Here is a 57671-nt window from a genome sequence, read left to right on the forward strand (position 1 = left end):
GACCACACTTGATCGCTTATGTCGTGTCTGTGATAGGAAGCATCCATCTTTTCCTCTCCTGTCTTTTTTGATGCTTCCATTCTATCACAATTCCTCTACCTTGTGTAGACACTATCTAGGACGCTCTGGATTGAATCAATTTCTTCAAGACCTGAACCGCTTCTACATCCAGTCCCGTCATCGGCTCATCTAACACCCAAAGAAGGGGATCGTTCACCAGTGAAGCTATAATAGCAATTTTCTGCTTTGTCCCATGAGATAATTTTTTGATAGGTCTGTTCAGATATTTTTCAACCTGAAACGCCTCTATCAGCGGAGTATAAATTGTGCCTCTTGTTTTAGAAGGTACTTCGTACATATCCGCTATAAAATTCAAATACTCCTTTCCCGTAAGATTGTTGTATATATCGTGGCTGTCAGAAACATAGCTGATTTGTTTCTTGTATTGCATGGGGTTCAGCTCCAGAGAGTAATTACCAAGGCAGATAGAGCCTTTTTCAATCGGTAGTAATCCCAAAATCAGCTTTAAGGTTGTGGTTTTTCCAACTCCGTTTTTCCCCAACAGGCCAACGATTTCTCCATCCAGCACAGAAAAAGTGAGATCGGTCAGCACAGGGACTTGTGGTTGGTAATGAAAAGACAAGCTGGACACATTCAACAAGGAGAACACCTCCTTCATAGCTTTTAACCTTTTGGTTAATTGGTTGTTTTCAGTATAGCATCATATTTGAAAAATGTCAATACACGAAGTAGCCTCTGGCTATGAATTTATTTTGCAATTCTTTTTTCATATATAACAAGAGGCTATTTATGCAGTAAAACAAATACGAAAATTTAAGGGTGCGGCAGAGAATACCGCACCCTTCCTATACTTCAAATTTATAGCCCACGCCATAGACGCTTTTCACATAATCCTGCAGATCCGGGGCAATCTTGAGTATGTTGTTTGTTGGTACTTCAATGATACATCATTCAGCAGCGGGTGTCTTTATTTTGTGCAATATTTGGTATTTACTCATTTATAGTTATGAAGATTTCTCGCTTTGCTCTATCTGTAATTCACCCTTTTTCAGCCGGAACACCACATCCGCCTGTTTTGCCAGCTCACCTGAGTGGGTAACAACTATCACGCATTTCTTCATCTGATGGGCGCTTTCTTTCAAGATTTCCGTAATATCCCCAGCCGTATCCTCGTCCAGATTGCCGGTAGGCTCGTCCGCCAGAATCACCGGAGCTTCGCTTGCGAGCGCCCTTGCAATGGCTACCCGCTGCTGCTGGCCGCCGGAGAGTTTCAGCACGTTCCGTTTGGATTCCTCCCTCGTCAGCCCCAGCCGTTCCAGAAACGGGAGTGCCGGTTTCTTTGAAGTCAGCCGGACATTCTCCTGCGGGGTCATATAGTCAATCAGGTTGTAGCTCTGAAAGATAAAAGAAACATTCTTTTTCCGATGGCCTGCCAATCCGGCCTGTGCAATGTCTTTCCCTTCAAACAGGATATTCCCGCTTGTGGGGCTGTCCAGACCGCCCAGCAGGGATAGAAGGGTTGTCTTGCCGCACCCGGACGGGCCGAGAATGGCATACATTTTTCCCGCCTCCATCTGCGCATTGATCCCTCTCAGCACCTTCCTCTTTTTGTCATAAGAGTATGTTAGATTTTGCAGTTCCAAAATTCCCATAGAGGCACCTCCTATTCACCTTCGGGCACAAATTCATAGTCAAAATCATAGTCCTTTACTTTATCCGGCACCTCGTAATCTATGATGGGCGAGCCGGATTGCTCCTGCGTTTCGTCTGATTTATTCTCCTTGGGGGTACACCCTGTGAACAGCAATCCCACAAAAAGGAGGACAGAAAACATTTTCCATACTTTTTTCATATCGTTACCGCCTTTCTCAGCTCATTTTCGATAGAATTTCCCGCGGTTTCAGCCGCATGACGGAAATTGAGGATATTCCAGCGGATACCGTTACAATCCCGATCCCCAGCAGGAATAGGAGGCCCATTTCCTCAAGCTGTACACGAACCTGTAATTCCGGGGTTTCGATTTCCGGCTCACCGGTATCTGTTCCGGCCTCCCCACGGGTTCCGGCAGATAAGCCGTCTTCCTGCTGCGCCTCCGTTACCGCCTGCCCGGATTGCAATACGTTTCCCATCTGGCCCGCAATGGCGCTGGCGGAGAAATAAGAGAGGGAAAATGCTAATATCGCAATCAGCAAAACCTCGGCAATATACTGCCCTAAGATGGACAGCTTGCTGATCCCAACCGAGAGCAGGACGCCGGTTTCATGGATGCGGGTTCTGGCCCACATGGTTAGAATGAGCGAGAGGATGGCGATGCTTACAATCAGCGCGATCGTCAAAATGGTGGATACCAGCTCCGATAACTGTTCCAAAGAGGACGCGGCGTTTTCATAGTCCTCGTTGTCAACCAGAAAAGAAAAGCCTTTCCAGTCCACGCCGCTGATTTCCTTTACTTTAGAAATGATTTCCTCCATGTTCTGCGGGTCGTTCACCGATACCGTCAGCTCGTTAAAGCCCTGTATTGCGGGGCCGTTTTCGTAAGCCACCAAAGTGGCAAGGTCGGTGATGATAAGGTTTTGTATTTTATCGTAGGTTGTCACCTGATCGTTGATGCCTTCGATTTCTTTTGGAGAGAACAGGCCCACAATCTCAATCTCCACGCCTTTGTCCGTCTGGATTTTGTCACCAATTTTCAGGCCGTTTTTCTCAGCCAAATCCTTGCTGATCAGCCCCTTGTTTTTGTCGTCCGGCAGGATATGCCGCCCCTGCGTCAGCGTAAGCTGCCCGGAAGTAAACCGGGTAAGCTCCTCGCTTTTCCATGTGCTTAAAATCTTTGAGGATGCGCGAAATTCTTCCTCAATGGGGATATTGCCGGTAAATAGTTCCAGAGAGGGGAACGCCGCCAGCCCCTCCACGGTGGCGCTGCACTCCTTGATCCCCTCAATTTCCCGGATTTGCTCTACCAGCTCCGGGCTGATCTGCTGGGTGGAATACATCAGGGTTCCGCCCTCCACGCTTTCCACCTTCAAATAGGGGTTGTTTTCCGTGTAGTCAAAGCCAATGAGAAAACTCCCGCCAAGGCTTTGCCGCAGCTCCTGCTGGGCGGCTTTCGAAGCGTTCCCCAGTGCCAGAGCGGTCAATACAAAGGTTGCCATCACCAGCAAGATGACAAAAAGAAGGATACTCTTGCCCCTCTTGCGGACGATATACAGCCACGCTCGATTCATAAAGTTCATAGAATGACCTCCATTTCATATAGGATAAGTGTTGCAACGCTGACAGCATAGCACCCCAATATGGAACCAGTATGAAACGGATAAAAAAAGCCATCGCTTTATGGGAGATAAAGGGTAAAGCACATTCCCGGCGGGTTTTTGGTCGCCTCAAATTGATAGGGCATCCCAAGGGCCTTTGAAAGCGTATCTACAATATATAATCCCAGCCCATTCCCTCCATCTTTGCGATCTCTGGCAAAGTCTGGGCGGTAGAACGGCTCAAATACATGGGCCAGCTTATCCGGCGGGATGGGCGTACACTCATTTTCTATTTTTATCTGTCGGGCGTTCAATATAACGGTGATCTTGCATCCCGGCTTTGTGTAAGCGACCGCATTGGAGAGCAGGTTAGACAGGATCTTTTCAAGGCTTTTCTTTGACGTGTGGACAGGGCACTTTCCCTGTATGCTGAAAGAAAAGTCGAGTCCCTTTGCCTTCGCAATCAACTGATAGGGCTCGCAGATTGCCGGAAGACGCTCAGACAGGTCAAAGGTTTCCGCGTCCTGTTTCTCCTGTGTAAAATCCAGCCGGGAGGTATCCAAAATTTCTTTAATCATAAAGGATAGCTGCCCGGTAATCTCCTTACATTCCAACAGACAGCGATCCCGGTCTTTGTATTTTCCAATGCCTAAGATCATGTTTTCCAAAATCGCGTTCAGGGCAGTCACCGGCGTTTTCAGCTCATGGGAGGCGGCCCGCAGGAAATCAATTTTCAACCGTTCCGCCTCACGGACGTTTTGCTTTTCTTCCTCCAGATTTTCAATGGTGGAAAGCAGGCTGGCATACAGCTTATTGACGCGGGCGGCCAGCTCGCCAATCTCGTCCTTCGTATGCACCACGCAGGCTGCAGCCTTATCCAGCTTTTCCATCTTTTCCGTTGTAACCGCAATCTGCTTGATCGGCCTCGTCATGGCTCTGGAAAACAACAGGGAACACCCAGCGGAAATGATGGCGCAGCAAAGCAGGGATACCGGCAGTGCTTTTCCGATAGCGGATTTTATCAAAATACCAGTATTCACATCACTCTCAATAATGGCTCCTTCCACAAAACGGTTGGTGCTTACGGTCATTTGCGGCGCAAGCACATAGAGAAAAACATGAGCCATCACGGTGACAAACAGCATTACCAGAAAGGTGTATAAGAAGATTTTAGTAAAGAGCTTTAAATTTCTCATGGGTGTTCCTCATACTTGTAGCCAACGCCTTTTACCGTTACAATCCGGTTAAGACTCAGCTTTTTCCGTAAATTTTTAATGTAGGTATCAATCGTGCGGTCAATGATGGGGTAATCATATCCCCACAACTCGTCCAAGATCTGCGACCGTGTAAGCACCAGACCTTTATGCTCTATCAGCAATTTCAGCAGGTCGATCTCCTTTGGTGTCAGGTCAATAGGGCCGCCCGGCCCGGAAGCAGTATAGCCGCCAAAATCCACCGTAATATCGCCCATCTGAATTTGTTTCAGTTCCGGACTTTTCCCACACCGCCGCAGCAGGGCCGTCACCCGTTTTCCCAGCAAAAGCATGGAAAAGGGCTTTGTGATATAGTCGTCCGCCTGTTCATCAAAGCTGGCCGCCTGAGTAGGCTCATCGTCAAGGGCGGTAAGCATTAAGATAGGAATGTTGCTTGTTTGGCGCAATTCTTTTAATACCTCCAAACCGGTTCGCTTCGGCAGCATAATATCCAGAACCACTAAATCAACCGATTTCTCCCTTGCAATCTGCAAACCCTGTTCACCATCAAGGGCCGACAAGGTAATATGCCCTGCGGATCTCATATATTCACAGATTGCCTCGTTGGTGGCAGTATCATCTTCCACAATCAATAAAACAGCCATTTTTACACCTCCTCACATTATTATACCAAAGCAATATGGAAACAGTATGAAATGCTTTGTGTCAGATTGACAGTGTACTGAACTTAATGGGAAAAAGCAAGCCTTTCATAACGGATCAATCCACACAAGGCAGACTGGCTCATGTTGACAGGAAACTGGCCCGCCTTGCTGTAAGTGAAATACTTTCCCTATTTACTATTTCTATTAGATTCAGAACTATAAATGAGTAAATACCAAATATTGCACAAAATAAAGACACCCGCTGCTGAATGATGTATCATTGAAGTACCAACAAACAACATACTCAAACAACAAGGGGGTGTCCGTTGCAAACAGTATACATCATTCTAACAGTATTTACAATTACTTTAAAACCTTAAAACTCGGATTATTTTTATCCGATGTGTACCTAAACCATCTGATGACTATCATTGTTTCCGTTTTCCTCCGTGGTTACAGGGGGAAAACTGTAGATTTCGCCGAAGTAAGTAACCAGCACAGAACCACAACCGCCTATTTCCTGAACCACGGCAAGTGGAATGATTCCGCTCTCCAGGATACTTTGAAAAATGCCGTCATACAGGTTATTTATCAGGAAGCGCAACGCTCAGGACAGCCTGTTTTCTGTATTGTAGATGATACGATTGCTTCGCATACCAGGCCTTCGTCACAGGCCGGGCATCCAATTGAAGCAGCGTACTTCCATCAATCCCATTTAAAGGGCTGTCAGGATTATGGGCATCAGATTGTTTCCGTCATGCTTTCCTGTAATGGACTCATACTGAATTATGCCAATATCCTGTATGACAAATCAAGATCAAAGATACAGAGTGTCCAGGAGATTGCAGATGAGCTTCCCGTGGCACCGGTGATTTCCTATTTCCTTTGCGACAGCTGGTATACCTCCGTAAAGGTAATGGACAGTTTTATCCGGAAAGGGTTTTATACGATCGGAGCGCTGAAGACCAACCGGGTCATCTATCCATGCGGGATCCGTCAGAAAGTCAGTGAGTTTGCCCTTCATTTGAGAAAAACAGACCGTGCTGTCAGCCTTGTGACCGTTGGCGGCCGTGAATTCTATGTGTACCGCTACGAAGGAGAACTCAATGATATTCCAAACGCGGTGGTTATTATCAGCTATCCCCGGGAATCTTTTGGAGATCCGAAAGCGCTGAGGGTATTTATATCCACAAATGCCGGAATATCCACACAGGAAATCCTTGACACATATACAGAACGGTGGGCAATCGAATTATTTTTCCGTCAGAGCAAAAACAGACTCGCGCTGGACAAATATCAGATCCGCTCACGGCAGGGAATCGAGCGGAACTGGCTGATTATGTCATTGGTTCATTACATGTGCTGTATGTATTCCGGGAAATACAATACCTTCGAGGAAGGATACTGGTATTTTCAAGATCAAGTCAAAACAGAGCGAATCGGTAATCTGCACCAGTTCATAAAAAATGGTGCGTCACTTGAAGCTGTTTTGAAATTGGTAGGGTAGTTTTGTGCAAATTTCTATATTTGCTCATTTATAGTTAATAGGAAGGATCTCAAGAACAATGCCTTTTGTTTCATTTACCGGCTGCAATGTAACAAGAATAAGCAACGTACAATCTTCGTTATCTGCATTTTGAAACGAAAATTCCCGCTTTACAAATTGTGCTGTTAAGTAGGGAGCCAGGCCATCAATCCCTTGTTCAGCGCCCGTAACATTAGACTGAGCATCATTCGCTTGATCTCCGGGAGAGGCTTGAAAAGAATAATCTTTCCCGTTTCCATTCAGGGCATCTTCAATATAAAAAGAACCATAGACATACTGTTTATCTCCGCAGGTCAAGTTCACAAATGCCTTATTCTTAGCATACCGCTCCAAAACCTTATCTTCCGATAATTCTGAGGATTGTTGAAGCTGCTGTATTATTTCCTCCCCTATGCTTTCCGCAAGACTTTCTTTTTGGTTTGTATAAAAAGCAGGTATAGATGTAAAAACCGTCTCCTCTATGCTCGGCCACTATGACGCAGGCTTTACGCTGAGAACCTACACCCACGCCACCCGACAAAAGCAGGAACAGGCTGCTGAGAAGATTGGGAATTTTATGAACCAGGTCAGATAAAAGTGGGTCAAGAACCGCAAAACGGCTGGGACTTCCTCTCCGGAAGTTTCCAGCCGTTTTCGCTCATTTCCGTATGTGGGTCAGGGTGTGGGTCAAGCCCAATTTTGAAAGCCCATTGGACAAAACAAAAACCCCGCAGACCGCAGTCTTACGGGGGTTTTGTGGAGCTGCTATCCAGATTCGAACTGGAGACCTCATCCTTACCAAGGATGTGCTCTACCACCTGAGCCATAGCAGCATATGAGTTCGCTGTACAAACTTTGTTTGCCGGCGATCTCACTCGCTTATCATAAAGATAAACACTTGGCGACCCGGAACGGGCTCGAACCGTCGACCTCTAGCGTGACAGGCTAGCGTTCTAACCAACTGAACTACCGGGCCAACTCAACCGACCTTGTATATTATAGTCCGTCCCGCTCCATTTGTCAAGTGTTTTTTGAGATTTTTCGAAGAAATTTGATTTTTCTAAAAAACACCTAAATAATGGCGTTTTCCCCTTCTTTTTTCAAATACTTGCCAATGGAAATCACGCCACCCATAATGCCAAATACCGCACCAACCAGCAGGTAGCCACCATACAGCCACCAAATATACGGTTCAATATCAATAACCGTTAAGATAGTTGTAATACTATATACTACCTCTACAGCTTTATCATATCCCAGGTACAGCGCTGTGGCGGAAATTGCCCCAGAAAGGACCCCGATGAGGATGCCCTCAACAATGAATGGTACCCGTACAAACCCATTGGTTGCCCCCACTGACTTCATAATGATGATCTCCATACGGCGGGAGAAAATGGTTACCTTTAACGTGTTGGAAATAATGAACAGTGCCACCAGGCCCAGCACAATCAAAATACCCAAACTGACATACCGCACCAATCTGTCTAGATTGCTGAGCATATTGGCCACTGCCCGGAAGTTTGCAACCTGGTCGACCCCCTCCAAGGCCAAAAGTGCCTCTTCGGTCTGGTCATAAAGGCTCAGGTCTGCCATTGAGATGGTGTAAGCATCCGGCAGGGGATTGTCCTTGCCTTGGAACACATTGAATAACTCGCCTTCCCCACCCAAATCCTGAATGATCCCCTTCAAGCCATCCTCTTTGGGCACAAAGGTACACTCGCTGATGTTGGGAATGGCCCGGATCTCTTCGCCCACCTTAACGGCTGTCAAAGGTGGTAAATCTTCACTAAGGAACACTGTGATCGTATTGTTGGCCTCAATAGACCGCATGGTAGCACTGAGGTTAATGGAGATCAGCCCTGCCAAGCCTGTCATCAACAGGCACGAGATCAGTACGCACACAGAGGCAATACTCATGGTGCGGTTCTTCCACAACCCTTTCACACCTTCCCTAAACAAATATCCAATGCTGTGTATACCCATTTCCTACTTTCCTTTCTCAAAAAAGACATCACGCTCCGCCAAGGCTTTTACACTTCGATGCCCCATAATAGTTATGGCCGTTTTTTACGTCCCTTCACAATATCCGGCGGTACATCATCAGCCTGGCCTATATCCACTATTTTCCCCTCCTCGTCATAACTAGCAGAGGTAGAGAGAGCCTCTAACAAAGTGGGCTCGTCCCGGTCAAAGGCCGGCCGGGGTGGGTAATCCTCCTCATCGTCCTCCAGCTTGGGAGGCGGCATCGGAACCGGCCCAGGTGCGGGCACCGGTTTCTCTGTGGGTGTTTCCCCGCTTGTTTCCTGTTGCCGGGCAGCAAACTCTTCCGGCGGGGCATAGCTGTCCGCCATCTCATTGGTATCTGCTACAATCTGCCCGCCATGGATCTGGATAATTCGCTTATGGAAATGTTTTACCAGGGAATGCTCATGGGTAACCATCAGAATGGTCGTCCCCCGCCGGTTGATCTCGTTAAGCAAATCCACAATCTCAAAGGACAGTGCCGGGTCGATATTACCGGTGGGTTCGTCCGCTATGATCAGTTCCGGGTTGTTCACCAGCGCCCGGGCCAACCCCACCCGCTGCCGCTCGCCACCGGAAAGCTCGGTCGGGTAGTGCTTGGCCTTATGCTGTAGGCCTACCAGGCTTAGGATATAAGGCACCCGCTTGCGGATAGACCGCCCCGATGAGCCTACCACCCGCATAGCAAAGGCCACATTGTCATACACTGTCATATGGTCGATTAGGCGGAAATCTTGGAACACCATGCCCATCTTACGGCGAACATAAGGGATCTTCCCCTTACGCAGACGGGAGATGTCAGCACCGTCCAGAAATATCTGGCCAGAGGAGGGCCTCTCTTCACAAGTGATGAGCTTAAGGAAGGTGCTCTTCCCGGCGCCGGAGGAGCCCACAATAAACACAAACTCACCCTTTGGCACCTTCAGGTCCACATTGTGCAGGGCCTCTGTACCATTGTTGTAGACTTTCGATACATTCACAAACTCTATCAAAAAACAGTTCACCTCTTTGTACAGGTTGGCAGCGGAAAGCCAAGTGCAGCATCCGCCAGCCTTTAGAATTTACTATTATTCGTCAAATAACGCTTGACCATCAACGCCACCTTAAACACAATGGCATCCTCAAACTCCCGCAAATCCAGCCCCGTCAACTTCTTGATTTTCTCCAGCCGGTAAACCAGGGTATTACGATGCACAAACAGCTTGCGGGATGTTTCGGAAACATTCAAGCTATTTTCAAAAAAACGCTGGATAGTAAACAGGGTTTCATGATCCAAACTCTCAATGGAACCGCGCTTGAAAACCTCTTTTAGGAACATCTCACACAAAGTGGTAGGCAACTGGTAGATCAGCCGGGCAATACCCAGGTTATTGTAGCTGACGATATCCCTGGCCGTATCGAAAACCTTGCCCACTTCCAAAGCAGTCTGGGCCTCTTTAAACGAACGGGCCAGTTCCTTGATGTTATATACAATGGTGCCAATGCCTACACAGCAATGGGCATAAAACTCCCCCGTCAGTGTATCAACAATAGAGCGGGCCAGTTTATCAATATCCCGCTCGGTAATGTCCGGGCGGATTTCTTTTACCAAAGCAATATCCGTTTCATTGATGTTGATAACAAAGTCTTTATTCTTGTCCGGGAACAGGTTTTGTAGCACTTCAAAGGCAGACACCTCGTTTTTATCGCTGACCTTGATCAGCAGGCAAACCCGTGCCACATCAGAATCAAAGTGCAATTCATGGCTTTTTAGATAGATATCGCCTGGCAAAATGTTATCCAGGATAACGTTTTTAATAAAATTACCCCGGTCATATTTTTCATCATAGTATTGCTTAATATTATCCATTGCCACGGCCAAAATGCGCACATAACGCCGGGCATCCGGGTCTGCACCAGAAACAAAGGCTGCATAGCTAGGCCGCTGGCGGCTGCCAAAAGCCTTAAAAGTATGATCCTCCGCAACAAAAACCTCATCGCTACCAATGCTCTCTAACGCGCCTTCACCAAAAACATCGCCAACCCTGCTCAGGTCGCTGCACGCAATAACAACGGAGGACTCGTCCATCACCCCTATTGTGCGGTCGATGGCGTCGCTCATTTGGTGGATAATCCCTTGAAACAATCTGTTGGACATAAATTTCTCCCCTTACCAGTCATTTTTTGGTTACAAAAGCGAACCGAAAGCCTATCTCACGCCCGCATAATACCTGCTGTTTATTATACACTATTTACAAAAAAAATTCAACCCCTTTACAGGCACAGCCATCCACCTGTGTGCATTGAGGAAAGGCTCCTTTATCCATAAAAACAAACAAAAGGGCCGGTGAAAACCACCGGCCCAAATATGGCAAATTTTAGTTGATAACCGTAACCTCGGTCTCTTTGTCGAACACGTGCATCTTGTTCAGGTCGAAAGCGATCTTGCACTTATCGCCAGGCTTGGCTGTGGAGGTGGGCTCCACGCGGGCAGTAACAGGGTTGCCTTCGCAATCCAGATACAGATATGTTTCTGCGCCCATCAACTCGGTAACTTCTACCTCGCAGGAAACATGGGCGCCGCCTACCTTCTCGATGAAGTCGGGCTCGTCATGTACATCCTCGGGACGAATACCAAACACCACATCTTTACCTACATAGTTGGCAATAGTAGTGCCCTCGGCCTTCTTGGCAGGAATGGTGATGGTGCAGGCACCAAAGGTCAGGGTGAAGTCGTTGCCGGACTTCTGGCACTTGGCATCGATGAAGTTCATCTGGGGAGAGCCCATGAACCCGGCCACGAACTCATTGACAGGGAACTCATACAGGTTCTGGGGCGTGTCCACCTGCTGGATGAACCCATCCTTCATAACCACAATACGGTCGCCCATGGTCATAGCCTCAGTCTGGTCGTGGGTAACGTAGATGAAGGTGGTACCCAGCTTGATGTGCAGCTTGCTGATTTCGGTGCGCATCTGGGCACGAAGCTTAGCGTCCAAGTTGGACAGCGGCTCGTCAAGCAGGAACACCTTGGGATCACGGACGATGGCACGGCCCAGGGCCACGCGCTGCCGCTGGCCACCGGACAGAGCCTTGGGCTTGCGGTCCAGCAGGTGGGCGATGTCCAGGATACGGGCAGCCTCTTCCACGCGGCGCTTGATTTCATCCTTGGGGGTCTTGCGCAGTTTCAAACCAAAAGCCATGTTATCAAACACGGTCATATGGGGATACAGGGCGTAGTTCTGGAACACCATGGCGATGTCGCGATCCTTGGGGGCGATATCGTTGCTGAGGGTATCGCCGATGTACAACTCGCCCTTGCTGATCTCTTCCAAGCCAGCGATCATACGCAGGGTGGTGGACTTACCGCAACCGGAAGGGCCAACCAGGATGATAAACTCCTTATCAGCAATCTCCAGGTTAAAGTCCGTAACGGCCGTAACACCGCCGGCGTAGATCTTATAGATATTTCGCAAACTCAAACTTGCCATATGTTTTCCTCCTGTCAGGCAACGGGTAGGAGGGTCAGCGGCCTTCCCCAAGATATTGTATGAAGAAGAACATTGCCCTGGCGCAGGTGGTGTGCGTCCTACGCTCTCCGCACCGCAGTGCCTAATTGATTTACCTGTATTATATCAGAAATTTCAAGCGTTGAAAAGTCTTATTATACCCAAAGATTCTTCACACCATTTGTATGTCTTTACCAAAACCCAAAGCAGGTTACAGAAAAATGTATAATATGCCAATTTCGGCTAAAATTATCATAAATGCTAACCGCTTACCGGTATTTTCCACACCCGCCAAACGCCCCGTAAACTATTGTAAACCAACGCGGTTTGGGTGATACCCCGCCAACCGCGCTGGTTTACATATTGCGGTTTTCCACCTTTCTCCCCAAGTTCTCAACATCGGCAGATGCTGCCTCAAACGGTCAATCCGTCGGCCAATCGGCCTCCCCTGCCGTACTTTCCACCTGATCCTCCACAGGTTCCGTGCCGGTCTGTTCGGGCTGGCTATCCACAGGTTCCGGGCTAGCCTCTGTTCCACCCACGGTGCTTTCCACCTGACTCTCCGGCATGGAAGAGGAAACCTCGCCACCCTGTGAGGCACTCTCTGCCTGGCTTTCCGGGGCAGGGGCTGTTTCCCCATAGTGGGCACTGTCCTTCGCAAAGCCATGCATAAAACCGTCCACCTCTGCACAGGCCAGGTCGCCGCCTACAATCAGCCGCCCATAGACCAGGAGCGTCGCGAAAACCTCTGTTTCCCCAGGGTAGTTGGTAATGTGGTACTTATACTGGGTGACAATCTCTCCGGCGTAAGGGGCCAAGTCAAATCCTTGCGCCTGCTGCATGGCATTATACGTCTGGTATACATCGTCGAACTCGGCGGGGATCATCACCTCGCGCTGCTCACTGGCCTGGGCCTCTGTCTGCCACCCAAAGGACTGAAGGAAAGCCAGCCGCTCTTCGTTGGTTTCGCCGAAAAACTGTTGAGGCTCCGGCTGTTCCCCCTTTTGCCAGCGCAGGAAGAACACCGCCCCCACCACCGCTACTGCCAGCACTGCAAAGGCCATGATCCGCTTTTTGTTGGGTTTCATTGACACAAACATACAACATCTATCCTCTCTTGTAGGTTCATGCTCAATGAATATGCATTCTATCCGCCAGGTATGCCTACCCCGTCCCCAATAACTGCCTGGGGATGAACTCCAGTACTATCGAACCTGGTAAACTCTGGCAAAGGGTCAGCCAAAACCGCTGCCCACCTCTCCATAGGGGTATACTATTTAAATGTAGGCCCGGTTGCCCTTCCAGCCTGGGTTGCGGCCCCAAGGCTGCTACAGGGATCGCCTGCAGGCCCTGGGCCATCCCCAGTCCGGTATACTTCATGTAACTTTCTTTACAGGTCCATAGCTGGGTCATACCGCTGTCAAAATCTCCTGCCAGCGCCGCCTGGCAGCGCTCTTCCTTCCTGGCAACCCTGGCTGCCAGCCGTGGGGAAAATATCCGCAGCCGCTCCACATCCAAGCCCAGTTCTCCCTTTCCCAAGGCACAGGCCACCAGGCCGTGGCTATGGCTAATACTGAACTGCACCGGTAACTCCTGAAAGGCCGGTTTCCCCCGTGGCCCGTACACCAGTAGAGGGTTTATATCCACCTGCCCTGGCGCACCCTCTGCCAGAAAACCGGCACGCATTAGCCCCAGTGCCAGCAGAGCACGCCCTGCGCCGGTTTCCTCCTGCCGTGCCTTTCCGGCAGGCAGGGAAGTTATGTAGACTGCTGTCCCTGTCATCCGGCCTGCCCCGCGCCCGGCTCCTCAAAGAGGTTGTCCCGGGTGATGTCCTTCAACCATTTGCCAGAGCGGTAGCGCCTGAACACTGCCGGCCACTTGACAAACTCGTCCAAGCAAAGGATAAAATATACCCACAGCACCGGCAGTTTCAATACAAATGCTGCCAGGAACCCTACCGGCACAGCATACACCCACATGGTAATGGCATCACAGATAAGCCCAAACCGGCTGTCGCCCCCAGCCCGGAACACGCCGGCGATGAGGGTCGTATTGACCGCGCAACCCATAACATAGTAGCTGTTAATCAGCAGCATAACACTCAGATAGTCCAAAGCAGTCTGGGTAAAGTTGCCGCCCCCAGCATATATCAGCACAAAAGGCCGGGCAATCAGCACAATAGCCCCACCCACGGCCCCTGCCGCCACAGTAAGCCAAAGCACCCGCCGGCCATCACCCCGGGCCTCTTCCAGCTTGCCCTCGCCGATCTTCTGGCCCAGCAAAATGCCCCCGGCGCTGGCCAGGCCAAAGCAGAGGATGGTCCCGAAGTTTCGCACCACCGAGGCCAGGGAATTGGCCGCTACGGCATCACTGCCCAAATGGCCGATGATAACCGAGTACATGGAGAAGGCCAGGCCCCACACTACGTCGTTGCCTACCGCAGGCAAAGAAAGCTTGACAAAGTCTGTAAACAGCGCCTTGTTGCGCACAAACATCATGCGGAACTTTAACTTGACCTCTTTGGATCGGGCCGACACCACAAAGCACAAACCCAGCTCTACCAACCGGGAAAGGGAGGTTGCCAGTGCCACACCCATGACCCCCAGCTTGGGGGCCCCCAGCCAGCCAAAGATAAAGATGGCGTTGAGCACTACATTCAACAACACGGCGATGGTGTTCAACACCGTACCGATGGCTACCCGGCCCACACTGCGCAAAATGGAGATATATACCTCTGTAACCCCCCAGCACAGGTAGCACACACTGAGGATGCGGATGTAACCGGCCCCCAGTTCGATAAGCTCAGGGTCGTTGGTAAAAAGCAACATCATATACTGGGGCACAGTGAGGGCCAGCACCGCCACGACCAGGGAAACACTAAGGGAAATACGCAGCGCAATGCCTTGCACCACCTCAATGGCCCGGAAGTCCTTTTTGCCATAGTACTGTGCACACAGCATAGTGGCCCCAGTGCCGATACCGTAGAACAGCATAAACAGCACATGGGCATACTGCCCAGCCAAGCTGACCGCCGATATAGCCGACTGGCCCACAAAATTCAGCATGACCACGTCTGCTGAGTTCACCGCCGAACTCAGCAGGTTTTGCAGCACTATGGGCGTTACCAGCTTGAGTATCTGCCCATAAAAAGGGTTTTTAAATCGGTTCATCTTTACTCATTTCCTCCATATCACTCAAATTGCATATTGTCCAATAGTATAGCATCTTCGCCCCGCTAATGCAATACTACGGCATTAGTTTTTTCTTAGCTTATAAAGGAGGCTGTGGCCGTACCAGTCTATTTCCGCCTACAGGTTATTTCTTTGCCGCCCCCCTTTCCTTTTTTATTTGGTTCTGCTATAATAGTCCTAATGTTACATCAACCTCAGCCCACAGTATCATTATATATGGAAGGAATGTGAATCTGCTATGCCAGACATCCTTACTACCGGCGAACTCCTCATCGATTTCACCCCTGTCAATGCACCGGGGTATGCGGGGGCAGTCTACCCTAACCCCGGCGGCGCGCCCGGCAATGTGGCCGTGCAACTGGCCCGGCTGGGAGTTTCCGCCGGGTTTGCCGGCAAGGTAGGTGGCGACCACTTCGGCCGCCTTTTACGCCAGGCCCTTGATGAAAACGGCGTCGACACCCGCGCGTTGGTGGACGACCCGGACTTTTTCACCACACTGGCTTTTGTCCATCTGACGGAAGAGGGCGACCGCAGCTTTTCTTTTTGCCGCAAGCCAGGGGCCGATACCCAACTGCGTTGGGAGGAAATTGGCCCGTCCCCATTAGAAGGGTATCGAATGCTGCATTTTGGCTCCCTCTCCCTTACCACCGAACCGGGTAAGAGTACCACTCTCAGGCTGGTGGAGGAGGCCAGGAAAATGGGCCTTCTGGTTTCTTATGACCCCAACTGGCGGCCACCCCTGTGGCCCTCCCAGGAGGCTGGGGTCGCAGGTATGTCACAAGGCCTGGAACTTTGCCATCTGCTGAAAGTTTCTGAGGAAGAGTTAACCTTGCTCACTGGTTGCAGCAGCATGACCCAGGGCACGGAAAAGCTCCACTCCCTTGGCGTCCAACTGATCCTCGTTACGCTGGGCCCCCACGGCTGTGTGTCCTCCCACATGGGGCAACTATGCCATCACCCCACTTTTAACACCAAAGTCATCGATACCACCGGCTCCGGGGACAGCTTTTGGGGGGCATTCCTCTTCCAACTGATGCAAAACGGTTTCGATACCCCGGAGAAACTGCATACCCTGGACCAGGCACAACTGGCCGGGTTCTGCCGGTTTGCCAATGCGGCTGGCTCGGTATGCGCCACAAAGCCCGGTGGTATTCCCGCCCTTCCAACCCTTCCCGCTATCCTTGCGTGCCTCTCCGACTGCCCATTGCTGGAAACCGGGTTTCGCATTAGCTAGGGTTGCCCTCAAAGGCAAAGCTGTTTTATCACCTGCTCCGTCACACCATACCAAACTATTTCCGGGGATACCCCGCCAGAAAGGATACTTACCATGCTATTTTCTTCTCCTACGGAGGGCCTTGCCCACCTGTATGACCAAACCACCGCTGTCCGGATGCTGGCCCAAGCCGGTTTTGAGGCTTTTGACCTGAGCCTGTTCACCATGACCGACCCCAAGGATCCCTTCAATCAACCGGATTACCGGGAGCAGGCCCTTGCCCTACGGGCTGTGGCCGATGCAGCCGGGATCATTTGCAACCAATCCCATGCCCCGTTTCCTTCCAGCGTAGGCGACCCGACCCAAGATGAGGAGCGTTTCCAGACTATTGTCCGGGCTATGGAAATTGCCGCCATACTGGGGGCAAAAATCATTGTAGTACACCCCATGCACCACCTGGACTACCGCACCCATGCCCAGGAAACCACAGAAATGAACCTGGCTTTCTACCGCCGCCTACTGCCCTATTGCCAGCAGTTCGGCATTAAGATAGCCTGCGAAAATATGTGGCAGTATAACCAGCCCGCCCACCGCATCCGGGACAGTGCCTGCTCCCGGCCCCAGGAGTTCTGCGATTACATCGACCAGGTAGGCAGCCCCTGGCTGGTAGGCTGCCTGGACGTAGGCCATGCCGCCCTTACCGACGAGGACTTGCCCGCCTATGTGCGCGCCCTGGGCCCCCAGCGCCTGCAAGCGCTACACGTACACGACAATGACCTGTGGGCCGATAGCCACACGCTCCCCTTTGTCACCGGTAAGGTGGACTTTGCCGGCCTCACTGCGGCCTTGAAGGAGATCGGCTACCAGGGTGACCTGACTTTGGAGGCGGATGCCTTCCTGCTAAAATTCCCCCTGCCCCTGGTGCCTGAGGCTGTCCGGCTGATGGCGTGCACAGCACGTTATCTGGCCCAAGAGGCCGGCAAGCAGGATGCATAGCCCCCATCCGTTCAGCAACAAGGGAGAGCCTACATGACAAGGATATTATTCGTCTGCCTGGGCAATATCTGCCGCAGCCCTATGGCAGAGTTCGTGATGAAAAATCTGGCGGAGCAAGCAGGATTACGGGATGCATTTGTTATCGAATCTGCTGCTATCAGCAGTGAAGAACTGGGCAACCCGGTCTATCCCCCTGCCCGGCAAAAGCTACGGGAACATGGCATCGACTGTACCGGCAAGGTTGCCCGGCAGATGACCCGGGAGGACTACCAGCGGTTTGACCTGTTGATTGGCATGGACAGCAGCAATCTACGGGATATGCGGCGCATCTGCGGCGGCGACCCAGAAGGGAAAATCCACCTGCTGCTGGAATATACCGGCCGGCCTGACAGCGTGGCTGACCCCTGGTACACCCGGGACTTTGATGCCACCTGGCAAGACGTACTAACAGGCTGCCAGCATCTACTGGCCCGGTTGAGGGCCCAACCATGACCCCCCTGGCATATCTGCCCGCCCCACTGTTGGACTGGTACGCCCAAAATGCCCGCACCCTGCCCTGGCGCAGCGACCCCACGCCCTACCATGTGCTGGTATCGGAACTGATGTTGCAGCAGACCCGGGTAGCGGCAGTGCTGGGTTACTACGCCCGGTTCATGGATGCCCTACCCACGGTAGAGGATCTGGCCGCCTGCCCGGAGGACCGGTTGATGAAACTCTGGCAGGGGCTTGGCTACTATAACCGCGCCCGGAATCTGCGGAAGGCTGCTGGGCAGATCGTGGAGGAGTTTGGGGGGCGGTTTCCGGCTGATATTAAAGCCTTGCAAAACCTTGCCGGGGTAGGCGCATACACAGCGGGGGCGATTGGCTCTATTGCCCTTGGCATGGCCGTGCCTGCTGTAGACGGCAACGTGCTGCGGGTAGTCAGCCGCCTTACCAATGACCATCGCCCGGTAACAAAACCCGCCGTCAAGCGGGAAATCACCCAGGCTGTAGCTGCGGTGATCCCGCCAAACGCGCCAGGGGCCTTTAACCAGGCGATAATGGATCTGGGCGCTATGGTCTGCCTGCCGGGAAGTACGCCCCTGTGCGACTGTTGCCCGGCGGAAAGTTTCTGCGCTGCCCGGCAAGCAGGGACTGCCCATCAGCTACCTGTGCTGCCGGAGAAAAAGCCCCGGCCTGTAGAAATGCGGACTGTCTACCTGATTTTCCACCAAGGACAGGTTGCCTTACGCCAGCGGCCTGCAAAGGGCCTACTGGCTGGCCTTTGGGAGTTCCCCAATGAGCTAGCCCCCTGGCCCTGCCCCGTAAAGGGCCCCAAAAGGGACGCGGGCCATGCGAAACATATATTTACCCACGTCGAGTGGCGTATGTCAGCCTATGTGGTGGATGCCGAAAGCGCCATCCTTCCCACAGGGTGGCGCTGGGCCCAAGATCTTGATGACTATCCTATCCCCAGTGCCTTTGCCGGATTTACGGGCCTGGTTAAGGTGGGCCTTGCCTCCATCAGCCCAGAGCATACTACCCGCTAATCCCTTGCACCCGATCCCTGTTCTGCGCATAGGATGTAATAACGGCAGCAAACCGGGAGGGACAAGATTATGCGAGAAACAGGCGCACTCTGGGGCGCATCCCCTGGCACAACGGGCAAACAGGTAGAGGAAGGGCTTAGACTGCTGGAAAACTCCCAGGGGCTGCTACAAACCATCATGCTGGGTTTGGCCCTGCAATACCGCTCGCTGGAACTGGAAAAGTGCCGGTTACTGGGGCATGAGGGTGGTATAGAGCCCCAAAATATGCAGATAGCCGCCTCCCTGATAACGTTGAGAGCACTGTATGGGTTCCAATGCCAGGCAGAGGGCCTGGCCACCCAAGGTGGCGATACTATGGATGTCAAGTTGGGCGCTGTAAGTATCCTGGTGGGATTAATACGGCTATTCCTACTATTAAAAGAGCAAGGAAGAAAGGCGGTTTTGGAAGAATCCGCCACCGACCCGGTCATATAGCAAGAAAGCGGAAAGGAACCCCTATGGCTCCCTTCCGCTTTCTGTTTTTAGGCAAACCAGCTTGCACCTCACCTATGCCGTAGCCTACGGTAGGCATTCCCGGCTACAGCCAGCAAAGCGATCAACAGGCAGGCCGTTAACAGTGCCGAAAGCACCCACCCAAACACGCCCCACAGCCCCTGGCCACCCTGCACACCTACATCCCACAGCCGGTCAATACCCCAGCTAAAGGGCTGTAATAGCAGGTCAGCCACACCTGTTACCAGCTTAAAACCCATATGCAAACTCCCCGTGACCAGTTTCCACAGTATTTCAAGTACCCAACCTATGAAACGCCAAGCGTATTCCAATAAGGAAACGGCCACACTAAAAATCGACATACACTCTATTTTCCACAGCATTGATATATCCCCCTTCTTTCTCCTGTCTATATGGAAGTCATGTGGAGCAGCCTGCAAGGAGCCACCCCTACATAGCACTGCCGCACCGGCGAAACAGACCAGTTCCAAATATCCAAATATCCGCCCTTTACGCCGCGCTCTCTACAATACGGTAATAAGTCCGGGCTGTCAGTAGGTAGATCACCAGATACATGGCCCCGAACACCCCTACGCAGCCCGCCATCGAGGTTAAAATAAGCTGTAGGTTTACCGCATTCATCAGACCCAGAATCTTTTGCAGCATTGGGAAGGCAAAGCAAAGGTGCATCACCGCCGTAGCCAGCGGCAGGAAGAATACCAGCAACACCTGGCTGTGGATGCTCTTCTTTACTTCCTCCCGGCTCATGCCCACCTTTTGCATGATGTCAAAGCGCTTGGCATCCTCGTAGCCCTCAGACACCTGCTTATAGTACATGATCAGCACCGTGCCCATCAGGAACATAGCCCCCATAAACAGCCCCAGGAAGAACACGCCCCCGTACAAGCTGGCAAAGTCCTCCCGGACGCTTGGTTTACTCATAAAACTCATGCTAAACCCCTCGCCATTCACGAAAGCATTCCAGTTACGGGATTCTCTATCGATCCATTCCCTGATCTCACTGGCCACTGTTTCAATGGCCTCATGATCATGGCCCGCAATGTCAAGCCGGTAGAGGTGTTCAGCCCAATACCAGCCCTGTTCCCTATCATTATCCGCCAGCATCAGCTTATCTCCGTCAAACAGGGCAGGATCTCCCAACACCAGGGCGTAGCTTTCAAACCCCGTCATATAGCTTGTGTCCCTGTCCCGGCCGGGCATATCAATCTTTGTCACCTGATAGGTCTTGTCAAAGACCGTCATGGTATCATAAGGGAAGGTCCCCTCCGGGTCGTAGAGCAGCACCTCGTCTGCATTCAGGTTCCGACTGTCGTTGAAATAACGGTTGTAGTCCTCCAGGGTGTACAAGTCAAAGCTGACATAAACCGAATTTAGCAGCCCATCGTTCAAATACAAGGTATTATCTACCCGGGAACAGGCAAGCAGCCAAGAGCGCCGGTTGAGGACGTTCTCCATCTGGACGTTATTCTTTGCGCAGATAGAGGCAACTTCCTGGAACATCACTTCTAGCTCTTCCTCTGTGATCCCCGAAAAACTCATTTCAATATCCTGTGGACAGCGCTTATTTACCGCGTCATCTACCCCGGTGTAAAGGGAAAAAGTGGTAGAAACCGTTACCAGCAGGCAGGTAAACAAGATGCAGATGGACGCCAGCCCCGCCGCATTCTGTTTCATGCGGTAAAGCATTCCTGAAACCGTGGTAAAATGCTGGGTCTTGTAATAGAAACGCCTGTTCTTCTTTAGTAGCTTGAGCAGGGCCGTAATGCCCACGATAAACAGCAGATAGGTACCCAAAATTACCAGCACCACAGCCACAAAGAACATCATGAGGGCGTCTAGAGGGTTGGAAATTGACAGGGACAGATAATACCCCGCTCCCAGCAGGCCAAGCCCTAAAATCGCCAGCAGCCAGTGGGCTTTGGGCTCCTTCTCCCCTATCTCACCTCCGTGGAGCAGTTCGATCGGCTTTGAAAGACGCACCTGCAAAATGTTGTACAGCGCTGTAACCAGGAAAATACACCCAAACAGCAGCACTGCCTGGAAGATTGCCGAAACGGGTATTACAAAGGGAACCACCCCGGCTATGCCTAATAGTTTTTCCAAAATAAGGAAAAACACTTTGGAAAACACAACGCCCAGCACTACCCCCAGCCCTATGCAAGTCAAAGCAGTCATCAGTGTTTCGCTAAGGATGACCCCGGCGATATGGCGCTTTTCCATGCCCAGAATATTGTAGAGGCCCAATTCCTTTTTTCTGCGTTTCATCAAGAAACTGTTGGTGTAGAATAAAAAGATCGCTCCAAAAATGGCAATCACTATAATGCCGAATCCTAACGCGCTGGCCGCGGTACGGGCCCCGTAGAATTCAGAGTTTTCCGCCCCTACAGTCAGGGCACAGATCATGTAGTACATCATGATGATACCTGATCCGGACAGCAGATAGGGCACCGTTACCCTGTAATTCTTGCGCAGGTTCTGCCAAGCCAGCCGGGGATATAGCTTAAGCATTGTCCTCACCCTCCTCATAATGCCTGCCTACACCAGCAGGCACAGGCTGCCCAGAGGCTTTGCTGGTGGCCAGCACCGTCAGGGTATCTGAAATGCTCTGGTACATCTGGTCATCCGTCATGCCGCCCCGATAAATCTGATGGAACACCTGGCCGTCCTTAATAAACAGCACCCGCCCGGCCCGGCTGGCCGCCTGGATGGAATGGGTCACCATCAGCACCGTGTGGCCGTCCCGGTTCACCCCGGCAAACACGTCCATAATCTGCCCCGCCGAGCGGGAATCCAGCGCACCGGTCGGCTCATCCGCCAAAATAAGCTGGGGCCGGGTGATAATGGCCCTGGCAATAGCTGTCCGCTGTTTCTGCCCGCCAGAGATCTCGTAGGGGTACTTTTCCAGCAAATCCCCAATGCCCAGCTTTTTGGCAATGGGCTCCAGCCTTTCCTGCATCTCCGGGTATTTTTTCCCAGCCAGCACCAGGGGCAGGAAGATGTTATCCCGTACCGAGAAGGTATCCAACAAGTTAAAGTCCTGGAACACAAACCCCAGGTTATCCCGGCGGAAAGCGGATATCTCCTTTTCCTTCAGACTAACGATGTCCCGCATATTTAGCCAGACCTTACCGCTGGTGGGCTTATCCAGCGCAGCCAGGATATTCAGCAAAGTGGTCTTACCAGAGCCGGACTCGCCCATAATAGCGGCAAACTCTCCCTGCTCCACAGTAAAGTTCACATCCTGCAAAGCGTGCACCTGTGCCCCGCCCAGCCGGTTGGAATAGGTCTTTTTCAAATGCTCAACATTTAATAGCGCCATGTGTATCGCTCCCTTGTTTCATTATCATGGTTTAAGTATAGCGGATAATTCTTACAAAATCCATAAGGCCGCCTTACAAAAAGTCCGGCCTACCTTACACTTTTGTAATGTTGGCGATACAGGCAAAACAAAAACGCCAGGGCTCTCCTGGCGTTTCCTTCTACATGATTGTGATTTTTTTTGGCCCTTCCCGGCGCTTACTTCACCGCCACAGCCTCTATCTCGAACAGCGCCCCCTTCGGCAGCGCAGCCACCTGCACGCACGAACGGGAAGGAGTTTCGCCGGTGAAGTACTTGGCGTAAATGGCGTTGATAGCGGCAAAATCATTCATGTCAGCTAAAAACACCGTAGTCTTAACCACATCGCTGCAAGCCATGCCCGCAGCAGCCAGCACAGCCTGCAGGTTTTCCAAAGCCTGCACAGCCTGGGCCTCCACCCCCGCCGGCAGTTCCCCGGTAACCGGGTCAAGCCCCAACTGGCCAGAGGTATATAGCGTGTTGCCGCAAAGCTTGGCATGACAGTAGGGCCCTACAGCGGCAGGCGCATTGGCGGCAGTAATTGTTTTATTCATAATAAATTCCTCCTGATGGATTCTCTGCCCCCGTAAACAGCGGGGCAACTGCTTTTATGTTATCATTATAATATGGTTTGGAAGAAATTGCAAGAGCGGCGCTCACATGGGTGTGTCCATAAAGAAGAGGTTACAGAGAAGTGTTGGCCTCCGGCGGCGGAGAGTTGGCGTAGCCAACTCTTGGGCTCTGATTCTCGGCTGCCGCCTCAGTCGGCGACGGGCAATCGCCACCGGCAATTGTCGCCCCCTAAGAACCCCACCACCTTTGAAAAGGGCGAGGGCCACCGGCTACTTGGCGCAGCCAAGTAGAGCGGCCGTCACGAGCCGACCGAACCGGCAGGTGAGAATACGAATCTTTTACTATTTGTCCGCTGGAGCCTCGTTCTTAAACTCTTCATTTTGGACACTACCAGTGCATAAACTCGCCTTTGCATAGTACCTATGCCCTCCAGCATCTTGACGGTACATACAAACAGGTGTATAATTTAAGAATACATTACGGCTCGATTCAAAAAAAGGAGTTTTGCTTGTGAATGAGGCAAAGGAGAAGCTCTCTCAACTGTGTAAAAAGTGTGGCATAGGCAGCCTGCCATTGTTTTTTCTAGCACTTGTGTTTTTAGATTACGCTTTCCGGTGGGTCTATGCCTTTGCGGGAAGTACCCGGCTGCTGGCCTGGCAGCCCATGCTGTTTACGGTTGGCTGGGCGCTGCTGCTTACCGGGCTGGTATCCCTGTTGCCCCGGCTGGGACGGCGCATTGCTATGGGGTTTCTTGGGGTATTTGCAGCCTTTATGGCGCTTCTAAACGGGGTCATTTTCAAGGTCTTTGGCCATTTCTTTAGCTTTCATGACATAAACTTTGCCGGGGACGGCATGGAATTCTTCAGCCTGGAATACCTGCGCCTGCCCAAAAAGGTCTTTTTTATCTTAGCTGTCTTTTTGCTGATGGTTGCTGTAGCTATCCTGTTCAGCCAAAAGCCCAAGCCCGCCCGGCGGCGTTGGCTGCGGCCGGCGGTTTCACTGGGCGCTGTCATACTGGCCCTTGTACCGCTAACGGTTACCTCCCTAGCGCTTACCCCCAAAAGCAACGCTGTGGGCTGGATGCAGAACTATGACCCCAATGATGACACAGCCATATACGAGGAATTTACCAACCTAAACCGCTGCATGAAACTCACCGGCCTGTACCAATATACAGCCCGCAACCTGGCCGTCACCCTGGGCTGGGGTGTAGACCGCAAGGGGATAGAGGAACTGGACACTTTCTTTGACCAACGCGGAGAAGAGATCAGCGGCAAAAACGCGTATACCGACGCGTTGAAAGACAAAAACTTTATCATGATCATGATGGAATCCATAGATAGTTGGTTCGTCACGGAAGAAATCATGCCAAACCTATACCGGATACGGGAAGAGGCACTGGACATTCCCCACTTCTATACGCCCTTATTCATCTCCGCGGCTACCTTTAACACAGAGATCATCACCCAAACCGGGCTAATCCCTGCCAACTCCGGGGTTTCCATCGGCACCTATGCTACAGACAGTTTTCCCCTTTCCTTAGCCCACCTTTTTGCAAAGCAGGGCTATTCGGTAAATTCTTACCACGCTTATAACCCCAAGCTTTACAGCCGGGGGACAGTCCATGCCAATCTAGGGTTTGAGTCCTTTAACTGGCGGGATGATATGGGCATGGCCGATGCCGACCTGGATACAGAATTGATGAACGCCTACGAGCAGTTCGCACCTGTACAGGAACAGCCCTTTTTCAGTTTTATCATCACCTTCTCCGGCCACGGGCCCTATGATGACGACTTGAAGAACATTGCCCAGCGCCATTGGGACGAGGCCGAGGCATATGTGAAACGTTCCGGCATTGACAGCAGCCCGGAAAATTTGTTGGAACTCACCCATGCCGTTACCCATATGATGGAAACCGACCAGTTTATTGGTATGTTGATGGATCGGCTGGAGGCAGAAGGCCGCCTGGATGACACTGTCCTGCTGTTCTACACCGACCATTATGACAAATATTTCACGGATAAGGAGTTCCTGTACCAGCAAAAGGGTGTCAGCGGACCGCCAGAACTCTATAATACCCCCTGTTTCTTCTATGGCGGCGGTCTACAGGCCCAAGAGGTAGAAAAGTACTGTAGCACAGTAGACATTGTACCCACATTGGTGAACCTGTTCGGCCTGGATGCCGACCGCCGGTACTATGTAGGCGATGACATCTTCGGCGACAAGGGAGGCGTTGTGATGTTCCCCGACGGCGCCTGGTATGACGGCGAAACCTACTTTGAGCCTGGGATGCAGGATCCAGACCCTACTCTTACCGCCCAAGCAAAACAACGTGTTTCTATGGCAATGGAGGCTGTACGTATCGACTACTTTAAGGAACGTTGACCAGATCCATAAACGGAAGGGCCAGGCCGCATATTGCAGCCTGGCCCTTCCTCTTTCACATTGGCGGGGCCTCTGCCCCAAACTGTTACCTGGCCCGATCCACAGCCATTTCGCCGGATGTGGTATTCATTTTGATCTCCGCCTCACCGGAACCACAGCGGGATTTACCACCAACTGTTTCCATACTAAAATCCGAGCGGAACTCGCCAGACACACTGGAATGGTCTACCGTAAAACCGGAACCTGCCGGCAAGTACAACAGTAACCCGCCGGAAACCGAATTCATGTCAGCATTCTCAGGGCAGTTGCCTAAGGTAGCGGCCATGTTGCCAGATACCGTATCGAAACACAGTTCCTCTGCCGTACCCTTATACTGGCAATCTCCGGAAACCGTATGAACCTGCAACTCCTGTGTGGCCCCCCCGGTCACTGCCACGCCACCGCTTACCGTATTAATGTTCAACTCCTCACCACCGGCAATGTCCTCCAAAATCACATCACCGGAAACGCTATTGACGCCCATATAGTCTACCGCCGTACAGTCCGTAAGGATCAAATAGCCGCTGACTGTGGAGGCTGTTACCTCTTCCGCGCTGCACCCGTCCACTGTCAGGTCATCGGAAGTATTCTCCACCTGCAACACCACCAGGTTTTTCGCCAAGTCCGGGGGCAGCAATACTTCCAGCTCCTTATCCAGCAAGCCAAACCAGCCACCCAGGTTCACGTTGAACCAACGTCGGAACCACTGGTTATCCCAACGCACTGTCAGCTTTCCAGATTTGACACTTACATCCATCCGCTGGCCCTCGTCCAGTTTTTTTGCACTACGCTCGGTCACGTGGATTTTGCTGTCCGGGCTCACGCCCACTGAAACCGGGCCGGTCAGCCAGGAGATTTCCACCGCATTCACCTCTGCCTCCACGGGGTCTATGTCGCGGGTGTTCACATTGTTGCGTACCCGCTCCTTCCCGCTCTCGCCAAACCCAAAGTTATCGGCAGACAGCCCGGCCATCAGCACAAGGGTGAAGAACAATGCGGCCGCCCCACAGGTGATGATCAGGAATATCTGTGATTTTTTCAGTTTTTTCATAATCTCCTCCCATATTCTCTTTCATAATCGCCTTGTAAACCAGGCCTTTTCCCGCTCATATCCTATCCTTATCCATGATAGACTTTAGCAGCGTATTGACGATCACATCCACTGCCGGGGCGATCAGGAAGATCACCCACGTGATGTACCATTTGCCTGTGGCAAAGCTTAACAGGAAATATACTGCCAGTACCAATGGCCAGAACGCCCCATTGAAGGCAGCTATCCAGTGCTTTTTCTTAGCCTTGCGGCCCTGCCACTGGCGGAAGTCCTGCACCACCGTGCCGGGAACGGGCTGGGGAACGGTGGGATGGGTAAATTTGTCGTAGACCAGCAGGCCCACGCCAATGGCGATCATCACAAACATACCCACAGGGCCCAGCACTTCCCCGCCCCAGTCACCGAACATCTCCCCACCCACAATGGGCGGCACCACGCTGAGCACGAACAGCATCACCGCTGCCATCCGTACAATTGCCCGCCTCTGGTCCGGCTGGGGCTGGGGATAAAAGACCGGCTGGGGTACAGGCTGGCCGTTTTCATCATCCTCCAACTGGGCAAACAACTCCCGCACATCGCCAATGCTCATCACCGTCAGGTTAAAAGCTTCCTCTGGCTCTTTGCCCTCGCCCACCAGGGCATAGTATTTATCAATAAGGTTTTGGGTCAACTCAATCTTTAGTTCATAAGCCCGCTGGGTACGGGGTGCGCTTTCAAAAAGCTGGTCCATGTATTCACGGATCTTGTATTCCATAGTTTTTCTCCCTTTCATTTTGATTGCCAATCGTTTCCAGCCCTGTTCATTACCCTGCTAAGTATGTCAGCCTTCCGGCATAATAAGCTGTTGCAAAAGCTGTTTGGACTGCTCCCACTCAGCCACCATACGGTAATACTGATCCATCCCGGCCTGGGTAATGGAGTAATACCGCCGGCGGGCCCCGGTATTTTCATCACCCCAATATGAGGTGATGCAGCCCGTCTGTTCCAGCCGGCGGAAGGCGGTGTACAGCGTAGCCTCTTTAAGTTCATACGCCCCGCCGGTTTTTTCCTGAATAGCGCGGTTGATCTTATACCCGTAGCTGTCCCCCTTAAGCAGTTGGGCCAGTATGATGGTATCCGTATGCCCGCGTATCACATCCGACGCAATGGACATCGTATCCCTCCTTTTCTGAAATTCATTATAGCGCAATATACCTCACCTGTCAATGTATCTTTGCAAGAAAATGCTTACAGATTTCTTTCAGAATACCCACCCAACTTTCTTCCTGCCCCTATCAGGCAAAAGTGCATCAGGTTCGCTGGCCTTCCGCTTATATGCAACTCCAAAACAGTTCAAGGCATTGCAATTCTCATCCCGCTCAGCTATAATAAGAAGAAAACCGAAACGAGGCACCATATGAAACATTTTGTCACTTTCCTATACGCTGTCCTGGCCGGGGTGGCTATCTCCATTGGGGGGGCAGCTTTTTTGGCCAGCGAAAGCCGGGCTGTAGGGGCAGCGCTGTTCACGGTGGGGCTGTTCACGGTGTGCACCCTGGGGCTGAACCTATTTACCGGCAAGGTCTGCTACATATTGGAGAACCCGCCAGCCTATCTGGCCCAATGCGGGCTCATCTGGCTGGGAAACCTAACTGGCGCTACGGTGTGTGGCTGGGCGTTACGCCTCACCCGGCTGGATTGGGCAGAAAAAGCCGCCTCCATTTCCCAGACAAAGCTGGGGGATTCTCCTTTGAGTATCTTTATTCTGTCGGTGTTTTGCAATATCCTCATCTACCTGGCGGTAGAAAGTTACAAAAGCAACCCTCACCAGTTGGGCAAGTACCTGGGCCTGTTCTTTGGGGTGACGGTGTTTGTGATGGTAGGCTTTGAACACTGCGTCGCCAATATGTTCTACTTCTCTGTGGCCGGGGCCTGGGGGCCAAAAACGGTGGGCTATGTACTGCTGATGACCGCCGGTAACTCGATAGGCGGGCTGCTATTCCCCCTGTGCAAAATATTGAAGGAGAAAGCGGACAGTTCGGGAAAGAGCTGATTTCTTCCCATTATTTCCTTTCTTTCTGTTGACATTGACCTTTCCGTATAGTATTCTATTGATGGAATTAGCCAAACTTCACTCATGAAAGGTGATATGTTATGAGGAAAAGTGCAAAAATTGCATTAGTTGCCATAACGTTGTGCAATATTCTCCTGTTGGCTGGGGCGGGGTGGCTGCTCTTCCACGCGCAAACCCAGACACCCTTCAACCTAAGGGATATCTCCACTGAAACTCACGGTATGGTGGGGTTTATGCGGTATTCTGCCCTTCAGGCCAAGCTGGAGACACAGCCAGTTGACGGCCTGAACTTTGCGTATCTGGGGCTTACGCCCGGAGGGGACGCTCTGTATGACACATTGCAATTCCGGCGCACCATTAGTCGAGATAGTGTGTTTCAGTCAGGAGATCTATCCAGCAAGTACAAGATCCTATGGTATTGCGAAGAGGAGAGCTGCTGGTACCTGATTTTTGACCCCTGCCCCATGCAGGCGCTGTCCTCTCAGGAACTGCCCGCCGGAGAGGAAACGGTAGAATATCTGGTACCCCATGGGCTACTGGCGCATCCAGGTCGGTATGGCCTTTCCGTTGCCGGGCTGTGGAACTTTGAATTTACCGTATCATAGGGGCGCTTGCCCCCCTATAAAGGACCTGTATCCTTTCCGAAAACGCCTGGTAAGCGTTTTCCGGCTATGAATACAGGCCCTTTTTCATTTTTTCAAGTTTAGGGCTTGATTTTGCTCCCGTAAAATGGTATGCTGAAACCCTCACCCGGGGAGAACATTATACACAAAGGAGCGCCTGCTTATGCCAAACCAATCATCCGAATTCACTACACTGTTGCAAGACCTCCGTGCCCTGGGTATCCAACCTGGGGATGCAGTGCTGGTCCACTCCTCCATGAAAGCCCTGGGCACCAGCCTTGCCCCTGAGGAAGTTATTACCTGCTTACAGGAGGCTGTAGGCGATGCCGGCACCCTACTTATACCCGCCCTAACCTACGAAAACGTCAATGCCCAGCACCCCGACTTTCATAGTGAAACCACCCCGCCTTGTATCGGCCTGCTGCCCACCACCTTTTGGCGTATGCCTGGGGTAGAACGCAGCCTAAACCCCACCCACTCGGTGTGTGCCCGGGGACGGCTGGCCCACCGGCTCACTGTGGGCCATGAGATGGACAGCACTGCTGTAGGGCCCCACTCGCCTTTTATGCAGTTGGCGGTAGTGGGAGGCAAGCTGCTGTTTATCGGCGACGTTCTTCATGCCTGTACCTTCCTGCATGGGGTGGAAGAAATGGTGCAGCCGCCCTACTTGCGGCCGGTAACGGCCCAGTATACCGTAAATGGCGCGCCCCGAACCTACACGGACATGAATGACTTTGGCTGGGGCCAGGAGTTCCAGCGCATTGGCGATATGCTGGAGGAGCCGGATATCATCCGGGGCAAGCTGCTGCACGCCAACAGTTTCCTGATCGACACCAGGGCCCTATTGGCTGTGGGGCTGATGGAAATGCGTGCCAACCCCTATACCTTTGTCACCGACATTTCCAAGTGGGTCTAGAACCCAACATCACCTATAAAAAAAGCGGAGCGCCCACCCAGCGCTCCGCTTTCTCTATTACCTGCAAATCTCCCAGACCCGTTATATATTCCCCCAACCTATAATTTAAAACGAAATGCGCATGGCCCTAGGGCTTGTTTGAAAATAGAGGAAATGACGGATTTTTGACCAGAAACGGTTAGATTCAAGGAGAAAACCGCAAGTAATACTTGCGTATTACGAGGATTTTCGACGCAGAAGATGGTTGTTTCTGGGTAAAAAGACGGCGTTTTCGATTTTTCAAACAAGCCCTAGCCCAACCGCCGCCGCATGGTTTCGGGGTTATCGGCGTAATCTAAAGCCGTTTGTTTGTCAATAGTGCCAGCCTGGTAGAGGCGGAGGATAGAGGTGTCCATACTCACCATACCGGCGGCACCACCAGAGGCAATGGCCCCATCGATCTGCGGGGTTTTGCTGCCATCGCGGATCATATTGCGGATGGCACCGTTGATCAGCATGATTTCATAGGCTGGCACCAGCCCACCTGACTTATCTGGCAAAAGCTGCTGGCTGACCACAGCCTGCAACACCATAGAAAGCTGCACCCGCACCTGCCCCTGCTGCTCTCCGGGGAAAGTGTCCACGATACGGTCGATGGTATTCACCGCGCCTTTGGTATGCAGGGTGGCAATGAGCAGGTGGCCCGTTTCCGCAGCCGTCATAGCGGTACGGATGGTTTCGTGATCCCGCATTTCCCCCAGCAGCATCACGTCAGGGGCTTGGCGCAAGCAAGCCCGCAACGCTGCCAGATAGTCGTGGGTGTCAATGGCAATCTCCCGCTGGCTGACGATGCTCTTATTATTCCGATGCAGGTGCTCAATGGGATCCTCCAGCGTGATCACATGAGCCTCCCGGGTTTTGTTGATGCGGTCGATAATACACGCCTGGGTCGTGGATTTCCCGCTGCCCGCCGTGCCTGTGACCAGCACCATACCGTGGGTCAAATCTGCCAGATTCATCACACCCTCCGGGATATGCAGGCTGCGCCAATCAGGGATGTCAAAGGCTACCACCCGCACCACGGCAGCCATAGACCCACGCTGCTTGTAGGCATTCACCCTGAAACGCGCGATACCCGGCACCGCACAGGAAAAGTCATCGTCCCCAACCTCCTCAAACCGTTGGATGGGCCGCTTGGCGATGGCGTACAACTGGCTGATAAGTTCTTTCGTATGCTGGGGGTAAAGCATTTCCTCGCTGATCTTGTGCATCCGCTTATCCAGCTTTTCGCACACCGCGCTGCCGCTGATGATAAACAAGTCCGACGCTCCGTCCTCTACCGCCTGTTTCAGGTATACTTCTACATTCTCCAATTTGGTGCCCTCCTGGATGTATTATGTTCTGCCGGGGAAAGCCACCGCCGGCCCACAGGGATGCGGCCCCCGTGCTCTGCTAAAAGCAGTATGTCCTTTGATTTCTACACTGCATTCTAAAAGCTCTCTCCATGCTTTTGGCCAGCGGGTGGGGTACCCATGTGTGTCTATAGCCTTATTCCTTCCCTGCGTTTGTGGCATTCCGCCTGGGCCTTGGCTAATCTACTCCCTCTTCGCCGTCCCATACCACCATATCATCAGAGCCTTCCCATTCCACCGTAGATATCACCTGCCAACGCAGGATCTCCACATTCCCAGCATTGGCCCGCAACTCCACCTGTAGGGCCTGGGTGCCGGAAATAGGGCAGGCATATGCATAGCCTTCCGCTGTTTCCGCAACCCCCGCCGGAACCTCCCCCAGCCGCAGCCGGGCCAGGATTTCCTGGGCTTGGGCATCGGCGGCATAGTAATCGCTTACCGCTTTGGCCGAGGCATCTCCCAGCCGCTGGTCGGCCCGCACGGTAGACAGGCTTAGCAAAGCAAATACTGTCAGGCTCAACACCGCAAACACCACCAGCAGGGAACTGCCCCCTAGCGCCGGTGGCGAAAACCCATGTTTCCCTTCCCGGTCAGCCATTGGCACTGCCCCCTTTCTGCCAAGCAAATGTCAGGCTGTACAACTCCTTGCCACTTTCCTCCTCATAGGCCCGCACCTCAGCCCGGCCCAGGGTAGAAAGTTCCTCCGGCAGCAGCCGGGCCTCCAGGCGGTACGCCGCGGGCGCGTCTGTCTGCAGGCCCTCTCCGTCATAATAGAGCACCGCCGGGGCGGAGAGCTTCCCCTCCCCAGCCAGAGAGGGGCCCCCATTGCGCCGGTAATATTCATAGGATTTCACCTGCTCGGCCAGGTTTTGGCACAGCAGCACCGCCTGGTCCCGCCGCTGGGCCTGCCGGGACATACCGTCTGAGAGGACGAAAGCCTGCAAGCACAAAGCCGCCGCCAGGGCGAACACCAAGATCATCACCATCTGCTCCATCATCACCAAAGGCGCTTTGCTTTTCACCAGGTCCTCCACTCCTTTCCACCCCGCAGGCTGATTTCTATCTGGTCCGTAACGCTGTCCACCGTTAAACGCATACGCAGGCAGCCATTGTAGTCCAAGTCCAGTTCCAGGCCCTGGGCCTCCATAATGTATTCCCCTGCCTCCGGGCCCAGGCCGTTGGCCGGGTCGCTGTAAAGTTCCATCAGCCAACCATCATACACATAGATGCGGGTGACATTCTCGCTGCCATCCCGTAGCTGCAAAGCCGGAACACCGTCAAAATCTGCTATCTCCACACTGCCCGCCACATCTGCCTGCCGCACCCGCTGGGCCAAATATTGGGTGCCCGTACGCTGGGCATAGGCCTCATTGTCCCTGCTGGTCAGGCGGCGGTAGGCGTCGGCCCCGGTGAGCAGCACCATCAAAATACACACAGCAAATACCGCAAACAGCAACAGTGCGGCGATACCATCCAAATTATGTTTCACCGTAGTTTTTTTCATGATGTTTTTTCCATTACCGTAATATTCGGCATCAGGTTCTCGGCAAAGGCGTTGTAAAACACCTCATACCGTTCCCGGTCAATCTGCACGCCGTAATGCTCTTCCAGATACTCCAAATTGGTGGGGTAAGCCCCCTCGGTGGCATAGCAGGCCACGCAGCCTTTACGCAGGGCGTTTTCCAACTGGCGCAGCCCCTCGGCGGACTGGCCACTTTCCAGGCTGCCTAGCGCCGTTATGAACACCGCCAGCACCAGCCCGGCGGCTAAGGTCATCAGCAAGGGTTTCATGGCCCCGAACCAGCGGGGCTGCCTCCTGCCCACGGCCTCACCCTATAGCCGCCATGATGTTCATGAGCGGCAACATCACAGAGAGCAAAATCATCCCCACCAGGACTGAGCACACTAAAACCAGCGCGGGCTCCACCCGGCTCACCCGGTCCTCCAGGGCAGTTTCGCTCTCCTGGGCCAAATCCCTGGCCAGCTTTTCCATAGCGGTATCCGCCGCGCCACTGCGCTGGCCCAGCTCCAGCAGGCGGCACTGGGCTGCGGGCAACAGACCACTGGCTTTCATAGCTGTGCTAAGGCTTTCGCCATTGTCCAGTTGATCCCGGCACTGCGTGCACCGGGCCTGGGCTGCGGGGATGTCTGCCATCAGTTCCCCAGCCAGGGTGACGGCTTCTTCCATCGGCAGGCCACTGGCCATACCCATAGAAAGCGCCTGGGCTACACGGGCATTATTCATCATGCGGGAAAGGCCTTTGTCCCCCCGCTTGCCCCGCCATAGGGCCATCACTTTCTCTCTAAAGCCACTCACTGCCGCAAACAGGCCAAAAAACACTACCACCAATGCCAACAGCACCAGCAGTACGGGCATAGCCCCGTCCAGCCATTGCCCAATGGCCAGTAACCCCCCGGCCACACCGGTGAGCCGCCCGCCCAAAGAGGCATATACGTCCTCGAAAATGGGCAGCACCTGCACCAGCAGCACCGTGATGACCACCAGCATCAGGGCCAACATCACCGCGGGGTACAACAGCGCACTACGTACCCGCCGGTCTAACCTGGCCCGCTCCTCGTAATACTGGGAAAGCGCTGCCAAGGCGTCCTCCAGCCGGCCAGACTGTTCCCCTACCTGCACCAGCCCGCATACATACACCGGGAACCGCCCGGTTTCCTTCATGATGGCCGAAAGGGGAAGGCCCTCGTCCGCCTTTTGGGACATGAGCGCAAACAGTTCCTTATCGCCTTCGGCACTTTCTTCCGCCATCAGGGTCAGCCCGTCGCCAGTGCCTACACCAGCGTGCAACAGCATGGAGAGTTCCAGGCACAGGGCAGAAATAGAATCATTGCTCAGGATGTTGTTATTCAAACTTGCCTTTCCTCCTTATGGCCAATCAGCCCATAATAATTCCCCTATATTTTACCGCGAATTCCTGCTTTTGTAAAGAGGAAATCTACTTTGGGTAGTGTTGGAAAGCATTGAGAAAACGCCCCCGGCACCCACACATAGAAATAAATCCCAGCTTTTCAGAAGTAATGGGGATCTTATGAAGGCAGCACCCCGTTCCTCTCCCCAATCCCTGGCCGTTCTCCACACAAAGCTTTCTTTACCCCATCCCACAACAAAAGAGCACCCCCGGCAGGGGCTTTCGCGCCCTGCCGGGGGTATGCTATGCGGTTTGCTTTTTCAACTTCTTAAAGGGGTTCGGGAAAAACTTGGGGCATTAGTACAGCCGTTGGGCATCGTAGTTACTCCCGTCACCAATGTACTTCATAATGGATTTGCTGCTCTTGCCGGTAGAGGCAAAGGTGGGATCCATCCTCTGCCAAGAAGTACCATTGAAGTAAATGGCACTGTTCACCCAGCCGGACTCCTCTGACCACACGTTGATCCAGGCATGGTACACGCTGCCGGCATAGCCCACTACCAGCTTGCAGGGCACGCCCTGGCTGCGGAGCATACCGGTCATCAGGGCTGCGTAGTCAAAGCAGATACCCTTTTTGGCCTTGAGCACCTTATCCAGTTCGGGCAGATAGGTACTGGCCACGGTGCTGGCCTTCTTGGTATCGTACTTAAAGTTCTTTACCACGTAATCATAGATCTTCTGTACCTTCTTCATGGGATCCTTCTCTTTGCCTACCAGCTTTTCCGCCATTGCAATGGTGTCCACCGCATCCTCATAGTCCACATACTGGTTAGGCCGCAGGAAGGGTGCGAACTCATCCGTCAACTGCACACTGGTCTTTAAGGAGAGCACCGTAGCATACTTTGTATTTTTGGTGTTCTGCTCGTACACGCCTACCGTATAGGTACCATTGCCATCAGAGAGAGGGAACGTAGTCCATTCCTTAGCAGGCAGGTCATAGGTATACTTGGTGGTAGGCCCCTGAATAATGACCTTTAGCCGGGTCTTGGTCGTTGTGGTAAAATTTACCATCACGTACCCATCTTTGGTGTTAGAATAGTCGATCCGGGCTTTCTGGTTCTTTTCCACCTTCCTGCCAGAGGCTTCCGGTACCAATAGGTTATGCAAGGCGGCAGGGCCGCTGGCCAGTGCCACTACCTCGTCCTCAATATCCAGATCCTCCAAATCTTCCACGTCCACGGTTTCCACAAAGATTTCCTCGTCCCCGGCAGTGTTGCCCACATCCGGGCTGCCAGTAGTCTGCCCGCAGCCCGCCAGCAAAGCAACCGCCAGCAGAAGGGGCACCATTTTCTTCAAAATACACATATCTTAGCACCTTCCTTTTCGTCGGCGGCCTGTCACGGTCATACCGTTCCGGGCCGTGCATTCTTTTGGTTGTTGTAAGTATACCACAACCCTTGAAAAAATGGAAGTATTTTTCGAGAATTTCTTTTCATTTTACCACTTGTTTTGTAACCAATCTTGTAACCAAACTGCCCGCAGCTTTTTTAACTATTGATAGCATAGCTACAAGCCTCTTTGCAAACTTGCTCTGCAAGTTTTGGCTTTACTGAAAATATCCCGCGGATATTATAGCATAGCTGCAAGCCGCTTTGCGCCTTGCCAAATCGCCAGGGCGATTTGCAAACTTGCTCTGCAAGTTTTGGCTCTACTGAAATACCCTGTGGGTATTATAGCATATCCTGGCAAAATGTGCAAGCCATACCCCAGGATCCCCCTATATTCTATGGGTATCAATAAGCCTGCGATACAGGCATTTTGCCAAAACTCACCTCCCATAGCCTTATGCAGAGTAGCTCCCTTCACGCCAAGTGGAGGATAACTCCTACCTTTCCAGGTTTTTCCCGTCCCGTGTCTTTATTTTTGCCAGGTTTTGCCGATTATATATAGTATACAATTCCCTGAGCGGCGTATCACGCACAGCCAATATGCGGCCTGCCCTTTATTATCCCACCCTTAAGGAGGTCCCTACCATGCGTATTACCCAAAGTTCCGTTTCCATGTATGCATCCCGTTCCTATCAGTCGGAAACAACACAGACTCTCACCCACCTGGATCGTGGCCAGGGGGCCTTTGCGGGCAGCACCCGCATTTCTGTTTCTACTGTGCGCACCAAGCGCCTGGAGGTTGAGGGCGGCATGACCCACTATGTTTCCGGTACCACCGGGCTGCCGGAAGAGCCGGCCCAGCCCATCAGCCAAACCCAAACCGAATCTGCGGGCACTCCCAGGCTGCCTCTTCCCACCCAATCTAAAGACTGGCTAAGCGACATCCAAGCTGAGGTAGAAAAGGACCCCCGCATTCAAATTCTGCGCAAAATGGTGGCCATGCTGGAAAGCATTACCGGCAAGAAGTTCTCCAAAGGCATCCTGGACGCGCCCCGCGCCAAAGGCGACCACTCTGGTTTCGCGGCAGCCTCGGCCAGCTACCTCCGCTCCTCTGCCTGGATGGGCCACATGGAGCTCAGTGTAGGCCAGTCAATGCCCGACGGCATCCGCGCCACGCCTCTTAACGGCTATTGGACCCGCCAGACCGTTGAGTCAGGCTTTGTAAAAGGGGAGGAACATACGGCGTTCACCTCTGCGGGCACTGCCGTTACGGCTGATGGCCGCACCATCAACTTTGGCATGACCCTGGAAATGTCCCGCAGCTTTGAGGCGGCCTATGAGATCGTGGGTAAAGAGGAAATATTCACCGACCCCCTGGTTATCAACCTGGATACCGACGCTGCCTCCCTGTCCGATGTAACCTTCTATTTTGATTTGGACGCCGACGGCAAAGAGGAAGAGATTTCCACCCTGGGCCGGGGCAGCGGCTTTTTGGCCCTGGATAAGAACGGCGACGGCAAGATCAACGACGGTTCCGAACTCTTCGGCGCGAAAACCGGCAACGGCTTTGCCGAACTGGCCCAGTATGACCAGGACGGCAACGGCTGGATCGACGAAGGCGACGAAGTATTCTCTAAGCTTTCCGTATGGATGAAGTGCGGCTCCGGCGAGGCCAAACTTATTTCTTTAAAAGATGCCGGTGTGGGCGCCATCTTCCTGGGCAGCCAAGGCACCCAATTTTCCCTGACAGATGCCTCCGGCTCCGAAAACGCCCGCATTCGCCGTACCGGCCTCTACTTGAAAGAAAACGGCCAGGCCGGCACCGTCCAGCATGTGGACTTTAAGGCTTAACGGCTCTCCTTCTTAAAAAAGGACACCCATAAGGTGTCCTTTTTCTTTTCGGGTTTCCAGCGGTTGAAAGATTCCCCAAGCCTTCAAGTCGGGGGTCAACCAACAGTTGCCGGATTTGCCTGCATTTCCTTTATTCGCTTACTACTATCTTGCTTTATGGTTTTCATACTCGTAAATCAGTAAAAGGGCAGCTTTTCTGTTTTCCTGCGCCTTTATGACCCGTTCGTCCACCCGGCCGTCCGGCGAACCCTTGACCGGCCTACTGACAAACAGGATCACCCCCGCCAACGCCGCCGGAATCAGGAACGCGCCAATATTCACACCCGGTTCCCTGACAAACTGTACCAGCCCTATCAATGACACCACCGCCAGGATCAAGCCCAGCTTTCGTAACACGGTACCCCCTCTCGCTCTCATCCCGTCCTCCCCTTTCAAAATAAAGACAGCCTGCCGCCCCAAAGGCGTTTGGCAGCAGCGCACCCAATGTGTAGGAACGGGTTCCCAAGGTGGCTCCTTTCTGACAAAAACTGCGCCGGAGGTCCCTTACTGGTCATTCAAATAGCTGATGTATTCTTCGAGGCACATAGAACGCTGCTGCATGGCAGAGGCATTTTCAATGCCCACATAGCGCAAAACCGTGGGGTCGCCCTTTACGTTGGTATAGTCCTCTTTGTCATCCGGGTAACGGAACACAAAGCCAAAGCGGCCCATATTGGTTTTTAACCAGGTATAGGTTTTCGACTGGGGGAATGTTTTCTTATCCGCAGCCACCCGCAGGCAAAGCCCCGTCTGAAAGTCGCTTTCCCCAGCCATTGGGATCAATGCCCGGGCGTCAGTTTTGGCCATTACGGCTGTCTGCTGCCCGTTTTCCATTAGTTCCTCTACTTTTTCCTCATAGCGCTTGCCCTGCTCCTCGGCTGAAACATAGCCGTCCGTAAATATCAGCACATAGCCGTCCTCGCTGGCCGCAGCGCTCAACTGACGCAATGCGTCGGTAATACGGGCGTCCACCCGGACACTCTCTATCTGGGCTAAGCGGGGTTCGTACTCAGGGTTGGGCTCCGTTTCACTGATGGTAAACAGGTTCACCTCATTGCCGTATACTGGCAAACCGTTTTCGTCATAGTCGGGCAGGGGCTCCATGCTGGCGTCCGGGTCGTCGGTTGCCACCGTAGGAGTTATCAGTTCCTGGTGAAAATAGGGCACCAGATAAAACCACAGGAAGAATACCGCTACGCCCACCATACCCAGTACGGCTACCGTCGCCACGATCCGCGACCAAAATTTGATGCGCCGCGCCGCCTGATGTTGCGCCTGTTTTTCCTGAGAAACGAACATACTGCGCCGTCCCAACCCCAGTTGTGAGCGGCTGGGGTTGCCGATAGAGTACCGTTTCCTATTGCGCTTTGCCAAAGGGACACCTGCTTTCCGAAGGAGTTCCCCCTTATTATACACGCTTCGCACCAAAAAAGAAACAGCAAAATTGTGAATATCCTGATTTCCAGCCTGTTATTTAGGCCAAAGCCGGGCGTACCGGCACGCCCCTGCCGCTAAGGTAGCCCTTTAGTTGCTGTATACTGACCTCCCCAAAATGAAACAGCGAGGCTGCCAGCACCGCGTCGGCTTTCCCCTGGGTAAAAGCGTCGTAAAAATGGGACAATTCCCCTGCCCCGCCAGAGGCAATCACCGGGATATGCACCGCCTGGGAAATGGCCCGCGTCAGTTCCAGGTCATACCCGGTCTTTACGCCGTCCCGGTCCATACTGGTCAGCAGGATTTCCCCCGCCCCCAGGGCCTGCACCTCCCGGGCCCACTCCACGGCGTCCTTGCCTGTGTCTACCCGGCCGCCGTTTAGGTAAAGGGTCCATCCCCCTTCCGGGCGGCGTTTGGCATCCATGGCCACCACCACACACTGGCTCCCAAACTTCTCCGCCGCCTCCCGGATCAACGCCGGCCGTTGCAGCGCCGCTGAGTTCACCGACACCTTGTCGGCCCCTGCCCGCAGGATAGCCGTAAAGTCCTCCACCCGCCGGATACCGCCCCCCACTGTAAAGGGGATAAAAATGCTCTCCGCCACCTGCTCCACCACATGGGTGATAATATCCCTACTGTCGGCCGAAGCGTTGATGTCCAGCAATACCAGTTCGTCCGCCCCCTGGCGGTCATAGGCTTTTGCTGCCTCCACCGGATCGCCTGCATCCCGCAGGCCCACAAAATTCGTCCCCTTTACCACCCTGCCGTCCTTGATGTCCAAACAGGGGATAATCCGCTTTGCATACATTCCCGGCCACCGCTTTCCACTTTATAGATTGTGGCAAGGCCCATGCCCGCATATTGCGTTTGCCTTCAAGCACGGTTCCCTACCATCAGAAACAAAAAAGCCAAGCCGGCAACTTTCTACCGGCCGGATTACCCGCCTTAGTCCTCCTGAACCCTTCCCGCAAAGTTCCGCAGGATATCCAGCCCCACTGTGCCGCTTTTCTCAGGATGGAACTGGCAGGCAACCAAGTTGCCCCGCTCTACGGCGGTATGTATGCAAGCCCCATAGCTTGCCGTAGCCGTCACCAGCTCTTGTGGGGCCTGCAAGTAGTAAGAGTGCACAAAATAGACATACGGCTCTGCTGGCAGGCCGGCCAGCAGCCAGCCAGGCTGTGACAGGCATAGGGAATTCCAGCCAATATGGGGCACCTTCAGCCCTCTGTCCTCTGGCAGGCGGAGGATTTTCCCTGGCAGCACCCCCATCCCCGGTACGCCGGGGGTTTCCTCGCTGCTTTCAAACAGCACCTGTAGCCCCAGGCAAATGCCTAAAAAGGGCCTTTCCCCGGCTATGTAACGCTTTATGGCAACATCCAGCCCCCGTGCCCGCAGGCCGGCCATTGCCTCCCCAAAGGCCCCGACACCTGGCAACACAGCCCCCGCGCAATCAGCCAGCGCTACAGGGTTGTCCACCACCCGGCAGTTACAGCCAATATGGCGCAAGGCTTTCTCCACGCTTTGCAGATTACCCGCACCGTAGTCAATAATCCCGATCACAATAGTTCACCCCGTTAACTTAGTAAATCAAGTATAGCACAGCCATGGAAAATTTGCAAGACACAAGGAAGTTTTTACAAAAAATTCATCAATCGCTACCGGCGTTCGCTTATACTTTACTCTGATACGTTTTTTGCAATTTCACCCTAGAGAGAAGGTAAGCTATGTTTTCAAGTTTCAGCGTCAGAAAGCCGCTCACCGTGCTGGTGGGCGTGATCATCGCGGTGGTGCTGGGCGTTGTGGCCTTTTCCCGCATGACCCCCGACCTACTGCCAAATATCAACCTGCCCTATGCGGTCATTGTCACCGCCTACCCCGGCGCGACCCCAGAGGAGGTGGAAAACGAAGTGACCCGCCCCATAGAGCAGGCAATGGCTACCCTGGACCATGTGGAGAACATCACCTCCACCTCCCAGGAAAACGCCTCCCAGGTGATGCTACAGCTCACCGATGACGCCAATATGGACACCCTGACCGCCGACATCCGGGAAAAACTCAACTCTGTTTCCGGCAACTGGGGCGATATGGTGGGCACGCCTTATATCATGAAGATCAATCCCAGTATGTTGCCTGTCACCGTGGCAGCTATGGAGATGGAGGGCATGGACAATGTGGCCTTAACCAACCTGCTGGACACAGAACTGCGTACCCGGCTGGAAGGCATTGAAGGCGTAGCCAGCGTATCTGTCAGCGGCAATGTGGAGGAAAGCGTCCGCGTCCGGCTGCGGCAGGACAAGATAGACAGCCTCAATGCCCGGATGAAGGCCAGGCTGGATGAGAAGTTCGGCGAGGCCCAACAGGAAATGGACGACAGCAGCCGGGAAATAGAGGATGGCCTAGCCGAAACCCAGCAACAGGCTGACGAGTTGGCCGGACAGCGTGCCCAACTGGAGCAGGGGCAAAGCCAGTTAGCCCAGCAAGCCGGTCAGGCCCAGGGACAGCTAATCGCTAAAAAAGTGGAGATCGAGTCTGCCAAAGCGCAGATCAATGCCCAGCTTACCACTATGGCCCAAAACCAGGCCCAGTTGGAAACTGCCCTGGAGCAGCTTAAAGGGCTGAAAGCCACTCTCGATCAGCTAAACAGCCAACTGGCCACGGTGGAGCAGGCGATTACAGGGCTTACCGAGTTACAGGCCGGTTACCAGGCCCTGGTGGCCCAGCAGGCCGCACTTAACGAACAACTGGCCCAACTGAATCCAGAAAGCCCCGAATACGCCGCCCTACAGGCTCAACTGGAACAGCTTACTTCTCAACTGGCTGCGGCAGAGGCAGGCTTTGCTGCCTTTGGCATTACCGCTGCTGAGGCCCCCGCCAAGCTGGAGGAACTGGCTGCCAGCCGGGAAACCCTGCAAACCGCCCTGGCCGAGGCTAAAGCGATGGCTGCCGCCGGCGGGGCCAATGTAGAGAATATGGACGCCTCCATTGCCGAGGCGCAGAAAAACCTGGATCAGCTTGTGGCTGCCAGGGCCCAACTGCAAACCACCCTCTCCCAGCTAGATAGCGGCGCGGTAACCGTAGACCAGGCCCTACAGCAACTGTCTGCCCAGCAGACCAGCGGCATGATGCAGATGAGCGCCGGTCTCTCCCAGATTATCTCCGGGCAATCGGCCCTTTCCGCCGCCCAGCAGCAACTGGAAAGCGCCAAAAGCCAACTGGAAACTGCCCGGGAGGATTTCGACAAACAAAAAGAGACTGCCTACAAAAATGCCAACCTGCCCATTACGATGGAGATGGTTTCCCAAATCCTCACTGCCCAGAACTTCTCCATGCCCGCCGGGTATGTGGACCAGCAGGGTGAGCCGTGCATGGTACGGGTGGGCAACAAACTGGAGGATGTGCAGGAACTGGAAAACCTGCTGCTCTTCGACACCGGCACCGACGGCATCGGGAAAATCTACCTGAAGGACGTAGCCGACATTGCCACAGAGAGCAACGCCGACGAGCTTTATGCCAAAATTGACGGGGAAGACGGCCTGCTGCTGTCCTTTACCAAGCAATCCACCTACTCTACGGCCCAGGTTTCCAAAAACATACTGGAGCGGTTCCGGCAGCTATCCGACAGCTACGAGGGCCTGCGCTTTACCCCGCTCTCCGACCAGGGGGACTACATCTATATTGTGGTAGACACCGTACTGCAAAATCTGGTTTTGGGCGCAGCTTTGGCCGTGCTGATTTTGTTGCTATTTTTAAAGGATGTGCGCCCCACCATTGTGATCGCCTGCTCCATCCCCATCTCCCTGCTGGTAGCCATTGTGCTTATGTACTTCTCCGGCATCACCCTCAACGTAATTTCCCTCTCCGGCCTGGCCGTGGGCGTGGGTATGCTGGTGGACAACTCTGTAGTCGTCATTGAGAACATCTACCGCTTACGCAATGAGGGGATGCCTGCCGCCAAAGCCTCGGTGCGGGGGGCCGTGCAGGTAACAGGGGCCATTATTGCCTCTACTCTCACCACGGTATGCGTCTTTTTGCCCATTGTGTTTGTGGAGGGTGTCACCCGGCAACTGTTTACCGATATGGCCTTGACCATCGGCTACTCCCTGCTGGCCAGCCTGTTTGTTGCCATTACCCTGGTGCCGGCTATGACTTCCACCACCCTGAAGGCCAATAATCCCAAAGACCACAAGCTGTTCACCAGGGTGCTGAACGGCTACGAAAAAGTGGCCGGGGCCTCCCTCCGGCATAAATGGGCCTGCCTGATCCTGGCACTGGCTCTGCTGGTTTCCAGCGTGGGGTTGGCCCTGTCCCGGGGGTTCATCTTCATGCCCGCCATGAGCGGCAGCCAGATCACTGTCAGTTTCACCCTGCCCGGCGAGGACGAAGAATCCCATAGCTTTGAACAACGCACTGCCATGTCCGACGCCATTATAGAGCGCATTATGCCCCTGCCCTGCGTAAAAACCGTAGGCGCCATGTCTGGTGGCGATGGGGCCGGTATGATGGGCATGATGGGCGGCGAGGCCGGCGCAGTGTCCATGTACGTAATTTTAGACGAGGCTGCCGGGCTGAAAGACAGCGAAGCCGCCAAAGAAATCGAGGCTGCCTGTGGAGATTTGGACTGCACCGTAAAAGCCCAGGGCTCTATGGACATGAGTGCCTATATGTCTGCCATGAGCGGTTCAGGGGTAGAAATCAAACTGTATGGTGATGACATGGACAGCCTGATCGACGCTGCGGGCGAATTGACTGTGTTGCTGGAGGAGGTAGAGGGCACAGAATCCGCCGCCAGCGACCTGGAGGATTCCACCCCGGAACTGCGCATCGTGGTGGACAAAAACAAGGCCATGGAAAACGGCCTGACTACCGCCCAGGTCTATCAAAGCGTCAGCGCCGCCATAAAGGACAACGCCACAGCCACCGAAATGACCGTGGCTGGCTACGGCCAGGATGTGCTGGTCTTTCACCCCAAAGAGGGCCAGATGACCGAAAGCTACTTAAAAAGCCTGACCATTGACGCCACAGACCCCACCACCGGGGAAACTGAAGAGGTGCCGCTGATCCGCATTGCCCGTTTTGAGGACCACCAAAGCCTCAACGCCATCAACCGGGAGAACCAGAAACGGGTGCTCACCGTCACCGCTACCGTGGCCGAGGGGTACAATGTCAGCCTTGTTACCCAGGACGTGGAGCGGGCTCTCAGCAGCTACACCCCGCCCCAGGGTGTCACCTATGAGATGGCCGGTGAGAACGAAACCATTATGGAGGCTATGAGCCAACTGATGCAAATGGCGGCTTTGGCCATCCTGATCATCTATCTGATTATGGTCATCCAATTCCAGTCCCTTCTGCTGCCGTTTATTGTAATGTTTACCATCCCCCTGGCGTTTACCGGCGGCTTTTTGGCCCTATACCTGTGCGGTATGGAGGTTAGCGTGGTGAGTATGATTGGCTTTATCATGCTGGCGGGCATCATCGTCAACAACGGCATCGTGCTCATTGACTACATCAACCAGCTACGGCTGGAGGGCATGGAGCGCCGGGCCGCCATTTTGTCGGCCGGGCGCACCCGTATGCGGCCTATTTTGATGACCGTGCTTACCACTGTGCTGGGGCTGGTGTTTATGGCGCTGGCTACGGGTATGGGCGCCGAGATGATGCAGCCCATCGCCGTGGTTTGCATTGGCGGCCTGCTGTACGCCACCCTGATGACTCTCTTCGTGGTGCCGGCTATGTACGACATCATGGCCAAGAAAAAGTTGCGGAAGGTAGAGGTATAAGGATCCCCCGCGGCTGGGGCTTTGCCCCAGCCCATACTGGAGCATAGGGGGCTGGAAAAGGCCGGTATTATCGCGGCTCCCCTATGTGAAAGCCTATACAGGCTTTCCCCAAAATAGCAGCCAATATTCCGTTAAGCAAAAGCACAGCCGTGGGAGCGGCTGTGCTTTTTTGTTGCCTGTAAGCCCCGGCAAATTTTATGGCGCCCGGCCTAGCACCTCCCGCTTACCTGTTGCGTACAGTAAGCGTCCCGCCAGCAGCGCCAACAGGCAGGTTATGGCGCCATACCCCAACCGGGTTAACGAAAGCTGTGTTTCATAGGCTGCTGTTACCAATGCCTGCCTGTTGGCCACCACAAACCCCAGGGCCTCCATCTGGGCGGCCTGGGCGCCGGTTAAGCTGGCATGGGCTGTCATCACCCGTACCGAAACCGCATCCTGCAGGGACGCGGCGCTGCCTTTTGTCACCGCGCCGGGGGCCTGCCCACCCAGCATCTCCACCTGGCCGAACACCCCGCTGCCCATCCCCTCCTCCGTCCGAAATTCCAGCCGGGCCGGTGCAGGGGCCTCCCCCAAAAAGGCCCGATAGCTTTCCGGGCTCAACCAGAACATCCGGCTGGCCCCGGTGGCCGCCAGCCCGTAGCACTGGGCCAAATATGCCTCCGAGAGTTCTGTCACCGTCAGGCTCTTTTCCCCACTGGCCAGGGTATATTCCCGCTGGCAACTGACAGCCACCACCCCCTCCAACGCGGCCAATGCCTTAAGCCTCTCCGCCCCCACTGCCGCCGGGGCAGCTAAGACATACTCCACCGGCCGGGCCAGCCCAACGGCGTACTGCGCCGCCTGCACCACCCCACTCACCGCAAAATACCCCGCAGCCAGGAACATCACCCACGCCAGCTTGACCTTATCGTTCTGCCTGCGCAGCCGCCATAGCCTGCCCCATGCGCTCATCCTCTTCTCCTCCTGATAGCCCTGCCGGCCAGCAGGCCACCTAAGGCCAGCATAAGCCCCAGTGCCGCTGCCATAATGCCCCACCATTGGCCGGGGTTCTCCGCCTTCTCTTTGGGCTGTGCGGAAAAGGGCTGCCCAACGGTCAAAGACAACGCCTCCTCTTGGCTGAAGGTGTTCCCCGCCTCGTCCTCGTACAGGTAAGTCACGATCCCATGGGTAGGGCCGTAGCGGGACTGGCCTTCCGTCAAGCCTGTAATTAAGATCTGTATGGGCTGTTCCCCGGCAGAGCCCCCCTCCAGGTCGCCGATAAAGGCCATACTGGCAGGCGAAAGCCCGTCGCCGCTGATGGTGGCCCGGATATTGTAGGCCGTGGCCCGGCTCAGGTTGACGGCCTGCACGTTCACTTCCACCGTATCAGCCACCACCGCCTCGGCCGGTAGCCGCATCAGGGCAAATTCCATCTTCAGGGGCTGGCAGACATCCACCCGCACATTACATACACCGGCGGCAATCTGGCCCTTGCCGTAGGCATAGTCGCATTGCAGGGCAATGGTATACTGGCCTGCCGGGGCCTGCGCGCTTACAGAAAACCTGTAAACCACCTCCACCGTGCCGTCCGGGTCCACGCTGTCCAGATACCGGCAGTCTGTACTGTCCAGCAGGGCAAAGTGCTCTGCCGGGGCCACAGCGGTAACGGTCATATTCTGTAGCGCCTCGGTCTTGCTGGTGTTTCGCAGGGTTGCCCGCACCTCCAGGCGGTCCCCGGCATCCACGCTGTCCTGCTCCGCCCCTTCAGCCAGGGAGGCCACCGTACAGCTCTGCACCAGCACTTTGGGGCCCAGCACCGGGGGTTCCTCCGGCACCGGGGTGGCTGCCGGTTCCGGGATCGGGGTGGCGTTTGGATCCTTACCGTCGGTAATGGCCACGTACACGGTAAAATCCTCCGCCATCTCCCCGCCCATGCCGTCCTCGGCCCGCACATTGACCACCACCGGGTAGCTGCCGTTGACCCTTCCGGGCAGCAGGGGCAGGGTGAACCGAATGCACCAGCCCTTTACCAGCCCCTTGCCCCCGTTAACCTCATGTTCCGCCAGCTCCACAGCCTTTTCGTAGTTCCTGGTGGCAAAAGGGCCGCCCTCCCCCAGGCCCAGCCGGACCCGGAGGGCCTTGCCCTGCCAGCCTTCCCTGGCTACCAGGGGCAGCACCAGGGTAACAGCCCCCTGCTCTACGGTAGGCACATAGCCCTGGGCGTAGGTGCGCTCCATGCCTGGGTAGAGATTGCCGCTATCCACAACAAAACCCGGCCGTACCGGGGGCGCCGGGGTGCTCTCCGCACCGGGGGTAGGGGTGGCCTCTTGCGGCATGGCGGATGGCATAGCCCTCTCTGCCACCCCAATGGCCTGCCCCGGCGCGGCTGCCCGGGCCTCTATTGCCGGCACCATCCACAAAAGAATGGCCAGCAGCAGGGCAATCCCCCCCTTGGGTTTCTTCATTTGCGCTGCACCTCCATCTCCAACACCTGGCCGCACAGGGCCCGTATGTCCTCCCCGTTGTGGCTGGCCAGCAGCACCGCCTTGCCCCGGTCCCGCAGGCCGAGCAGTAGGCTGCGCATATCCTCTACAGCGGCTTTGTCCAAACCGTTAAAGGGTTCGTCTAGAATCAACGTGGCCGGATCCTCCATAATAGCCTGTGCCAGCCCTAACCGCTGCCGCATCCCCAGCGAGTACTTGCCCACGGACTTGTGCATACTGCCGGTCAGGCCCACCTGCTCCAGCGCGGCCAGTATCTCCTTTTTGCCAATGCGCCCCTTTAGCGCGGCCAATATCTTCAGGTTGCGGTACCCACTGCTACCGGGGATAAACCCCGGCGTTTCAATGATAATCCCCAGGCTGTCGGGGAAGTCGCAATCCCGTCCAACCCGCTGGCCGTTTACGGTAACGCTGCCGCTGTCTGGCCGCAAAAAACCGCAGATGCACTTCATCAGCACGGTTTTCCCACTGCCGTTATGGCCTACCACCCCCACAATCTCCCCCGGAGGCACGGCCAAACTCACCCCGGCCAATACCTGCTCCTTACCAAAGGCTTTGCTGATGTTTTCCACTTGGATGCCGCCTGACACAGGCGTACCCCCTTTCTTCCACATTCCCGGCCTTACTGCTCTGTCCCTGTAAAGTTGAACCCACACCCCCGTACCCGCCAGAAAGCCAGCAGGTAAACCACCAAGCTGGCCCCGCCAAAGAACAAGTAGGAGTCCCCCAGCCTGGGCAAATTGTCGTACCCGAAGTTATGCATATAGTAGGTCGCGTGGTTCAACGGCGACAGCCACCCAAACAGGATATTCGCCACCCGGCCCTGCTCCGCCCCCAGATGCAGCCATTCCTTGATCACCTCCGGCGTAAGGAAAAAGCCAAACCCGCTGAACGCCACCCCGGCCAGCATTCCCAGCCGGCCCCGCAGGAGGTTGAAAAAGAATACCAGCGCCGAAAGCACCAGCGAGTACCCCAGCACCAGCCCAAATATATGGGCCGCGCACCGGTAAGGGAAGGTCAGCTCCAACACCTTGACAAAAGCAGGCACCGCGATGGTTTCCCCTATGTCGGAATACCCCAGTATAGCCGCTGTTTCGCTCCACATATTGCCCGGAAAAGCCTGCCCCCCTGCCAGCAGGCAGGTCGCTGCCAGGATGAACCCTACAAACAACAGCGTCGCCAGCACCAGGTAGAGCAACTGGCCTGCCATCCAGCAAGCCCGGCTGGTCCGTACCAGGAATAGCGGCACCTCATTATCCAGGTTGGGCAGGTCTGCAAACAGCAGCAACAGGCACAAGGAGATCAGCAAGATGGAATGCGCGTCCCCGAATGTCCAGATAAAGGGCTCAAATAGCTGCAAAAGCGTCCGCTGCCCCTGGGCAAAGTCCATCACCTTGCCCGAAAGCAGAAAGCACGCCACAAACCCCAGCCCAAAAGCCAGCCATACCTGGGGGCTGCGTTTCCACCGGCTAAAGTTTACCAAAGCCGTTATCCCTATCTGCCGCAGTTTGGGCACAGCCCGTGCCCGTTTCTCCCGACCACTCATCCCCGTTCCACCCTTCCCTGTAAAATCAGCCAGTACCACAACAATAGCACACCCGCCAAAGCCGCCAGCAGCAAATTGAGCCCTATACCGCCCCACACCCAGGTGTGGGTGGGCTCCAGCCACTCATAGGGGTACAGGCAGTACAGCCCCGGCCAGTAGCGCTCGCAGAGGATCACCAGAAAATAGCACACTACAAAAGCCCCGCCATAGGCCAGGTATTTGCTGTTGGACAGTGCCGCCAGCACTGCCGCCGTACCCGCCCACACCGCTGCCGTAAGGAACAGCGTACCATAGCTACAAGGGGCTGGCTCGCCTTGCAGCCGTGTATTCAGCCACAGCGCCAATACCTCCGCGCACCCGCCGGCAACGGTACACCCAAAGTATTTCCCCAGGATATACCCCCGCATAGTGGTACGCACCAAAGCCAGCCTTACAAATCCCCCCTTGTACTCCTCCAGCCAACCGCTGGCATAGGGCAAGGTGCAGGCCAGCGGCACGCTCATCTGGTACAGGGTTGAGCCGTACCCGTCGGTCAGCAGAATCGCCAGTTGCATCCCTACGGCTACCAAAAACCGCAGGGACAGGACAGCCCGGCGCAGGTCGCTTTCAAAGCTGTTCAGTGCGTTCATACTATCACCCGACCGCTAAAAAGGGTGTAAACCCGAGTTTCCTCCAGTTTAACACCCTTTGACACAACAAGTATTCAAAAAAAGGTCATCAAAATGTAAACACTGCGCTTGCCTAACCGTCCTGTCCCCCCTGCTGCCCTGTCACTACCGTGGCCTTGGTCCCTTTTCCTTCTTCGCTTTCCATACATAGTGCCATCCTGTGCCGGCGTAAAATCACCGCCACCAGGGCCAGCCCCAACCCGGTCCCGCCGCTTTTCCTGCTCCGGGACTTATCCACCATATAGAACGGCTCCGTCAGCCGCGCCAGTTCCTCTGGGGGGATACCTTGCCCCTGATCCTCCACCACGATGCTCCCGCCGGCGGCGTACAGCCGTACCACGCCCCCTGGCTTGCTGGCCTTTACGGCATTGTCAACCAGGTTCACGAACACGTCTACCAGCAGATCCCGGTCCCCCTCCACTTCCCCCGGGCAGTCCTCCTGGACAATGCGCACCCCCTTCTCCCCGGCAGCCGGCAGGCATACCCGGCAGGCCTCTTCCAATAGCTGCCGGATGGGCAGGCGCTCCACGTCCAGTGCCGTTTCCCGTTCCAATTCCAGCAGGCGTAGCATCTTCTTTGCCAGCCGGTCCAGCCGCTTGCTCTCCTGCCAGATATATGCCAGCGCCATCTCCCGGTCCTGCTCCCCCAGCTTGGCCGAACGCAAAGTCTGCGCATAGCCAGAAATGGCTGTCAGGGGTGTTTTCAGTTCATGGGTCAGGCTACCCATAAACAGGGTCTTTTTCTCCTCACTGGCCTCCACCTGGCGGATGTGCTCCTCCACGGCCTGGGCCATCCTGTTAAAGTCCCGGCCCAGTTCGCCGATCTCGTCCGTCCGGCCTTCTGGCACCCGCTGCTGGTACGCCCCGGCGGCTATGTTTCTGGCGCCGGTGGAGAGGGCCTGCAAGGGCCGTAGCGCCCGGCTCAGCGCCCAAAACAGCAGCCCCCCGGCCAACAACACGCCGGCAAGGGAAACCCCGGCGATCTGCACCCCCAGTTTGTACAGGCGCAGGTAAGTGCTTGTCACGTCTACTATATGCATCAGGTACAGGTTATCCCTTTGCCAGGAGAACACCAGCAGCCGCCTGCCCCGCTGGAGACACGACAGGTACCCCTTTGTTTCCTGAGTCTGCCGGTACAGCGCCCCAGCGTCCAGCAGGGTCTGGTTGTACACCACGGCGCCCTTTTCCAGTAAAATGCTATAGTCGTCCTGCCGGGACTTGAGGTAATACGCCCCCATCTCGCCGGTAAAGTTATCGCCCAAGTTCTGGGCATATGCCTCAAAGTCATAAAGGACTTGCTGGCTTTCCAGCCGGGCGTCTGCCACGGCCTGTTCTCTCGTCACCTGCCAGCACATTCGGAAACTCAGCCCCCCGCCCAGCAGGCTTGCCATCATCATGATCGCCCCGGCTGCCAGGGCTAACCTGGTCCGCAGTTTCATGGGGCCTCCAGCCGGTAGCCCAGCTTGGGCACCGTTTTGATAGCCTCATGCAGCCCCAGCTTTTTCCGCAACTGGCCGATGTGCACATCCACCGTGCGGGTTTCGCCCAAGTAGCCCGACCCCCATACCAGGCCGATTAAATCCTCCCGGCTGATGGCGATGTTCTTGTTTTTGGCCAGCACCACCAGCAAGTCGAACTCCATCGGTTTCAGCGGTACAGCCTGCCCCGCCCTGCGCACCATGTGCTCCTCCAAGTTGATCTCCAGATCCAGCACCCGCAACGTTTCCCTGCCCTGGGCGTACCTTTGCAGCACCTTGTCCATGCGCACCAGCAGTTCCAGCACCTCAAAGGGCTTGACCACATAGTCCTCCGCACCGCCGGTCAGGCCTGTCAGTTTCGAACGCAGGTCATCCTTTGCCGTCAAAAATATGACCGGGATGCCGTAGGGCCGTATGCTTTCCAGCAATTCAAAGCCGTTTTTGCCCGGCAGCATCACATCCAATAGGGCCAGGTCATAGGCATGGCAGCCTGGCAGGCTCTGCTGGGCCGCCAGCCCGTCCCCAAATACAGTGGGCTCCATCCCGGCCACCCGTAAGTTCATAGCCACCATATTGGCAATCGCTTCGTCGTCCTCCACAATCAGGATACGTTTTGGCATAATTCCGGCCTCCTCCCTACTCATTTCCCCGGCTTTTGGCACAAGCCTGCCCGCAGGCCCTGCTGGAAAACCGGCCGGGCGCAAAGGCGGCGGCCCAGGTTTATGGGCCCTAGTACCCCAGCGTCCCGTCTATCACACTGCCGTCTATGGCGTTTATAGCCAGCAGCACACCGTCCTCCGTATACGCCGGCACGCCTTCCTGGTCAAACTGGCTATCCGTACCTTCAAAACTCCATACCGGTACAATCAGCCCTGTGTCGAAACTGTCCTTTTCGCTGATACGCGAGTAGCTTAGCCGCACCCGCTCCACATGGACCGTGTGTTGTCCCTCCCAGCCGCCAAGGGTGACGGGCAACATCTGCTCGAAGGTACTTTTTACCTGGTCAAAGGTTTTCAGCGCCGCATCCTCCACCACCGTTTCCACAATCTCCACTGGCGCGAAGTAGTCAAAGCCCACCGTGCCGCTGTCATTGATGCGGAACTCAATCTCCTCCCCCGGCCACATCTGCTTGTTGAACTCCCCGCTCTGGTTCCAGCCATCCGCGTACTTCATCCCGCTGCTCTGGGTCAGGGGCACACCGTCTATCTGCCGGCAATAGCGCAAGATGTAGTAGTGGCCATAGCCAATTTTCCCGTCCTCATCCCGCCTCAGTATTTCCGTGTAAAGCCCGCCCTCCTTAAAAGCAAAGCCCGGCAGGCCAACCTGCTCCAAAAACGCCTCGGCCACCTGTTGGGCCTGTTCCTGGCTTATGGTCGTTTCCGGGTAAATGGGGGCAAACTCCGTATCCTGGCTAATCTGTAGCCCACCTGTCAGCACCGGGCTTGGCACCCCTTTCTCCTGCCAGTATGCATGGAGGTCTGTTACCGGAAAGTCAAATGCATACTGCATACTGCCCATACCATTGCCGAAACCGTCCCCGGAAAAATCTACGTCAGAACCCACCACTACGCTGCAAAAATGTATATGATTTTGGGGGCTGCAACGGTATTGGAGCTTATTGCTGTAGTCCGCGTTGTTTTGCACCCGTATGGTCTGGTAATTGCCGTCGGCCCCATCTGTGGCAGCGTCCAGGTAGGTATCCCCTTCGCTGCACAGGCTACCAAGCCACTGGTAGTAGTCTTCCTCGCCGGGGCTTTGGGCCGCCAATTCCTCCACCGTGTGTAACTGCCCGTCACAGGGGTACTGGGTCACATCAATGGCCACCGGCGCGCTTTCATACGCAGCCTGCAAGTCGTCAATCATCCCCTGTATCTCCTGGTTGTACCGGGCTATCTCCTCTTCCTTTTCCTCCTGGGTCAGCATTTCACTCTCCCGCGTCTGGGCCGCAAAGCTGTCCATCTCCTCCTTCAGTATGGCGATCTCCCGTTCCAGCTCCTTTTTTGTACGCTGCTCAAGGGCGCTGCCGCTATATAGGGTTTTATCACCTATCAGTGCCTGCCGCACCTGGTCAAAAAACGCCTGGCTTATTCTGTTCTGCCGCACCCGGTACACGCTGAGCGCCTCTACCTCAGGCACTTCTACCTGGGCGTCAATATTTACCGTTACCCCCAGTTCCGGGTTCTCCACGGTGGCCCGGTAGGTTTCCGTTTCTTTGGCCTGGGCCACCACTTCCCCGCCGGCCACCGCCTGGGAGCCCGTGCCCGTCGCTTGGGAGATCAGCTTATCCATATCCTTGTGGACCACGATAGAGCCTTCCGGGTCCTCCTGGCAGGCGGGCATGGCCAGCAAGGCCAGGCTGCACAGCAGGGCTGCCAGCCGTTTCCCCATGTTTTCCTGTTTCACAATGTTTCCTCCTCTTGCTGTTTTATTTTAGCATACCCCGTGGGGTTTCATCAAGTATTCAGGAAGATGTAAACAAAATGTAATCATCCGGGCCCTTTTACGGAAAGCCATACATTGTATACTTATACACATACAACACATATCAAAAATGCAGGTTCAGCTTATATGTTTTTGCACAATCCACATAAAATTGTTGACACAGCCCGCTGTGCGTTGTATAATAAATATATAGAATACCCTTCCAGCCCTGGCAGGAAGCGTGAATCGGAGTGATGTATATGAGTATGCTGGGTACGCCGGTTGTTCTGGCAGCGGAAAACGTCAGCTATGTGTACGAAAACAAGTACCAGAAAGTGCAAGCCCTACGGGAGGTTTCCTGCAACTTTGAGGCAGGCAAGTTTTACGCCATTGTGGGCCATTCCGGCAGCGGGAAAACCACCCTGCTCAGCCTGTTGGCCGGGCTGGGGGAACCCAGCAGCGGCCAGGTGCTGGCCGGCGGCCGCCCTGTAGCCGAAACCGGCAGCGAGCGGCACCGGCGGGAGAACGTTTCGGTAATCTACCAGGCCTTCAACCTGTTCCAGGACCTGAACATCCTGGAAAACGTAATGTGCCCTATGGAACTGGCCAAAGTCCCGGCCAAAGAGGCCAAAGCCAGGGCCCGTGACCTGCTGGCCCTGGTGGGCCTGGGGGACGTATCCCCCCGTAAGCTGCCGGCCATGCTTTCCGGCGGGCAGCAGCAGCGGGTAGCCATTGCCCGGGCGCTGGCCTCCCAGGCACGGGTGATCCTGGCGGACGAGCCCACCGGCAACCTGGACACCGAAAACGGCCAGCTAGTGGTAGACCTGCTGAAAAGGCTGGTGAAAGAGGAAAACTACTGCGTCATCGTCGTCACCCACGACTTGGACCTGGCCGCCCAGGCCGACGTGGTATACCGCATGAAGGACGGCGCGCTGGAGGAGGAGAGGTAAATGTTTATCTGGACCGAGGCTGGCTACCAGTTGTTCCGCAACAAGGGGCGCTCTATTTTGTTGGTATGCGCCTCCCTGCTGCTGTGCGGCTGCATTGCCTTTTATTTGGGGAATATCGACAGCAGCAAAAGGGCCCTGGCTGCCTTAAGCGAAAGTACCCCGGCGCAGGCGCGCATCAGCAACCTGAACGCCGACGAGTTCGATAACCTGACCATTTCCTACACCTTTGTGGACACCATGAGCAACCTGGGCATCGGCAAGGTTATTGCCACCAGTGAGGCCACCTGCTACATGGATCCCGCCCTGTTGGAAGAGGTCAACACCCTTGAGGCAGCGCGCCAGGAGGCCATTGCCAACCGCGCCAACGACTTTATTTATGTGCCCAACCACACCCCCAAGGGGGATGCAAAAATCTACGGCATTACCTGCTGGGAGGCCACGGGCCTGGGCCGGGAGGATGTCTTTACCCTGCTGGAGGGCTATGACCTCTCCGCGATGGAGGGGGAAGAGGCCGTGTGCCTGGTCAGCGACAGCTTTGCCGAAAAATACGGCCTGGCCTTGGGAGATACCCTTGACACCACGTTCTCCTGTGTGCAGTACGACAGTTTCCGGATGCCTGTGTATACCTACATCGGCGAAACAAACTGGAAGGTGATCGGCGTCTACCCTGCCAGCCAGAAAACCGACCACCGGGCCGACCTGTACGTACCTATGGGCTGGATGCGCCCGGCAGTGGGGGAAAAAGTCCCCTTCACCTATACCAGCTACACCGGCTATCTGGCCGACTCTATGAAACTCAATGAGTTCAAGGAGCAGGCGGCTGAGTACTCCGGGCTGGGCCAGCCCTTCTTTCTGCCCACCGATACCCATATGTCCCCAAACTTAAGCATCGCCAGCACCCTGTATATGGAGGACGAGGATTTTATCCGCACCGCGGAAAAATTGGGGCAGGGCATCCGGCAATACGAGGCGTTCCTCATCCCCTTCTTTACCATCGTGGTGTTCCTGGTAACGCTGGCCATCTTCCTGGTGTTGCGGGGCTGCCGCCGGGATATGGCCGTGGCCTGTTCCCTTGGGCGGTCCAAGCGGTTGACCGGCACCGCCACCCTGCTGGCCGCCCTGGGGGCCCAACTGGCCGGGGCGCTGCTCTCGGTGCCCCTTACCCTGCTGCTCACCGGCATCAGCTTGGGCGCAGCCCTCCTGGTGTGCGGCGCTTTCATGCTCTGTGCCCTTTTGGGCGACGTAGTGGGCCTGTTGGCCCTCCTGCGTTTCGACGCTTTGGCTTTGCTTACAGCCAGCGATTGAGGCTGGTGCCTCCGGTGGCGCAAGGGGCGCTGCCCCTTGCGGATCCCTGCCAAAGGGGCTGTGCCCCTTTGGCAACCCCACTGCCGCACCGGCGGCGATTGCTAACGGCGTTTTCGGCACGGGAGGGGGGCTGGGTATGGGACTGCTTACTTTTGTTTTGAGGGGCAGACCATACCCGGCTGGTTTAAATGCCGGCAACCCAGTCCGCCACACCCTTTTTGCCCGGCAAGCCCACATTTTTCAGGAGGTATGCGTATGTTTCTTTGGATTGAAGCGGGCTACCAGTTGTTCCGCAACAAAGGGCGCTCTATTTTGTTGGTATGCGCCTCCCTGCTGCTGTGCGGGTGCATAGCCTTTTATCTGGGCACCATTGACACCAACAAAAAGGCCCTTCGCACCCTTAGCCAAAGCACCCCGGCGACCGTGCGCCTCAGCAATATTGACGGGGACGAGTTTGACAACCTGACCCTATCCTACACCTTTGCCGACGGTCTGGTGAACCGGGGTGTGGTAAACATTCGCTCCACCAGCCAGGCCGATGGGTACCACAGCGAAGAGGCCAAAGCCCAGATGCGGGAGGGCCTTGCCCTGCGCGCGGAAAAGATGGAGCATCCCGATCCGGGGCGCATGGGCTTTGTGGGCTTTCCCCTGCCTGATGGGGACACCTCCATTTTGGGGATCAGCCGCATAGAAGTGCTGGGCGTGCCGGCAAACGGCCTCATCACCTGGGCCGAGGGCTATGATGAGAGCTTTTTGGAGGGGGACGGGGCCCTGTGCCTGATCACCCAGGCCTATGCCGACGCCTTTGGCCTCACACTGGGGGATACCTTCAGCGCCAGTATGTGCTTTGTGCAGTACGGCACCTTCCGCGGCAAGACCAGCAACTATACATCCGACCCCACCTGGACGGTGGTGGGCATCTGCTCCCCCCGCCTGACAGCCAACCGTAAGGCCGATATGTATGTACCGGTAAACTGGCTGCGCAAGGAAGTGGAAAGCACCGGCACCCCCTTTACTTACACCAGCTTTGAGGGGGATCTGGCTGACTCCATGGAACTCAACGGGTTCAAAGAGGGGCTCCGGGACATGGGCCTTGGCCAACCCTTCTTCCTGATCAAGGAAGACTATGCGCGCTCGCCCCCGGACCGCAGCGCCGCCAAAACCCTGTACATGGAAGACGAGGACTTCATCCGCACGGCGGAAAAGCTGGGGCAGGCCATCCGGCAGTATGAGGCGTTCCTCATCCCTTTCTTTATTATTGTGGTTTTCTTGGTAACGCTGGCCATCTTCCTGGTGCTGCGGGGCTGCCGCCGGGATATGGCCGTGGCCTGCTCCCTAGGCCGGCCCAAGCTGTTGACCGGCACGGCCACCTTGCTGGCCGCCCTGGGGGCCCAACTGGCCGGGGCGCTGCTCTCGGTACCGGTTGCCCTGTTCCTGACAGGTATTAGCATCGGCACAGCGCTTTTGGTGTGCGGCGCCTTTATGCTCTG

At 54.6% G+C, this 57671-nt stretch carries 54 protein-coding genes, 2 tRNA genes and 2 pseudogenes (1 of these 58 running past the window's edge); 16 read left to right on the forward strand and 42 right to left on the reverse strand.

Translation table 11 applies throughout. The features are described 5' to 3' along the window. Positions 1–115 precede the first annotated feature (115 nt). The 6 genes from U8U01_RS03380 to U8U01_RS03405 all read right to left on the reverse strand — a co-directional run bounded on the left by U8U01_RS03380 (position 116) and on the right by U8U01_RS03405 (position 5130). A complete protein-coding gene (locus U8U01_RS03380) occupies positions 116–679 on the reverse strand; it encodes an ABC transporter ATP-binding protein (RefSeq protein ID WP_322170377.1) in 564 nt (187 codons plus the stop codon). A 346-nt stretch (positions 680–1025) separates the two neighbouring features. Then, on the reverse strand, positions 1026–1673 hold the full coding sequence (locus U8U01_RS03385; protein ID WP_016215691.1) for an ATP-binding cassette domain-containing protein: 648 nt from the start codon (positions 1671–1673) through the stop codon (positions 1026–1028). 11 nt (positions 1674–1684) lie between these two features. Further along, positions 1685–1873, reverse strand: a complete 189-nt coding sequence (locus U8U01_RS03390; RefSeq protein ID WP_016215690.1) for a hypothetical protein — start codon at positions 1871–1873, stop codon at positions 1685–1687. A 16-nt stretch (positions 1874–1889) separates the two neighbouring features. Then, positions 1890–3254, reverse strand: a complete 1365-nt coding sequence (locus U8U01_RS03395) for an ABC transporter permease (protein ID WP_322170387.1) — start codon at positions 3252–3254, stop codon at positions 1890–1892. 98 nt (positions 3255–3352) lie between these two features. Beyond that, a complete protein-coding gene (locus tag U8U01_RS03400; RefSeq protein ID WP_016215688.1) occupies positions 3353–4468 on the reverse strand; it encodes a sensor histidine kinase in 1116 nt (371 codons plus the stop codon). Continuing rightward, positions 4465–5130: a response regulator transcription factor gene (locus tag U8U01_RS03405; protein WP_016215687.1), complete on the reverse strand. Its 666-nt coding sequence runs from the start codon at positions 5128–5130 to the stop codon at positions 4465–4467. The genes U8U01_RS03400 and U8U01_RS03405 overlap by 4 nt, the downstream gene beginning before the upstream one ends. 421 nt (positions 5131–5551) lie before the next feature. On the opposite strand from U8U01_RS03405, the gene U8U01_RS03410 reads away from it, so the two are divergent. Then, positions 5552–6637 (forward strand): transposase, encoded by a 1086-nt coding sequence (locus U8U01_RS03410; RefSeq protein ID WP_322170392.1) that lies wholly within the window; start codon positions 5552–5554, stop codon positions 6635–6637. A 24-nt stretch (positions 6638–6661) separates the two neighbouring features. Here U8U01_RS03410 and U8U01_RS03415 read toward each other — a convergent pair whose 3' ends face one another. After that, positions 6662–7009: a hypothetical protein gene (locus U8U01_RS03415; protein WP_322170395.1), complete on the reverse strand. Its 348-nt coding sequence runs from the start codon at positions 7007–7009 to the stop codon at positions 6662–6664. Positions 7010–7109: 100 nt separating this feature from the next. Between U8U01_RS03415 and U8U01_RS17560 the strand changes: the two are divergent. Beyond that, a pseudogene (locus U8U01_RS17560) lies at positions 7110–7250 on the forward strand (tyrosine-type recombinase/integrase); the annotation flags it as partial. Positions 7251–7412: 162 nt separating this feature from the next. Here U8U01_RS17560 and U8U01_RS03420 read toward each other — a convergent pair. From U8U01_RS03420 to U8U01_RS03460, 9 genes and pseudogenes are all read right to left on the reverse strand, one after another. Further along, a tRNA-Thr gene (locus tag U8U01_RS03420) sits at positions 7413–7488 on the reverse strand. A 66-nt stretch (positions 7489–7554) separates the two neighbouring features. Then, positions 7555–7631, reverse strand: a tRNA-Asp gene (locus U8U01_RS03425). 95 nt (positions 7632–7726) lie between these two features. After that, complete coding sequence (gene ftsX, locus U8U01_RS03430; RefSeq protein WP_322170398.1) at positions 7727–8638, reverse strand: permease-like cell division protein FtsX; 912 nt, start codon at positions 8636–8638, stop codon at positions 7727–7729. Positions 8639–8991: 353 nt separating this feature from the next. Continuing rightward, a pseudogene (ftsE, locus tag U8U01_RS03435) lies at positions 8992–9669 on the reverse strand (cell division ATP-binding protein FtsE); the annotation flags it as partial. Positions 9670–9731: 62 nt separating this feature from the next. Then, on the reverse strand, positions 9732–10814 hold the full coding sequence (locus U8U01_RS03440) for a helix-turn-helix domain-containing protein (protein ID WP_322170401.1): 1083 nt from the start codon (positions 10812–10814) through the stop codon (positions 9732–9734). Positions 10815–11034: 220 nt separating this feature from the next. After that, positions 11035–12147: an ABC transporter ATP-binding protein gene (locus U8U01_RS03445; RefSeq protein WP_322170403.1), complete on the reverse strand. Its 1113-nt coding sequence runs from the start codon at positions 12145–12147 to the stop codon at positions 11035–11037. A 440-nt stretch (positions 12148–12587) separates the two neighbouring features. Further along, positions 12588–13253 carry a DUF4830 domain-containing protein gene (locus U8U01_RS03450; RefSeq protein WP_322170406.1) on the reverse strand — a complete coding sequence of 222 codons (666 nt, stop codon included), beginning with the start codon at positions 13251–13253 and terminating at the stop codon, positions 12588–12590. 76 nt (positions 13254–13329) lie between these two features. Then, the gene (locus U8U01_RS03455) at positions 13330–13947 is read right to left on the reverse strand and encodes a 4'-phosphopantetheinyl transferase family protein (RefSeq protein WP_322170409.1); all 618 of its coding nucleotides are present in this window, start codon (positions 13945–13947) and stop codon (positions 13330–13332) included. Beyond that, positions 13944–15335, reverse strand: coding sequence for an MATE family efflux transporter (locus U8U01_RS03460; RefSeq protein WP_322170411.1), 1392 nt, complete (start codon positions 15333–15335; stop codon positions 13944–13946). Before U8U01_RS03460 ends, U8U01_RS03455 begins: the two co-directional genes overlap by 4 nt. Positions 15336–15594: 259 nt before the next feature. On the opposite strand from U8U01_RS03460, the gene U8U01_RS03465 reads away from it, so the two are divergent. From U8U01_RS03465 to U8U01_RS03485, 5 genes are all read left to right on the forward strand, one after another. Beyond that, entirely contained in the window at positions 15595–16590 is a 996-nt protein-coding gene (locus U8U01_RS03465; RefSeq protein ID WP_322170414.1) for a carbohydrate kinase family protein, read from the forward strand. Positions 16591–16683: 93 nt separating this feature from the next. Beyond that, positions 16684–17565, forward strand: a complete 882-nt coding sequence (locus U8U01_RS03470; protein ID WP_322170417.1) for a sugar phosphate isomerase/epimerase family protein — start codon at positions 16684–16686, stop codon at positions 17563–17565. Positions 17566–17598: 33 nt separating this feature from the next. After that, positions 17599–18057 (forward strand): low molecular weight protein-tyrosine-phosphatase, encoded by a 459-nt coding sequence (locus U8U01_RS03475; RefSeq protein WP_322170420.1) that lies wholly within the window; start codon positions 17599–17601, stop codon positions 18055–18057. After that, positions 18054–19094, forward strand: coding sequence for an A/G-specific adenine glycosylase (gene mutY, locus U8U01_RS03480; RefSeq protein ID WP_322170423.1), 1041 nt, complete (start codon positions 18054–18056; stop codon positions 19092–19094). Before U8U01_RS03475 ends, mutY begins: the two co-directional genes overlap by 4 nt. Before the next feature lie 69 nt (positions 19095–19163). Continuing rightward, on the forward strand, positions 19164–19568 hold the full coding sequence (locus U8U01_RS03485; RefSeq protein WP_322170426.1) for a hypothetical protein: 405 nt from the start codon (positions 19164–19166) through the stop codon (positions 19566–19568). A gap of 68 nt (positions 19569–19636) precedes the next feature. Here U8U01_RS03485 and U8U01_RS03490 read toward each other — a convergent pair whose 3' ends face one another. The 4 genes from U8U01_RS03490 to U8U01_RS03505 all read right to left on the reverse strand — a co-directional run bounded on the left by U8U01_RS03490 (position 19637) and on the right by U8U01_RS03505 (position 23498). Further along, on the reverse strand, positions 19637–19846 hold the full coding sequence (locus U8U01_RS03490; protein ID WP_322170429.1) for a hypothetical protein: 210 nt from the start codon (positions 19844–19846) through the stop codon (positions 19637–19639). A gap of 250 nt (positions 19847–20096) precedes the next feature. Next, complete coding sequence (locus tag U8U01_RS03495) at positions 20097–22115, reverse strand: ABC transporter permease (RefSeq protein WP_322170432.1); 2019 nt, start codon at positions 22113–22115, stop codon at positions 20097–20099. Beyond that, positions 22108–22926 (reverse strand): ABC transporter ATP-binding protein, encoded by an 819-nt coding sequence (locus tag U8U01_RS03500; RefSeq protein WP_322170435.1) that lies wholly within the window; start codon positions 22924–22926, stop codon positions 22108–22110. The genes U8U01_RS03495 and U8U01_RS03500 overlap by 8 nt, the downstream gene beginning before the upstream one ends. Positions 22927–23123: 197 nt before the next feature. Beyond that, positions 23124–23498, reverse strand: a complete 375-nt coding sequence (locus U8U01_RS03505) for a RidA family protein (protein WP_322170438.1) — start codon at positions 23496–23498, stop codon at positions 23124–23126. 529 nt (positions 23499–24027) lie between these two features. Between U8U01_RS03505 and U8U01_RS03510 the strand changes: the two genes are divergently transcribed. Beyond that, complete coding sequence (locus tag U8U01_RS03510) at positions 24028–25902, forward strand: LTA synthase family protein (RefSeq protein WP_322170441.1); 1875 nt, start codon at positions 24028–24030, stop codon at positions 25900–25902. Between the two features lie 85 nt (positions 25903–25987). Here U8U01_RS03510 and U8U01_RS03515 read toward each other — a convergent pair whose 3' ends face one another. The 3 genes from U8U01_RS03515 to U8U01_RS03525 all read right to left on the reverse strand — a co-directional run bounded on the left by U8U01_RS03515 (position 25988) and on the right by U8U01_RS03525 (position 28145). After that, entirely contained in the window at positions 25988–26992 is a 1005-nt protein-coding gene (locus U8U01_RS03515; RefSeq protein ID WP_322170445.1) for a DUF4097 family beta strand repeat-containing protein, read from the reverse strand. A gap of 55 nt (positions 26993–27047) precedes the next feature. Then, complete coding sequence (locus tag U8U01_RS03520) at positions 27048–27746, reverse strand: permease prefix domain 1-containing protein (protein WP_322170448.1); 699 nt, start codon at positions 27744–27746, stop codon at positions 27048–27050. A 66-nt stretch (positions 27747–27812) separates the two neighbouring features. Further along, positions 27813–28145 carry a PadR family transcriptional regulator gene (locus U8U01_RS03525; RefSeq protein WP_322170451.1) on the reverse strand — a complete coding sequence of 111 codons (333 nt, stop codon included), beginning with the start codon at positions 28143–28145 and terminating at the stop codon, positions 27813–27815. Here U8U01_RS03525 and U8U01_RS03530 point away from each other — a divergent pair. The 3 genes from U8U01_RS03530 (at position 28113) to U8U01_RS03540 (ending at position 30584) form a co-directional block, all read left to right on the forward strand. Further along, the gene (locus U8U01_RS03530; protein ID WP_322170453.1) at positions 28113–29024 is read left to right on the forward strand and encodes a formate/nitrite transporter family protein; all 912 of its coding nucleotides are present in this window, start codon (positions 28113–28115) and stop codon (positions 29022–29024) included. The genes U8U01_RS03525 and U8U01_RS03530 overlap by 33 nt on opposite strands. Before the next feature lie 254 nt (positions 29025–29278). Continuing rightward, the gene (locus U8U01_RS03535) at positions 29279–29650 is read left to right on the forward strand and encodes a hypothetical protein (protein WP_322170455.1); all 372 of its coding nucleotides are present in this window, start codon (positions 29279–29281) and stop codon (positions 29648–29650) included. Positions 29651–29831: 181 nt separating this feature from the next. After that, on the forward strand, positions 29832–30584 hold the full coding sequence (locus U8U01_RS03540) for an AAC(3) family N-acetyltransferase (protein ID WP_322170458.1): 753 nt from the start codon (positions 29832–29834) through the stop codon (positions 30582–30584). Positions 30585–30874: 290 nt separating this feature from the next. Here U8U01_RS03540 and U8U01_RS03545 read toward each other — a convergent pair whose 3' ends face one another. The 7 genes from U8U01_RS03545 to U8U01_RS03575 all read right to left on the reverse strand — a co-directional run bounded on the left by U8U01_RS03545 (position 30875) and on the right by U8U01_RS03575 (position 36210). Further along, entirely contained in the window at positions 30875–31936 is a 1062-nt protein-coding gene (locus U8U01_RS03545; protein WP_322170462.1) for a type IV pilus twitching motility protein PilT, read from the reverse strand. A gap of 217 nt (positions 31937–32153) precedes the next feature. Continuing rightward, positions 32154–32573, reverse strand: coding sequence for a hypothetical protein (locus tag U8U01_RS03550; RefSeq protein ID WP_322170467.1), 420 nt, complete (start codon positions 32571–32573; stop codon positions 32154–32156). Beyond that, positions 32566–32997: a hypothetical protein gene (locus U8U01_RS03555; protein WP_322170469.1), complete on the reverse strand. Its 432-nt coding sequence runs from the start codon at positions 32995–32997 to the stop codon at positions 32566–32568. The genes U8U01_RS03550 and U8U01_RS03555 overlap by 8 nt, the downstream gene beginning before the upstream one ends. After that, positions 32994–33479, reverse strand: a complete 486-nt coding sequence (locus U8U01_RS03560) for a DUF4860 domain-containing protein (RefSeq protein WP_322170471.1) — start codon at positions 33477–33479, stop codon at positions 32994–32996. The genes U8U01_RS03555 and U8U01_RS03560 overlap by 4 nt, the downstream gene beginning before the upstream one ends. Further along, the gene (locus U8U01_RS03565; protein WP_322170474.1) at positions 33476–33799 is read right to left on the reverse strand and encodes a hypothetical protein; all 324 of its coding nucleotides are present in this window, start codon (positions 33797–33799) and stop codon (positions 33476–33478) included. Before U8U01_RS03565 ends, U8U01_RS03560 begins: the two co-directional genes overlap by 4 nt. A gap of 4 nt (positions 33800–33803) precedes the next feature. Next, positions 33804–34847 (reverse strand): type II secretion system F family protein, encoded by a 1044-nt coding sequence (locus tag U8U01_RS03570; RefSeq protein WP_322170476.1) that lies wholly within the window; start codon positions 34845–34847, stop codon positions 33804–33806. 355 nt (positions 34848–35202) lie between these two features. Further along, positions 35203–36210, reverse strand: a complete 1008-nt coding sequence (locus U8U01_RS03575) for a transglutaminase family protein (RefSeq protein WP_322170479.1) — start codon at positions 36208–36210, stop codon at positions 35203–35205. Positions 36211–36878: 668 nt separating this feature from the next. On the opposite strand from U8U01_RS03575, the gene U8U01_RS03580 reads away from it, so the two are divergent. Further along, positions 36879–38084: an SPM autocatalytic domain-containing protein gene (locus U8U01_RS03580; RefSeq protein ID WP_322170482.1), complete on the forward strand. Its 1206-nt coding sequence runs from the start codon at positions 36879–36881 to the stop codon at positions 38082–38084. Positions 38085–38228: 144 nt separating this feature from the next. Here the strand turns inward: U8U01_RS03580 and U8U01_RS03585 are convergent, their stop codons facing one another. The 4 genes from U8U01_RS03585 to hisH all read right to left on the reverse strand — a co-directional run bounded on the left by U8U01_RS03585 (position 38229) and on the right by hisH (position 41117). Further along, complete coding sequence (locus tag U8U01_RS03585; protein WP_322170485.1) at positions 38229–38501, reverse strand: hypothetical protein; 273 nt, start codon at positions 38499–38501, stop codon at positions 38229–38231. A gap of 126 nt (positions 38502–38627) precedes the next feature. Next, positions 38628–39497 (reverse strand): M15 family metallopeptidase, encoded by an 870-nt coding sequence (locus U8U01_RS03590; RefSeq protein ID WP_322170488.1) that lies wholly within the window; start codon positions 39495–39497, stop codon positions 38628–38630. Between the two features lie 100 nt (positions 39498–39597). Continuing rightward, on the reverse strand, positions 39598–40365 hold the full coding sequence (hisF, locus tag U8U01_RS03595; RefSeq protein ID WP_322170491.1) for an imidazole glycerol phosphate synthase subunit HisF: 768 nt from the start codon (positions 40363–40365) through the stop codon (positions 39598–39600). A gap of 137 nt (positions 40366–40502) precedes the next feature. Continuing rightward, the gene (hisH, locus tag U8U01_RS03600; RefSeq protein WP_322170494.1) at positions 40503–41117 is read right to left on the reverse strand and encodes an imidazole glycerol phosphate synthase subunit HisH; all 615 of its coding nucleotides are present in this window, start codon (positions 41115–41117) and stop codon (positions 40503–40505) included. A gap of 164 nt (positions 41118–41281) precedes the next feature. On the opposite strand from hisH, the gene U8U01_RS03605 reads away from it, so the two are divergent. Beyond that, positions 41282–45334 carry an efflux RND transporter permease subunit gene (locus tag U8U01_RS03605; protein WP_322170496.1) on the forward strand — a complete coding sequence of 1351 codons (4053 nt, stop codon included), beginning with the start codon at positions 41282–41284 and terminating at the stop codon, positions 45332–45334. A gap of 195 nt (positions 45335–45529) precedes the next feature. Here the strand turns inward: U8U01_RS03605 and U8U01_RS03610 are convergent, their stop codons facing one another. From U8U01_RS03610 to U8U01_RS03645, 8 genes are all read right to left on the reverse strand, one after another. Then, entirely contained in the window at positions 45530–46285 is a 756-nt protein-coding gene (locus U8U01_RS03610; RefSeq protein WP_322170499.1) for a hypothetical protein, read from the reverse strand. Then, the gene (locus U8U01_RS03615; RefSeq protein ID WP_322170501.1) at positions 46282–47778 is read right to left on the reverse strand and encodes a COG1361 family protein; all 1497 of its coding nucleotides are present in this window, start codon (positions 47776–47778) and stop codon (positions 46282–46284) included. The genes U8U01_RS03610 and U8U01_RS03615 overlap by 4 nt, the downstream gene beginning before the upstream one ends. Further along, entirely contained in the window at positions 47775–48404 is a 630-nt protein-coding gene (locus U8U01_RS03620) for an ABC transporter ATP-binding protein (protein ID WP_322170503.1), read from the reverse strand. The genes U8U01_RS03615 and U8U01_RS03620 overlap by 4 nt, the downstream gene beginning before the upstream one ends. A 32-nt stretch (positions 48405–48436) precedes the next feature. Then, the gene (locus U8U01_RS03625; protein WP_322170506.1) at positions 48437–49360 is read right to left on the reverse strand and encodes a hypothetical protein; all 924 of its coding nucleotides are present in this window, start codon (positions 49358–49360) and stop codon (positions 48437–48439) included. Then, a complete protein-coding gene (locus U8U01_RS03630; protein ID WP_322170509.1) occupies positions 49357–49989 on the reverse strand; it encodes an ABC transporter permease in 633 nt (210 codons plus the stop codon). Before U8U01_RS03630 ends, U8U01_RS03625 begins: the two co-directional genes overlap by 4 nt. A 112-nt stretch (positions 49990–50101) precedes the next feature. Then, positions 50102–51466 (reverse strand): sensor histidine kinase, encoded by a 1365-nt coding sequence (locus U8U01_RS03635; RefSeq protein WP_322170512.1) that lies wholly within the window; start codon positions 51464–51466, stop codon positions 50102–50104. After that, positions 51463–52125 (reverse strand): response regulator transcription factor, encoded by a 663-nt coding sequence (locus U8U01_RS03640; RefSeq protein WP_322170515.1) that lies wholly within the window; start codon positions 52123–52125, stop codon positions 51463–51465. The genes U8U01_RS03635 and U8U01_RS03640 overlap by 4 nt, the downstream gene beginning before the upstream one ends. Before the next feature lie 109 nt (positions 52126–52234). Next, positions 52235–53908, reverse strand: a complete 1674-nt coding sequence (locus U8U01_RS03645; RefSeq protein ID WP_322170519.1) for a DUF6034 family protein — start codon at positions 53906–53908, stop codon at positions 52235–52237. A gap of 278 nt (positions 53909–54186) precedes the next feature. Between U8U01_RS03645 and U8U01_RS03650 the strand changes: the two genes are divergently transcribed. The 3 genes from U8U01_RS03650 to U8U01_RS03660 form a co-directional block, all read left to right on the forward strand. Then, complete coding sequence (locus tag U8U01_RS03650) at positions 54187–54876, forward strand: ABC transporter ATP-binding protein (RefSeq protein WP_322170522.1); 690 nt, start codon at positions 54187–54189, stop codon at positions 54874–54876. Next, a complete protein-coding gene (locus U8U01_RS03655; RefSeq protein ID WP_322170524.1) occupies positions 54877–56181 on the forward strand; it encodes an ABC transporter permease in 1305 nt (434 codons plus the stop codon). It abuts the gene before it with no gap. A gap of 255 nt (positions 56182–56436) precedes the next feature. Then, a protein-coding gene (locus tag U8U01_RS03660; protein WP_322170527.1) for a hypothetical protein crosses the window boundary here: on the forward strand, positions 56437–57671 show its 5' portion. 79 nt of this gene lie beyond the right edge of the window; only the first 1235 of its 1314 coding nucleotides appear in the window; the start codon lies at positions 56437–56439; the stop codon falls past the right edge of the window.

The organism is Acutalibacter caecimuris, from assembly GCF_034335085.1.
Classification (GTDB): domain Bacteria; phylum Bacillota; class Clostridia; order Oscillospirales; family Acutalibacteraceae; genus Acutalibacter; species Acutalibacter caecimuris.

What these genes read in the sequence shown, in the direction of transcription:
- U8U01_RS03380 (WP_322170377.1), bottom strand. Translation starts at nt 679, where the DNA reads ATGAAGGAGGTGTTCTCCTTGTTGAATGTGTCCAGCTTGTCTTTTCAT.
- U8U01_RS03385 (WP_016215691.1), bottom strand. Translation starts at nt 1,673, where the DNA reads ATGGGAATTTTGGAACTGCAAAATCTAACATACTCTTATGACAAAAAG.
- U8U01_RS03390 (WP_016215690.1), bottom strand. Translation starts at nt 1,873, where the DNA reads ATGAAAAAAGTATGGAAAATGTTTTCTGTCCTCCTTTTTGTGGGATTG.
- U8U01_RS03395 (WP_322170387.1), bottom strand. Translation starts at nt 3,254, where the DNA reads ATGAACTTTATGAATCGAGCGTGGCTGTATATCGTCCGCAAGAGGGGC.
- U8U01_RS03400 (WP_016215688.1), bottom strand. Translation starts at nt 4,468, where the DNA reads ATGAGAAATTTAAAGCTCTTTACTAAAATCTTCTTATACACCTTTCTG.
- U8U01_RS03405 (WP_016215687.1), bottom strand. Translation starts at nt 5,130, where the DNA reads ATGGCTGTTTTATTGATTGTGGAAGATGATACTGCCACCAACGAGGCA.
- U8U01_RS03410 (WP_322170392.1), top strand. Translation starts at nt 5,552, where the DNA reads ATGACTATCATTGTTTCCGTTTTCCTCCGTGGTTACAGGGGGAAAACT.
- ftsX (WP_322170398.1), bottom strand. Translation starts at nt 8,638, where the DNA reads ATGGGTATACACAGCATTGGATATTTGTTTAGGGAAGGTGTGAAAGGG.
- U8U01_RS03440 (WP_322170401.1), bottom strand. Translation starts at nt 10,814, where the DNA reads ATGTCCAACAGATTGTTTCAAGGGATTATCCACCAAATGAGCGACGCC.
- U8U01_RS03445 (WP_322170403.1), bottom strand. Translation starts at nt 12,147, where the DNA reads ATGGCAAGTTTGAGTTTGCGAAATATCTATAAGATCTACGCCGGCGGT.
- U8U01_RS03450 (WP_322170406.1), bottom strand. Translation starts at nt 13,253, where the DNA reads ATGAAACCCAACAAAAAGCGGATCATGGCCTTTGCAGTGCTGGCAGTA.
- U8U01_RS03455 (WP_322170409.1), bottom strand. Translation starts at nt 13,947, where the DNA reads ATGACAGGGACAGCAGTCTACATAACTTCCCTGCCTGCCGGAAAGGCA.
- U8U01_RS03460 (WP_322170411.1), bottom strand. Translation starts at nt 15,335, where the DNA reads ATGAACCGATTTAAAAACCCTTTTTATGGGCAGATACTCAAGCTGGTA.
- U8U01_RS03465 (WP_322170414.1), top strand. Translation starts at nt 15,595, where the DNA reads ATGCCAGACATCCTTACTACCGGCGAACTCCTCATCGATTTCACCCCT.
- U8U01_RS03470 (WP_322170417.1), top strand. Translation starts at nt 16,684, where the DNA reads ATGCTATTTTCTTCTCCTACGGAGGGCCTTGCCCACCTGTATGACCAA.
- U8U01_RS03475 (WP_322170420.1), top strand. Translation starts at nt 17,599, where the DNA reads ATGACAAGGATATTATTCGTCTGCCTGGGCAATATCTGCCGCAGCCCT.
- mutY (WP_322170423.1), top strand. Translation starts at nt 18,054, where the DNA reads ATGACCCCCCTGGCATATCTGCCCGCCCCACTGTTGGACTGGTACGCC.
- U8U01_RS03485 (WP_322170426.1), top strand. Translation starts at nt 19,164, where the DNA reads ATGCGAGAAACAGGCGCACTCTGGGGCGCATCCCCTGGCACAACGGGC.
- U8U01_RS03490 (WP_322170429.1), bottom strand. Translation starts at nt 19,846, where the DNA reads ATGGGTTTTAAGCTGGTAACAGGTGTGGCTGACCTGCTATTACAGCCC.
- U8U01_RS03495 (WP_322170432.1), bottom strand. Translation starts at nt 22,115, where the DNA reads ATGCTTAAGCTATATCCCCGGCTGGCTTGGCAGAACCTGCGCAAGAAT.
- U8U01_RS03500 (WP_322170435.1), bottom strand. Translation starts at nt 22,926, where the DNA reads ATGGCGCTATTAAATGTTGAGCATTTGAAAAAGACCTATTCCAACCGG.
- U8U01_RS03505 (WP_322170438.1), bottom strand. Translation starts at nt 23,498, where the DNA reads ATGAATAAAACAATTACTGCCGCCAATGCGCCTGCCGCTGTAGGGCCC.
- U8U01_RS03515 (WP_322170445.1), bottom strand. Translation starts at nt 26,992, where the DNA reads ATGAAAAAACTGAAAAAATCACAGATATTCCTGATCATCACCTGTGGG.
- U8U01_RS03520 (WP_322170448.1), bottom strand. Translation starts at nt 27,746, where the DNA reads ATGGAATACAAGATCCGTGAATACATGGACCAGCTTTTTGAAAGCGCA.
- U8U01_RS03530 (WP_322170453.1), top strand. Translation starts at nt 28,113, where the DNA reads ATGCCCGCGTATCACATCCGACGCAATGGACATCGTATCCCTCCTTTT.
- U8U01_RS03525 (WP_322170451.1), bottom strand. Translation starts at nt 28,145, where the DNA reads ATGTCCATTGCGTCGGATGTGATACGCGGGCATACGGATACCATCATA.
- U8U01_RS03535 (WP_322170455.1), top strand. Translation starts at nt 29,279, where the DNA reads ATGCGGTATTCTGCCCTTCAGGCCAAGCTGGAGACACAGCCAGTTGAC.
- U8U01_RS03540 (WP_322170458.1), top strand. Translation starts at nt 29,832, where the DNA reads ATGCCAAACCAATCATCCGAATTCACTACACTGTTGCAAGACCTCCGT.
- U8U01_RS03550 (WP_322170467.1), bottom strand. Translation starts at nt 32,573, where the DNA reads ATGGCTGACCGGGAAGGGAAACATGGGTTTTCGCCACCGGCGCTAGGG.
- U8U01_RS03560 (WP_322170471.1), bottom strand. Translation starts at nt 33,479, where the DNA reads ATGAAAAAAACTACGGTGAAACATAATTTGGATGGTATCGCCGCACTG.
- U8U01_RS03575 (WP_322170479.1), bottom strand. Translation starts at nt 36,210, where the DNA reads ATGTGTATTTTGAAGAAAATGGTGCCCCTTCTGCTGGCGGTTGCTTTG.
- U8U01_RS03580 (WP_322170482.1), top strand. Translation starts at nt 36,879, where the DNA reads ATGCGTATTACCCAAAGTTCCGTTTCCATGTATGCATCCCGTTCCTAT.
- U8U01_RS03585 (WP_322170485.1), bottom strand. Translation starts at nt 38,501, where the DNA reads ATGAGAGCGAGAGGGGGTACCGTGTTACGAAAGCTGGGCTTGATCCTG.
- hisF (WP_322170491.1), bottom strand. Translation starts at nt 40,365, where the DNA reads ATGTATGCAAAGCGGATTATCCCCTGTTTGGACATCAAGGACGGCAGG.
- U8U01_RS03605 (WP_322170496.1), top strand. Translation starts at nt 41,282, where the DNA reads ATGTTTTCAAGTTTCAGCGTCAGAAAGCCGCTCACCGTGCTGGTGGGC.
- U8U01_RS03610 (WP_322170499.1), bottom strand. Translation starts at nt 46,285, where the DNA reads ATGAGCGCATGGGGCAGGCTATGGCGGCTGCGCAGGCAGAACGATAAG.
- U8U01_RS03615 (WP_322170501.1), bottom strand. Translation starts at nt 47,778, where the DNA reads ATGAAGAAACCCAAGGGGGGGATTGCCCTGCTGCTGGCCATTCTTTTG.
- U8U01_RS03625 (WP_322170506.1), bottom strand. Translation starts at nt 49,360, where the DNA reads ATGAGTGGTCGGGAGAAACGGGCACGGGCTGTGCCCAAACTGCGGCAG.
- U8U01_RS03630 (WP_322170509.1), bottom strand. Translation starts at nt 49,989, where the DNA reads ATGAACGCACTGAACAGCTTTGAAAGCGACCTGCGCCGGGCTGTCCTG.
- U8U01_RS03635 (WP_322170512.1), bottom strand. Translation starts at nt 51,466, where the DNA reads ATGAAACTGCGGACCAGGTTAGCCCTGGCAGCCGGGGCGATCATGATG.
- U8U01_RS03640 (WP_322170515.1), bottom strand. Translation starts at nt 52,125, where the DNA reads ATGCCAAAACGTATCCTGATTGTGGAGGACGACGAAGCGATTGCCAAT.
- U8U01_RS03650 (WP_322170522.1), top strand. Translation starts at nt 54,187, where the DNA reads ATGAGTATGCTGGGTACGCCGGTTGTTCTGGCAGCGGAAAACGTCAGC.
- U8U01_RS03655 (WP_322170524.1), top strand. Translation starts at nt 54,877, where the DNA reads ATGTTTATCTGGACCGAGGCTGGCTACCAGTTGTTCCGCAACAAGGGG.